At 59.4% G+C, this 55,184-nt stretch carries 57 protein-coding genes and 2 pseudogenes (1 of these 59 only partly in view); 36 read left to right on the top strand and 23 right to left on the bottom strand.

Annotated elements, in window-relative coordinates; translation table 11 throughout:
• Window positions 1-37, top strand: partial view of a heavy metal-binding domain-containing protein gene (locus ACZ1GS_RS16605; protein ID WP_472696277.1) — the 3' end only. 284 nt of this gene lie to the left of the window's left edge; only the last 37 of its 321 coding nucleotides appear in the window; its start codon lies beyond the left edge, outside the window; the stop codon is at window positions 35-37.
• On the opposite strand, the gene ACZ1GS_RS16600 is transcribed toward ACZ1GS_RS16605, so the two are convergent.
• Entirely contained in the window at window positions 34-801 is a 768-nt protein-coding gene (locus ACZ1GS_RS16600) for a CPBP family glutamic-type intramembrane protease (protein ID WP_472696276.1), read from the bottom strand. The two genes, ACZ1GS_RS16605 and ACZ1GS_RS16600, sit on opposite strands and share 4 nt — an antisense overlap.
• A gap of 46 nt (window positions 802-847) precedes the next feature.
• On the opposite strand from ACZ1GS_RS16600, the gene ACZ1GS_RS16595 reads away from it, so the two are divergent.
• The 4 genes from ACZ1GS_RS16595 (at window position 848) to ACZ1GS_RS16580 (ending at window position 3,360) form a co-directional block, all read left to right on the top strand.
• The gene (locus ACZ1GS_RS16595) at window positions 848-1,591 is read left to right on the top strand and encodes a YebC/PmpR family DNA-binding transcriptional regulator (protein ID WP_472696275.1); all 744 of its coding nucleotides are present in this window, start codon (window positions 848-850) and stop codon (window positions 1,589-1,591) included.
• A gap of 100 nt (window positions 1,592-1,691) precedes the next feature.
• Window positions 1,692-2,162, top strand: a complete 471-nt coding sequence (ruvC, locus tag ACZ1GS_RS16590; RefSeq protein WP_472696274.1) for a crossover junction endodeoxyribonuclease RuvC — start codon at window positions 1,692-1,694, stop codon at window positions 2,160-2,162.
• A gap of 143 nt (window positions 2,163-2,305) precedes the next feature.
• On the top strand, window positions 2,306-2,911 hold the full coding sequence (ruvA, locus tag ACZ1GS_RS16585; RefSeq protein WP_472696273.1) for a Holliday junction branch migration protein RuvA: 606 nt from the start codon (window positions 2,306-2,308) through the stop codon (window positions 2,909-2,911).
• Between the two features lie 56 nt (window positions 2,912-2,967).
• Window positions 2,968-3,360: a hypothetical protein gene (locus ACZ1GS_RS16580; RefSeq protein ID WP_472696272.1), complete on the top strand. Its 393-nt coding sequence runs from the start codon at window positions 2,968-2,970 to the stop codon at window positions 3,358-3,360.
• A 154-nt stretch (window positions 3,361-3,514) separates the two neighbouring features.
• Here ACZ1GS_RS16580 and ACZ1GS_RS16575 read toward each other — a convergent pair whose 3' ends face one another.
• The gene (locus ACZ1GS_RS16575; RefSeq protein ID WP_472696271.1) at window positions 3,515-3,829 is read right to left on the bottom strand and encodes a GIY-YIG nuclease family protein; all 315 of its coding nucleotides are present in this window, start codon (window positions 3,827-3,829) and stop codon (window positions 3,515-3,517) included.
• Window positions 3,830-3,872: 43 nt separating this feature from the next.
• Here ACZ1GS_RS16575 and ruvB point away from each other — a divergent pair, with 43 nt between their 5' ends.
• Both ruvB and ACZ1GS_RS16565 read left to right on the top strand, forming a co-directional pair.
• Entirely contained in the window at window positions 3,873-4,922 is a 1,050-nt protein-coding gene (gene ruvB, locus ACZ1GS_RS16570; protein ID WP_472696270.1) for a Holliday junction branch migration DNA helicase RuvB, read from the top strand.
• A 101-nt stretch (window positions 4,923-5,023) separates the two neighbouring features.
• On the top strand, window positions 5,024-5,329 hold the full coding sequence (locus ACZ1GS_RS16565; RefSeq protein WP_472696269.1) for a hypothetical protein: 306 nt from the start codon (window positions 5,024-5,026) through the stop codon (window positions 5,327-5,329).
• A 90-nt stretch (window positions 5,330-5,419) separates the two neighbouring features.
• Here ACZ1GS_RS16565 and ACZ1GS_RS16560 read toward each other — a convergent pair.
• From ACZ1GS_RS16560 to ACZ1GS_RS16545, 4 genes and pseudogenes are all read right to left on the bottom strand, one after another.
• Window positions 5,420-6,468, bottom strand: a pseudogene (locus ACZ1GS_RS16560) (carotenoid oxygenase family protein).
• A 121-nt stretch (window positions 6,469-6,589) separates the two neighbouring features.
• A pseudogene (locus ACZ1GS_RS16555) lies at window positions 6,590-6,772 on the bottom strand (carotenoid oxygenase family protein); the annotation flags it as partial.
• Between the two features lie 104 nt (window positions 6,773-6,876).
• On the bottom strand, window positions 6,877-7,713 hold the full coding sequence (dapD, locus tag ACZ1GS_RS16550; protein WP_472696268.1) for a 2,3,4,5-tetrahydropyridine-2,6-dicarboxylate N-succinyltransferase: 837 nt from the start codon (window positions 7,711-7,713) through the stop codon (window positions 6,877-6,879).
• A complete protein-coding gene (locus ACZ1GS_RS16545) occupies window positions 7,710-8,393 on the bottom strand; it encodes a pyrimidine 5'-nucleotidase (protein ID WP_472696267.1) in 684 nt (227 codons plus the stop codon). The genes dapD and ACZ1GS_RS16545 overlap by 4 nt, the downstream gene beginning before the upstream one ends.
• Before the next feature lie 108 nt (window positions 8,394-8,501).
• Between ACZ1GS_RS16545 and ACZ1GS_RS16540 the strand changes: the two genes are divergently transcribed.
• On the top strand, window positions 8,502-10,853 hold the full coding sequence (locus ACZ1GS_RS16540; RefSeq protein WP_472696266.1) for a S8 family peptidase: 2,352 nt from the start codon (window positions 8,502-8,504) through the stop codon (window positions 10,851-10,853).
• A gap of 417 nt (window positions 10,854-11,270) precedes the next feature.
• Here the strand turns inward: ACZ1GS_RS16540 and dxs are convergent, their stop codons facing one another.
• The 3 genes from dxs to ACZ1GS_RS16525 form a co-directional block, all read right to left on the bottom strand.
• Window positions 11,271-13,199: a 1-deoxy-D-xylulose-5-phosphate synthase gene (dxs, locus tag ACZ1GS_RS16535; protein WP_472696265.1), complete on the bottom strand. Its 1,929-nt coding sequence runs from the start codon at window positions 13,197-13,199 to the stop codon at window positions 11,271-11,273.
• A 111-nt stretch (window positions 13,200-13,310) separates the two neighbouring features.
• Window positions 13,311-13,769, bottom strand: coding sequence for a Fur family transcriptional regulator (locus tag ACZ1GS_RS16530; protein WP_472696264.1), 459 nt, complete (start codon window positions 13,767-13,769; stop codon window positions 13,311-13,313).
• Window positions 13,770-14,081: 312 nt separating this feature from the next.
• Entirely contained in the window at window positions 14,082-14,510 is a 429-nt protein-coding gene (locus tag ACZ1GS_RS16525; protein WP_472696263.1) for a MerC domain-containing protein, read from the bottom strand.
• Between the two features lie 133 nt (window positions 14,511-14,643).
• Here ACZ1GS_RS16525 and ACZ1GS_RS16520 point away from each other — a divergent pair, with 133 nt between their 5' ends.
• From ACZ1GS_RS16520 to rpsI, 4 genes are all read left to right on the top strand, one after another.
• On the top strand, window positions 14,644-15,714 hold the full coding sequence (locus tag ACZ1GS_RS16520; protein ID WP_472696262.1) for a COX15/CtaA family protein: 1,071 nt from the start codon (window positions 14,644-14,646) through the stop codon (window positions 15,712-15,714).
• Window positions 15,711-16,037: a divalent-cation tolerance protein CutA gene (gene cutA, locus ACZ1GS_RS16515; RefSeq protein ID WP_472696261.1), complete on the top strand. Its 327-nt coding sequence runs from the start codon at window positions 15,711-15,713 to the stop codon at window positions 16,035-16,037. Before ACZ1GS_RS16520 ends, cutA begins: the two co-directional genes overlap by 4 nt.
• A gap of 143 nt (window positions 16,038-16,180) precedes the next feature.
• The gene (rplM, locus tag ACZ1GS_RS16510; RefSeq protein WP_472696260.1) at window positions 16,181-16,660 is read left to right on the top strand and encodes a 50S ribosomal protein L13; all 480 of its coding nucleotides are present in this window, start codon (window positions 16,181-16,183) and stop codon (window positions 16,658-16,660) included.
• Window positions 16,660-17,214, top strand: coding sequence for a 30S ribosomal protein S9 (gene rpsI, locus ACZ1GS_RS16505; protein ID WP_472696259.1), 555 nt, complete (start codon window positions 16,660-16,662; stop codon window positions 17,212-17,214). Before rplM ends, rpsI begins: the two co-directional genes overlap by 1 nt.
• A gap of 72 nt (window positions 17,215-17,286) precedes the next feature.
• Here the strand turns inward: rpsI and ACZ1GS_RS16500 are convergent, their stop codons facing one another.
• Both ACZ1GS_RS16500 and ACZ1GS_RS16495 read right to left on the bottom strand, forming a co-directional pair.
• Complete coding sequence (locus ACZ1GS_RS16500; RefSeq protein WP_472696258.1) at window positions 17,287-18,069, bottom strand: DUF2189 domain-containing protein; 783 nt, start codon at window positions 18,067-18,069, stop codon at window positions 17,287-17,289.
• Between the two features lie 215 nt (window positions 18,070-18,284).
• Window positions 18,285-18,686: a BLUF domain-containing protein gene (locus ACZ1GS_RS16495; protein WP_472696257.1), complete on the bottom strand. Its 402-nt coding sequence runs from the start codon at window positions 18,684-18,686 to the stop codon at window positions 18,285-18,287.
• Between the two features lie 156 nt (window positions 18,687-18,842).
• Between ACZ1GS_RS16495 and ACZ1GS_RS16490 the strand changes: the two genes are divergently transcribed.
• Both ACZ1GS_RS16490 and ACZ1GS_RS16485 read left to right on the top strand, forming a co-directional pair.
• Window positions 18,843-19,727 (top strand): alpha/beta hydrolase, encoded by an 885-nt coding sequence (locus ACZ1GS_RS16490; protein WP_472696256.1) that lies wholly within the window; start codon window positions 18,843-18,845, stop codon window positions 19,725-19,727.
• Window positions 19,724-20,554, top strand: coding sequence for an NTP transferase domain-containing protein (locus ACZ1GS_RS16485; RefSeq protein ID WP_472696255.1), 831 nt, complete (start codon window positions 19,724-19,726; stop codon window positions 20,552-20,554). Before ACZ1GS_RS16490 ends, ACZ1GS_RS16485 begins: the two co-directional genes overlap by 4 nt.
• Here the strand turns inward: ACZ1GS_RS16485 and ACZ1GS_RS16480 are convergent.
• Entirely contained in the window at window positions 20,551-21,846 is a 1,296-nt protein-coding gene (locus ACZ1GS_RS16480; RefSeq protein ID WP_472696254.1) for a lipopolysaccharide biosynthesis protein, read from the bottom strand. The two genes, ACZ1GS_RS16485 and ACZ1GS_RS16480, sit on opposite strands and share 4 nt — an antisense overlap.
• A 132-nt stretch (window positions 21,847-21,978) precedes the next feature.
• Between ACZ1GS_RS16480 and ACZ1GS_RS16475 the strand changes: the two genes are divergently transcribed.
• A complete protein-coding gene (locus tag ACZ1GS_RS16475; RefSeq protein ID WP_472696253.1) occupies window positions 21,979-22,728 on the top strand; it encodes a phosphocholine cytidylyltransferase family protein in 750 nt (249 codons plus the stop codon).
• Window positions 22,729-22,741: 13 nt separating this feature from the next.
• Here ACZ1GS_RS16475 and ACZ1GS_RS16470 read toward each other — a convergent pair whose 3' ends face one another.
• Window positions 22,742-23,170: an HIT family protein gene (locus ACZ1GS_RS16470; protein WP_472696252.1), complete on the bottom strand. Its 429-nt coding sequence runs from the start codon at window positions 23,168-23,170 to the stop codon at window positions 22,742-22,744.
• The gene (locus tag ACZ1GS_RS16465; RefSeq protein ID WP_472696251.1) at window positions 23,167-24,300 is read right to left on the bottom strand and encodes a CDP-alcohol phosphatidyltransferase family protein; all 1,134 of its coding nucleotides are present in this window, start codon (window positions 24,298-24,300) and stop codon (window positions 23,167-23,169) included. The genes ACZ1GS_RS16470 and ACZ1GS_RS16465 overlap by 4 nt, the downstream gene beginning before the upstream one ends.
• A 185-nt stretch (window positions 24,301-24,485) precedes the next feature.
• Here ACZ1GS_RS16465 and ACZ1GS_RS16460 point away from each other — a divergent pair, with 185 nt between their 5' ends.
• From ACZ1GS_RS16460 to zapE, 3 genes are read left to right on the top strand one after another with little or no spacing between them, the layout of a single operon-like run.
• Window positions 24,486-25,268: a succinate dehydrogenase iron-sulfur subunit gene (locus ACZ1GS_RS16460; RefSeq protein ID WP_472696250.1), complete on the top strand. Its 783-nt coding sequence runs from the start codon at window positions 24,486-24,488 to the stop codon at window positions 25,266-25,268.
• A gap of 18 nt (window positions 25,269-25,286) precedes the next feature.
• Window positions 25,287-25,778 carry a PaaI family thioesterase gene (locus ACZ1GS_RS16455; RefSeq protein ID WP_472696249.1) on the top strand — a complete coding sequence of 164 codons (492 nt, stop codon included), beginning with the start codon at window positions 25,287-25,289 and terminating at the stop codon, window positions 25,776-25,778.
• A complete protein-coding gene (gene zapE, locus ACZ1GS_RS16450) occupies window positions 25,775-26,902 on the top strand; it encodes a cell division protein ZapE (protein WP_472696248.1) in 1,128 nt (375 codons plus the stop codon). The genes ACZ1GS_RS16455 and zapE overlap by 4 nt, the downstream gene beginning before the upstream one ends.
• 389 nt (window positions 26,903-27,291) lie before the next feature.
• On the opposite strand, the gene ACZ1GS_RS16445 is transcribed toward zapE, so the two are convergent.
• Window positions 27,292-28,344 carry a phosphotransferase gene (locus ACZ1GS_RS16445; protein ID WP_472696247.1) on the bottom strand — a complete coding sequence of 351 codons (1,053 nt, stop codon included), beginning with the start codon at window positions 28,342-28,344 and terminating at the stop codon, window positions 27,292-27,294.
• A complete protein-coding gene (locus ACZ1GS_RS16440) occupies window positions 28,341-29,441 on the bottom strand; it encodes an Rv3169 family protein (protein WP_472696246.1) in 1,101 nt (366 codons plus the stop codon). Before ACZ1GS_RS16440 ends, ACZ1GS_RS16445 begins: the two co-directional genes overlap by 4 nt.
• A 528-nt stretch (window positions 29,442-29,969) precedes the next feature.
• Between ACZ1GS_RS16440 and mdh the strand changes: the two genes are divergently transcribed.
• The 12 genes from mdh (at window position 29,970) to ACZ1GS_RS16380 (ending at window position 42,189) form a co-directional block, all read left to right on the top strand.
• A complete protein-coding gene (mdh, locus tag ACZ1GS_RS16435; protein WP_472696245.1) occupies window positions 29,970-30,932 on the top strand; it encodes a malate dehydrogenase in 963 nt (320 codons plus the stop codon).
• The gene (locus tag ACZ1GS_RS16430; RefSeq protein ID WP_472696244.1) at window positions 30,929-31,522 is read left to right on the top strand and encodes a hypothetical protein; all 594 of its coding nucleotides are present in this window, start codon (window positions 30,929-30,931) and stop codon (window positions 31,520-31,522) included. The genes mdh and ACZ1GS_RS16430 overlap by 4 nt, the downstream gene beginning before the upstream one ends.
• On the top strand, window positions 31,519-32,409 hold the full coding sequence (gene sucD / locus ACZ1GS_RS16425) for a succinate--CoA ligase subunit alpha (protein ID WP_207986729.1): 891 nt from the start codon (window positions 31,519-31,521) through the stop codon (window positions 32,407-32,409). The genes ACZ1GS_RS16430 and sucD overlap by 4 nt, the downstream gene beginning before the upstream one ends.
• 94 nt (window positions 32,410-32,503) lie before the next feature.
• On the top strand, window positions 32,504-32,803 hold the full coding sequence (locus tag ACZ1GS_RS16420; protein ID WP_472696243.1) for a GIY-YIG nuclease family protein: 300 nt from the start codon (window positions 32,504-32,506) through the stop codon (window positions 32,801-32,803).
• Window positions 32,804-32,896: 93 nt separating this feature from the next.
• Window positions 32,897-35,683: a 2-oxoglutarate dehydrogenase E1 component gene (locus ACZ1GS_RS16415; RefSeq protein WP_472696242.1), complete on the top strand. Its 2,787-nt coding sequence runs from the start codon at window positions 32,897-32,899 to the stop codon at window positions 35,681-35,683.
• A gap of 45 nt (window positions 35,684-35,728) precedes the next feature.
• Window positions 35,729-36,967 (top strand): 2-oxoglutarate dehydrogenase complex dihydrolipoyllysine-residue succinyltransferase, encoded by a 1,239-nt coding sequence (gene odhB, locus ACZ1GS_RS16410; RefSeq protein ID WP_472696241.1) that lies wholly within the window; start codon window positions 35,729-35,731, stop codon window positions 36,965-36,967.
• Between the two features lie 93 nt (window positions 36,968-37,060).
• Window positions 37,061-37,354 (top strand): GIY-YIG nuclease family protein, encoded by a 294-nt coding sequence (locus ACZ1GS_RS16405; RefSeq protein ID WP_472696240.1) that lies wholly within the window; start codon window positions 37,061-37,063, stop codon window positions 37,352-37,354.
• A gap of 61 nt (window positions 37,355-37,415) precedes the next feature.
• Window positions 37,416-38,822, top strand: coding sequence for a dihydrolipoyl dehydrogenase (gene lpdA / locus ACZ1GS_RS16400; protein WP_472696239.1), 1,407 nt, complete (start codon window positions 37,416-37,418; stop codon window positions 38,820-38,822).
• On the top strand, window positions 38,822-39,484 hold the full coding sequence (locus tag ACZ1GS_RS16395) for a trimeric intracellular cation channel family protein (protein WP_472696238.1): 663 nt from the start codon (window positions 38,822-38,824) through the stop codon (window positions 39,482-39,484). Before lpdA ends, ACZ1GS_RS16395 begins: the two co-directional genes overlap by 1 nt.
• Window positions 39,485-39,510: 26 nt before the next feature.
• The gene (locus ACZ1GS_RS16390) at window positions 39,511-40,857 is read left to right on the top strand and encodes an amidase family protein (RefSeq protein WP_472696237.1); all 1,347 of its coding nucleotides are present in this window, start codon (window positions 39,511-39,513) and stop codon (window positions 40,855-40,857) included.
• Between the two features lie 13 nt (window positions 40,858-40,870).
• Window positions 40,871-41,560 (top strand): PepSY domain-containing protein, encoded by a 690-nt coding sequence (locus tag ACZ1GS_RS16385; RefSeq protein ID WP_472696236.1) that lies wholly within the window; start codon window positions 40,871-40,873, stop codon window positions 41,558-41,560.
• Window positions 41,557-42,189 carry a trimeric intracellular cation channel family protein gene (locus ACZ1GS_RS16380; RefSeq protein ID WP_472696235.1) on the top strand — a complete coding sequence of 211 codons (633 nt, stop codon included), beginning with the start codon at window positions 41,557-41,559 and terminating at the stop codon, window positions 42,187-42,189. Before ACZ1GS_RS16385 ends, ACZ1GS_RS16380 begins: the two co-directional genes overlap by 4 nt.
• Here the strand turns inward: ACZ1GS_RS16380 and sppA are convergent.
• The 7 genes from sppA to ACZ1GS_RS16345 form a co-directional block, all read right to left on the bottom strand.
• Window positions 42,162-44,048 carry a signal peptide peptidase SppA gene (gene sppA, locus ACZ1GS_RS16375; protein ID WP_472696234.1) on the bottom strand — a complete coding sequence of 629 codons (1,887 nt, stop codon included), beginning with the start codon at window positions 44,046-44,048 and terminating at the stop codon, window positions 42,162-42,164. The two genes, ACZ1GS_RS16380 and sppA, sit on opposite strands and share 28 nt — an antisense overlap.
• A gap of 74 nt (window positions 44,049-44,122) precedes the next feature.
• Window positions 44,123-44,764, bottom strand: a complete 642-nt coding sequence (locus tag ACZ1GS_RS16370) for an NrsF family protein (protein ID WP_472696233.1) — start codon at window positions 44,762-44,764, stop codon at window positions 44,123-44,125.
• 1 nt (window position 44,765) lies between these two features.
• Window positions 44,766-45,290: a sigma-70 family RNA polymerase sigma factor gene (locus ACZ1GS_RS16365; protein WP_472696232.1), complete on the bottom strand. Its 525-nt coding sequence runs from the start codon at window positions 45,288-45,290 to the stop codon at window positions 44,766-44,768.
• A 27-nt stretch (window positions 45,291-45,317) separates the two neighbouring features.
• Window positions 45,318-45,758: a DoxX family protein gene (locus tag ACZ1GS_RS16360; protein ID WP_472696231.1), complete on the bottom strand. Its 441-nt coding sequence runs from the start codon at window positions 45,756-45,758 to the stop codon at window positions 45,318-45,320.
• A gap of 4 nt (window positions 45,759-45,762) precedes the next feature.
• Window positions 45,763-46,497: an HvfC/BufC family peptide modification chaperone gene (locus ACZ1GS_RS16355; protein WP_472696230.1), complete on the bottom strand. Its 735-nt coding sequence runs from the start codon at window positions 46,495-46,497 to the stop codon at window positions 45,763-45,765.
• Window positions 46,481-47,371 (bottom strand): MNIO family bufferin maturase, encoded by an 891-nt coding sequence (gene bufB, locus ACZ1GS_RS16350; RefSeq protein WP_472696229.1) that lies wholly within the window; start codon window positions 47,369-47,371, stop codon window positions 46,481-46,483. The genes ACZ1GS_RS16355 and bufB overlap by 17 nt, the downstream gene beginning before the upstream one ends.
• 99 nt (window positions 47,372-47,470) lie before the next feature.
• On the bottom strand, window positions 47,471-47,767 hold the full coding sequence (locus ACZ1GS_RS16345; protein WP_472696228.1) for a BufA1 family periplasmic bufferin-type metallophore: 297 nt from the start codon (window positions 47,765-47,767) through the stop codon (window positions 47,471-47,473).
• Between the two features lie 328 nt (window positions 47,768-48,095).
• Here ACZ1GS_RS16345 and groES point away from each other — a divergent pair, with 328 nt between their 5' ends.
• The 6 genes from groES (at window position 48,096) to ACZ1GS_RS16315 (ending at window position 55,127) form a co-directional block, all read left to right on the top strand.
• Window positions 48,096-48,386, top strand: coding sequence for a co-chaperone GroES (groES, locus tag ACZ1GS_RS16340; RefSeq protein WP_472696227.1), 291 nt, complete (start codon window positions 48,096-48,098; stop codon window positions 48,384-48,386).
• Between the two features lie 119 nt (window positions 48,387-48,505).
• A complete protein-coding gene (gene groL, locus ACZ1GS_RS16335) occupies window positions 48,506-50,161 on the top strand; it encodes a chaperonin GroEL (protein WP_472696226.1) in 1,656 nt (551 codons plus the stop codon).
• Window positions 50,162-50,350: 189 nt separating this feature from the next.
• Entirely contained in the window at window positions 50,351-50,890 is a 540-nt protein-coding gene (locus ACZ1GS_RS16330; protein ID WP_472696225.1) for a hypothetical protein, read from the top strand.
• A 91-nt stretch (window positions 50,891-50,981) separates the two neighbouring features.
• Window positions 50,982-51,776, top strand: a complete 795-nt coding sequence (locus ACZ1GS_RS16325) for a lysostaphin resistance A-like protein (protein WP_472696224.1) — start codon at window positions 50,982-50,984, stop codon at window positions 51,774-51,776.
• An 87-nt stretch (window positions 51,777-51,863) separates the two neighbouring features.
• Entirely contained in the window at window positions 51,864-53,720 is a 1,857-nt protein-coding gene (locus ACZ1GS_RS16320) for a DUF885 domain-containing protein (protein ID WP_472696223.1), read from the top strand.
• 30 nt (window positions 53,721-53,750) lie between these two features.
• Window positions 53,751-55,127, top strand: a complete 1,377-nt coding sequence (locus ACZ1GS_RS16315) for an L-serine ammonia-lyase (protein ID WP_472696222.1) — start codon at window positions 53,751-53,753, stop codon at window positions 55,125-55,127.
• Window positions 55,128-55,184 lie beyond the last annotated feature (57 nt).

Here is a 55,184-nt window from a genome sequence, read left to right as displayed (position 1 = left end):
GGTCTCCGCCTCGGGCACCGCCGTGGTGATCGATTAGAGCAGATCCGGCTGGGTCAGCAGGACATAGACCAGGCCGCTGGTCGCGATCAGGTTATAGGCCATGTGCAGGGCAATATTGGCCCACCAGCCATGGCGGATCCGGGCATAGCCCCAGATCAGCCCGCCGACCGTCTGCGGCAGCACAAAGGGCAGCAAGGCCAACGGATTGTCACCGGCATAGTTGAACAGATGCACCGAACCAAAGAGCAGCGCCTGGGCCCAGAAGACCAGCGGGAAAATCCGCACATACCAGTCCGGCACCGGCCGTTTCCACAAGACGATCACCGCGATCAGAACCGCGCCGGCAATTACCGCCAGCAGCTGCGCCGTGCCCATCGCCGCGGGCCCCGCCCAGCCCCATTGCTCATAGCTGTAGGTCAGCCCCATCCACAGCAGGACACCGGACAAGGGGATCAGCAGCCGCGGCGAACCGCTGAGCCACGAGCGGAACATCAGCTCTTCGATGATCGGTCCGGCGATCACGACGATCAGCAGCAGCTGCCAGACCGGGCGCTCGAACAGATTGGCCATGCTGTTTGACATGGCGACATCAAAGGCCAGCATGATCGGAAACAGCACCATCGCCATGGCCGCCACGATCAGGCAGTTGACCACGAACAGCCAGAGGAGATCACTGGGCTTCCCGGTCTTTTGTGCGCCTTTTTCCGGCAGTTTCGGCGCGCGCAGAAAGGCGAAGAGATCGCCGATGGTTGCGTTCAGGCGGCCAGCGGCCCATCCAATGGTTGAGTTGGGTTCGAACATGCGGCAAAGAGCCTCAATAATAACAATTCAGGTACGGACGAATCATATGGCAGGCCATAGTAAATTTGCAAATATCAAACACCGCAAGGGCGCGCAGGACAAGAAACGCGCGGCGGCCTTTTCGAAACTGTCCCGCGAGATCACGGTCGCGGCGAAATCGGGCATGCCCGACCCCGACATGAACCCGCGCCTGCGCCTGGCGGTGAACAACGCCAAGGCGGTCTCCATGCCGAAGGACAATATCCAGCGGGCGATCGACAAGGCGTCGGCCAATGAAGGCGATGACTATAACGAAGTCCGCTATGAAGGCTTTGGCCCCGGCGGCGTGTCGCTGATCATCGAAACGCTGACCGACAATACCAATCGCACGTTCACCAATGTCCGCACGATCATGTCGCGCAATGGCGGCAATCTCGGCGAATCCGGATCGGTGAGCCATGGCTTTGACCGGGTTGGCTATATTCAATATCCCGCCGCCGCCGGCAGCGAGGACAAGGTTCTCGAGGCGGCGATGGAAGCCGGTGCGGAAGATATCGCTTCGGATGATGACGGCCACGAAATCTGGACCGCGATGGAAGACCTGCATGAAGTCTCCGGCGCGCTGGAAAAAGCGCTCGGCGAGGCGGAAAATGTCAAGCTGGCCTGGCGCCCCTCGGTGCAGGTCGAAGTGAATCAGGAACAGGCCGAAACCCTGCTCAATCTGATCGACCTGCTCGAAGAGGATGACGACGTCCAGACGGTCTGGGGCAATTATGATGTGTCCGACGAGATCATGGAGAAACTGGGGTGAGCACATTCCCCTCCCGCTCGCGGGAGGGGTTAGGGGTGGGCCAGTCCGAACGCACCCTTAATTCCCACCCCCTTCCCCTTCCGCAAGCAGGAGCGGGGAATTGATCATCCTTGGTCTCGATCCCGGTCTCGGCACCACTGGCTGGGGCGTGATCCGGTCGCAAGGCAACCGGCTGTCGCATATCGCCAATGGCCAGATCCGGACCGACCCCAAAATGCCGCTCGCCAGCCGCCTGCTGACGCTGGACCTCGCGCTTTCCGATCTGATGGCCAATCACCAACCCGAGGCTTGCGCGGTCGAGGAGGTTTTTGTGAACAGCAATCCGCAAAGCACGCTGAAACTCGGCCAGGCCCGTGGCGTCGTGCTGCTCGGCGCGTCCCGCACCGGTCTCGAGGTTGGCGAATATGCCGCCCGGGCGGTGAAAAAAGCGGTAGTCGGTGTTGGTCAGGCCGACAAGGACCAGGTCCAGGCGATGATCAAGATCCTGCTCCCCGGCGTCAAGCTGGCCGGTGCCGATGCCGCCGATGCGCTGGCGGTGGCGATCACCCACGCGCATCACCGCGGGCGCTGATGTTCCATTCTCGGCCGGTGTTTTTCCACATTCCGTCATCCTGAACGTGATTCAGGATCCAGGCAATCACACGAAACGCTTGCATATTGACGCCCTGGATGCTGAATCACGTTTAGCATGACGAAAAGGCCAGATAGAACCCAATGATTGCAAAACTCACCGGTACGATCGACGAAATCGGCACGGACAATATCGTGCTCGACGTCAATGGCGTCGGCTATCTGGTCTTTGCCTCGTCGCGCACGATCACCGCGATTGGCGGGGTGGGCGATGGTGCGACCATCTATACCGAAATGCAGGTCAGCGAGACCGACATGCGCCTGATGGGTTTTGCCAGCGGGTCGGAGCGCGACTGGTTCCGGCTGCTGATCTCGGTCCAGGGCGTCGGCGGCAAGGTCGCGCTGGCGATTCTCTCGGCGCTCGAAACCGCCGAAATTTCCCGCGCCGTCGCCACCGGCGACAAGGCGATGGTCGCGCGCGCCAACGGCGTCGGCCCGAAACTGGCGCTGCGCATTGTCAACGAGCTGAAGGACAAGGTTGGCGGCATTGCCACCGACCCGATTGCCGGCAGCGGCGGGGCGATCCACGCGCCATCGAGCAACAGCGCCGACGCGGTCAGCGCGCTGCAGAATCTCGGCTTCAAACCGGCGGAGGCCAGTGCGGCAGTGGCCGCGGCCGATGCCGAGGCCGGCGAGGGCGTGACCCTGGATGCGCTCGTGCGGCTGGCGCTGAAAAAGGCGGCGAAGTGAAGTCTGCGTTGCTATTCTTGGTTGTTTGCTTGGTTTCATCACCAGCGTTGGCCTGCATGGCGGAACCTGTTCCTCAGGCAATGATCTACAAAACAAAACCTTCAGAGACGTCATCGGATTCAACGGTCATAAAGGCAAGAGTGATGGAACGCCCAGCTCAGTCTTGGGACGTGCGGATTCGTGTTTTGGAAGGACCACCAGAATTGGAACAGACCGCCATTTGGGTAAGCCCTGCTGATTTTTCATCTTGCACCTCAATTGGTCGGAATGTGGGGTATCTCGCAATCAAGGCAGATTTAGGTTCGCAAGCATCCAACAGGTTCGTGGGTGACGTTTTTGAGAGGAGTTGGCTGGATTGGATTGTTGATTTGTTTGGAGGTGATCCTTACTATTTTTCAAGCGATAGGGTCACACCCTTGATACTGAGTTTTCTGAATGACCGATCCTGACCGCCACGCGTCCCTCATATCACACCATCGTCATCCTGAACTTGTTTCAGGATCCATGTCCCGGATTGCGCAGGGCGTGCGTGTCTCGCGATGGATGCTGAAACAAGTTCAGCATGACGGATCAAATTATCGTTCAAAGCATGGAACAAAAGCTTCAGTTTCTCATCGGCGGCAAACCCAGATTCACCGCCAAATCGACCCATTGCGGATTGTCCGTTTCGATCAGATTGATCTTCCACTGACGGCGCCAGTTTTTCAGTTGTTTCTCGCGAGCGATCGCGCATGTCATGGTATCGAACCGCTCAAATCGAACGAGATTGTAAACGGCATATTTGGATGTGTAACCGGGCGCAAGATTGTTGCGGTGCTGATGAAGACGTTTGATCAGATCGGACGTCACGCCAATATACAATGTGCCGTAAGGCTTGCTTGCCAATGTATAGACGCAAGGTTGCCTGGCTTCCTGCATGATCCGATAGTAGGATCACCATGGATCCTGAAACAAGTTCAGGATGACGAAAACGGGGCGCTTGGCCGTGAATGATAAGTCTAATCTCAGCCCGAAACGGCAACCGGAAGACATCGACGCCGCCTTGCGGCCCAAATCGCTTGACGAATTTATCGGGCAGGAAGCGGCGCGGGCGAATTTGCGGGTGTTTATCGAAGCCGCGAAAAGCCGCAGCGAGGCGCTCGACCATACGCTGTTTTTTGGCCCGCCGGGGCTGGGCAAGACCACGCTCGCGCAGATTATTGCCCGCGAACTCGGTGTCGGTTTTCGCGCGACATCCGGGCCGGTTATCGCCAAATCCGGCGACCTCGCGGCGCTGCTGACGAATCTCGAGGAAGGCGATGTGCTGTTCATCGACGAGATTCACCGGCTCAATCCGGTGGTCGAGGAAGTGCTCTATCCGGCGATGGAAGACCGCGCGCTCGACCTGATTATCGGCGAAGGCCCGTCGGCGCGCAGCGTGCGGATCGATTTGCCGCAATTCACCCTGATCGGCGCGACGACGCGGCAGGGCTTGCTGACCACGCCGCTGCGCGACCGGTTCGGGATTCCGGTGCGGCTCAATTTCTACAGCGTCGAGGAGCTCGAAAAAGTCGTCCACCGCGCGGCCAAATTGCTCGATCTCGGGATCGCGCCCGATGGCGCCACCGAAGTCGCCCGCCGCGCGCGCGGCACCCCGCGCATCGCCGGCCGGCTGCTGCGCCGGGTGCGCGATTTTGCCAATGTGTCCGGCACCGCCACGGTCGACCGGGAAACCGCCGACGCCTCGCTGACCCGGCTGGAGGTCGACAGCATCGGCCTCGACGCGATGGACCGTCGCTATCTGCACATGATTGCGGATATCTACAAAGGCGGGCCGGTCGGCGTCGAAACGCTGGCCGCCGGGCTCAGCGAACCGCGCGACACGATCGAGGAAGTGATCGAGCCTTATCTGATTCAGCTCGGCCTGGTCGCCCGCACCGCCCGCGGCCGCGCGCTCAATGATCGGGGGTGGAGCCATCTCGGCTTGAAGCCGCCTGCCGGTAAAGAAGTGGATGGCGATCTTTTTGAATGATCCGTGGTTTTGTCGTTGTGGCGATAAGCATATGGCTGACGTCCTGCAGCGGACCAGAATCTCCGACGCGCGTATCGCAAATCAAATGGCACCCGGCGGAGATGATGAAACCACCGCATCACAATATCGAGCATGTCGTGGACTCCAGTCAAAGCGGCGACCTGATGTTGAATGGCGCGATTCTGGCGCCCGACCAGGCGAGGACTGCCCTTTTGCATATCGCCCGGCACCAACGCTTCGCCTATATCGACTTCAAGCCCGCCTGTTCCGATCAAAGGCCGACCGTGCAAAAATCCCGCACGATCATTGAACAAAGTGGTGCCTGTGCAGAGAATTTCTGTATTTGCGGCGGGATAACGGACGAAGACCCGCCGGTGAATCCGGCGATATCAATGCCCGACCCGTAGGATGCCATCGGCTTGGCAGCCGACCAAAGATCGCGAGAACCCGTGGATGGTTGGCCAATCTCAGCGCCCCGTCTGCGCCTCGCGCAACGCCTAGCCAATCTGCGCCGCGTCTGCCCAGGTGGCGTGGGTGCCGCTGCAGATGCGGTGGGGCAGGATGATCGTGCAGACCGGGCCGGCAGTGATATTCTGCGCATCGACGATGATGCACTCGCTGCGGTCCTGCTTCATGTCGGTGATGAAGCTGATCAGATAGCCGTCATCTTCGGACTGCGGGTTTTGGCGCGGGATGAACGGGGCTTCGGATCCAAAGCGCTGGTCGCCGAAATCATAGCGCTCCGCCGTACCGGTTTCGAGATCATGTTTGACCAGGCCGTTGAACAGGAACCAGCCGGGCTCGCCGGTCACGCTATAGACATAGCGATAGGGCTGGCCGGCGACTTGCGGATTGAACATGCCAAACTCGACCGGATAGGCGTCGAACAGGGTTTCCTCGCGGGTCTCGCCGGTTTTGAGATTGAAGCGCCAGCGGTGCAGTTCGGGCTGAAAGCTGTGCAGGTCGATGCTCGCACCCATGCTTTCATAGCCGGCGGGGAAATCGGTCAGCGGCGGCGGCACCGGCTGGTTCTGGAAATAGCCGTCGAGCACCAGTTCATCGCCCTCTTCAAAGGCATTGGCCCAGTGCAGGACATAAGTCGGCTTCGCATTGAACCACTGGATATCCTCGGACTGGCCGCGCCGCGGAGGATCCCGAACCGGGTCGGCATATCGGGATGATAGGCCGGAATGCGCAGGCCATGATCGAGCAGATCCTCTTTCCAGAACATCGGACAGTCGTTGAAAATCGCGTAATGTTCGGAAAAAGCCATGTCATGCGGCAGGCGCGGGCCGGGCAGCGGCACCGGGATGAAATGGGCGAGCTGGTCGTCCGGGCCGACGACGCCGTAATGGAGGAAGGGCGGCTTGATGCTATAGTTGAAAAACAGCAATTCGCCGGTTTTCTCGTCCAGCTTGGGATGCGCGGAAATGCCGTCTTCGGGCACCCAGTCGGCGGTGCCGAGCGTGTCCAGCGTGTCCGGGTCGAGCTGATAGCCTTCGCCGCACTGGTAAAAGGTCGAGAGGATCTTGCCGGCATGGACCACGACATCGGTCGAGCTGCTGTCCTTGACCGCGCCATGCGCGCCCCAGCCGGGCCGTTTCGATCTCGCCCGGCTTGCCCATGATTCCGGCCCAGAGCGGTCCGCCTTCTTCCTGTTCGGCGGCAAAACCGGCGGTGCGCACGAAGCGGTTGCGATAGACCGCTTTGCCGTCCTGGATCCGCAGCGTGTGGATCATGCCGTCGCCGTCAAACGGATGATAGCGGCCGAGACTGTCATGGAGCGGATTTTCGGTGTTGCGGACGTAAAGCCCATCAATATCATCGGGTATCGTCCCGATGACGGTCATCGAATCCGCGGTGACTTCTTCGAAATTCGGTGTCCAGGCGCCGGTGCGATAGGGGTGGTCATTGGCCCCCAGCGTGACCTTATAATCCTTCGCCCGGCTCGCCATCAGTCGCGCAGCAATTCGTTGATGCCGGTTTTCGAGCGAGTCTGTGCGTCGACCGTCTTCACGATGACCGCGCAATAGAGCGAGGGTCCCGGCACGCCGTCAATATTGGCCTTGGGTGGGGTCGAGCCGGGCACCACGACGGCATAAGGCGGCACTTCGCCGATAAAGACCTTGCCGGTGACGCGGTCGATAATCTTGGTTGAGGCGCCGAGATAGACGCCCATTGAAAGCACCGCGCCTTCGCCGATGCGGACCCCTTCCGCGACTTCGCTGCGGGCGCCGATAAATGCGCCATCCTCGATGATTACCGGTCCGGCCTGCAGCGGCTCGAGCACACCGCCAATGCCGGCACCGCCCGAGATATGGACATTCTTGCCGATCTGCGCGCAGCTGCCGACCGTCGCCCAGGTGTCGACCATTGTGCCTTCATCGACATAGGCGCCGATATTGACAAAGCTGGGCATCAGGACAGTGTTACGACCGATATGCGCGCCATGGCGAACCACCGCACCGGGCACGGCGCGAAAGCCGGCTTCGCGGAAGCGATTCTCGCCCCAGCCGGCAAATTTGGTCGGGACCTTGTCCCAGTGATTGGCACCGCCAGGCCCTTCGATCACCTGATTGTCATTGAGCCGGAAGGACAGCAGCACCGCTTTCTTAAGCCATTGATTGACCACCCACGCATCGCCCTGTTTCTCGGCGACCCGCAAGCTGCCATTGTCGAGTCCGGCCAGCGCGGCTTCGACCGCTTCTCGTTCCGGTCCCTGGCTGGTAATGCTGAGCGATTCCCGTTTTTCCCAGGCGGCGTCGATGGCGGATATCAAAGTGGCGGTCATGATGGTGCGGTGTCCTTATTCCCTGTTAGTGCCGTGATCCAGCTTTCCAGATCGCGGATCTCGTGATCGATAAAGTCCGGATGGTGATCGCGCGCGCCCCATTCCGATCCGGTATTGACCCAGATCGTGGTCATGCCCAATTCTTTCGCCGGAAGCAAATTGCGCGCCATGTCTTCGACGAAAAGCGCGCGCTCGGGGTTGATGCCGGTTGCGGAAACCAGGCTGTCATAAGCGGCTTTTTCCGGTTTCGGGATCAGTCCGGTCGCCAGCACATCATGGATCTGTCCGAACGTCTCGCCGAGCCCGCGATGGCCCAATACGCGCTCGGCATAGGCGCGGTCGCCATTGGTAAACACCAGTTTCTCGCCCGGCAGATCGCGGATCGCGGCCTGCAGGTCCGGCGCCGGTGCGAGGCGACTCATGTCGATATCGTGGACATAGTCGAGAAACGCCTGCGGCTCGGTGCCGTGATGGTGCATCAGCCCGGCCAGCGTGGTGCCATGGTCATGGAAATAGCGTTTCTGGACGGTGCGCGCTTCGACCGCATCGCAGTCCAGCGCCTGCTGGATAAATTCGCCCATTTTCACATCAATCAGCGAAAACAGGTCGCATTCGGCCGGATAGAGCACATTGTCGAGGTCGAATATCCAGTGGTCGATATGGGAAAATTCTGGCGGCATGGCTGTTCGCCTAGTCACTTGGCCGGGTTCCGGCAAGCATTGATCGCTGTTAAGCTGAAGGTAACCGGCTATACCGTAAGGCTGGCAGGGTTACGGGGAAGCAGATCTATGAAGCACGGTCGCGGGCTTGGCAGAATATCACTATGGACGGGGTCCTTGGCGGCCCTGGCCCTGTTGTCTGCTTGCGGCGGCGGTGGGGGCAGAACCGCCTCGACGCCCACGCCGACACCTACGCCTACGCCTACGCCGACCCCCACCCCGACACCAACCCCGACACCGACGCCGGGAACCACCCCCGGTCCTTATAACACAGCAGAATTTGCCGGGTCCGACGGGCCGCAGCAACATGGTGCGCTGACGGCTTATGATTCCGGCGCGACCGGGGCAGGCATCATCCTCGGCGTGATCGATAGCGGGATCAATGCGGCCAGTTCGGAATTTACCGGCCGGATTCATCCCGACAGCGATGATTTTGCAGGCAATCGCGGCCTGTCTGACGAGGGCGGCCATGGCTCGGCGGTCACCTCGGTGGCGGCGGGCAGCAAAAATGACAATGCGACTCACGGCATTGCGTTTGACACGGATATTCTGGTGCTGCGAACCGACACACCGGGGTCTTGCGGTCTCGACGACCCTGACGACCCGGATGATGACGGGTGTAGCCATGGCAGCTCGGCAATTTCCGCCGCGATCAACCAGGCGCGGACCTCGGGTGCGCGGGTGATCAATATCTCGCTCGGCGGTCCCGATCTCAGCAGCCAGACGCGCAACGCGATTGCCAATGCCACCGCAGCCGGCGTGATCGTCGTCGTCTCGGCGGGCAATGATGGCGCGGCCTCTCCCGACGGCTTTGCATCGGGCATTGCCGGCAATGGCAACGGCCTGGTCATTCTGGCCGGTTCGGTTGGCGCGGCTGGCACGATTTCCTCGTTCAGCAACCGCGCCGGAACCCAGTCTGCCTCCTTCTTGACCGCGCTCGGCGAACGCGTCCGCGCCGATGACCAGACTGGCACGCCGTTTCTGTGGTCGGGCACCTCCTTTTCCGCACCGCAAATCTCGGGCGCGGCTGCGCTGCTGGCGCAGGCTTTTCCCAATTTGACCGGCGCCGAGATCGTCCAGCTGTTATTTTCCAGCGCAGAAGATGCCGGCGCGGCGGGCGTCGATAGCGTTTACGGCCATGGCATTCTCGATATTGCCGCGGCCTTCCAGCCCCAGGGCCAGAGCCGGGTTGCCGGGACCAGCATTGCGATCGATCCGCTCGGATCAACCGGCCAGACATCGGTGGCGATGGGCGATTCCGCCCTGCGCGGTCAGAATGTCGGTGCGGTGATCCTCGATGGCTTTGATCGCGCCTTTGCGTTGAATCTGGCGCATGATCTGCAGGTCGCGGCCCCGCGCTATCAGCTCACCGGGGCGTTGAGCGGCAACCAGCGGAATATGCGCGCGTCGCGCGCAGGATTGCAAATATCCGTCAATATAGCCGAAGACACGCGTCGCAACCGGCTTGGCGGGCTGCGCAACGACAATCTTGCACTGTCCGAACCGAATGCGCGTCAGGCGCGCCTGCTGGCCGCGACGGTGGTGTCGCGGGTTGCGCCCGACATGCAGGTGGCCTTCGGCTTTCAGCGCAGCGCCAGCGGACTGGTGGCCCAGGTGCAGGGCGCTTCGACGCCCGCCTTTCTGGTCGCCCCCAGTCCCGCAAAAGAACGCGGCTTTGACAGCCGCACCGACGGCGCCCTCGCCTTGCGGCGGAGCATCGTTGGCTTTGGCCTGACTGCCTATGCCGAAAGCGGTGTTGCCGATGCCGCCGCCGATCCGTCCAATCTGCTCGACAATATTCTGCGCGACGATAGCGATCGCAACCGGTTCAGCACGGTGGGTCTGGCGCTGGATCGCCAGATCGGCCCGGCCGCGCTGCAGGTTGCGGCGAGCTGGCTGCAGGAAGACGAGAGCCTGCTGGGGTCGCGCTTTGCCGGATTTATCGGTGCAAGCGGCGCGCGCAGCCTGTTTGTCGACGGGCGGGCCGCGGTCGACATGGGCGGTGGTTGGCGGATTGGCGCAAGCTGGCGCCAGGGCTGGACGCAAGCCGACCGGACCGGTCTGGTGGCCGGCGGCACCTTGCAGAGCACCGCCTTCGCGGCGGATCTGGTCAAGGCGGGCCTGTTCCACAGCACCGACCAGATCGCGTTTCGCTTTGCTCAGCCGCTGCGCGTATCTTCGGGCGGCCTGACGCTCGATCTGCCGGTGGGCTATGACTATCAGACGTTGCAGACCAGCTTCGGCCAGCGCCGACTGAACCTCGCCCCGCGTGGCCGGGAACTGGTCAGCGAAATGGCCTATGCCACGCCCTTATGGGGCGGATATCTCAACACCAACCTGTTCTGGCGCCAGGAACCGGGACATTTCGAAACGCTCCCGGATGATTTCGGCGCGGCGGTGCGGTTTCAACTGCAATTTTAGGGGGGTTTGAGAGGAATTTTGGACGTCAGGCGCCGGGAGGAGAGTTTTTTGGACCTCAGGCGCCGGGCGGCGACATTCATCGCCTTGGCTACGCGCCAATAAGGCGCGGCGGCCAGTCGGCCTTGTCTCCGCTAAGCGTCGGTTTGGTGGCCAACGGCCAGTTGGTCTACCGAGCGAAGCGAGGCAAGCGCGACCGCGCGCCCGAGCTTATGCGAGGATAGCCAAGCGGGCGGATGCCCGCGCCCGGCGCCTGAGGTTAAAAAAGAATCCATCCCCCGCCAGCCACTCACGCCAACGAAAACACCAAACCGACGCATCGCGTCGGCAAGCGCGACCGCGCGTCCGACCCCGGACTTGATCCGGGGGAGGAAAGCCAAGGCGACGGATGTCGCCGCCCGGCGCCTGAGGTAAAAAAACCTACGCCCGCGCTCCGGTTTCTTCCACGCTCGCGCTGTTGTGGCGCAGCGCCTTCAGCACCGTATCGACAATACCGTCGGCATCGAGACCGGCGGCGGCATATTGCAATTCGGGCTTGTCCTGATCCTGAAATTCGTCCGGCAGCCGCATGGTGCGGATTTTCAAGCCCGCGTCGGTCAGGCCGGTGTCCGATGCCAAGGTCAGCACATGCGCGCCGAGACCGCCGACGGACGCTTCCTCGACCGTGACCGCGACTTCATGGGTGGTCAGCAGCTTGCGGATCAGATCTTCATCGAGCGGCTTGGCAAAACGCAGGTCGGCAACCGTCGTGCTCAGGCCCTTGGCATCGAGCCGATCGGCCGCCTTCATCGCTTCGCCAAGACGTGCGCCAAGCGAGAGGATGGCCACCTTGCTGCCTTCGCGGACGATCCGGCCCTTGCCGATTTCGAGCGCTTCGAGCTGTTCGGGAATCGGAACACCGGTGCCGTTGCCGCGCGGATAGCGGAAGGCGATCGGGCCCTTGTCATATTGCGCAGCGGTATAGGTCATATGCGCCAGTTCGGCTTCGTCGGATGCGGCCATGACCACCATGTTGGGCAGCGTGGCCAGATAGGTTATGTCAAAGCTGCCGGCATGGGTGCTGCCGTCGGCGCCGACCAGACCGGCGCGATCAATCGCAAAGCGGACCGGCAGATTCTGGATCGCAACATCATGGACGACCTGATCATAGGCGCGCTGCAAAAAGGTCGAATAAATTGCGCAAAACGGGCGCATGCCCTGGGCAGCGAGACCGGCGGCAAAGGTCACCCCATGCTGCTCCGCAATCCCGACATCAAAGGCCTTGTCGGGATGGGCCTTGGCAAATTTGTCGACGCCGGTGCCCGACGGCATCGCCGCGGTAATGGCGCAGATCCGGGAGTCGGTTTCGGCCAGCTTGGCCAGCGTTTCGCCGAAAACATTCTGATAGGCCGGCGGTCCGCCGCCGGGGCCCTTGTCCTGCTTGCCGGAGACGACATCGAACTTCGCGACGCCGTGATATTTGTCCGCCGCTTCTTCGGCCGGCTTGTAGCCCTTGCCCTTTTCGGTGACGACATGGATCAGGCAGGGCCCTTCGGCCGCATCCCGGACATTTTCCAGAATCGGTATCAAATGCTCCATATTATGGCCGTCAATCGGGCCGACATAATAGAAGCCAAGCTCTTCGAACAGCGTGCCGCCCATCGTCATGCCGCGGGCATATTCATCCGTTTTGCGGGCCGCATCGTGGAGCGATTTGGGCAGTTTCCGTGCAATTCGGCGGGCCAGCTGCCGGATGCCGAGAAATTCGCGGGAGGACACGATCCGCGCGAGATAAGCGGACAGACCGCCAACTGGCGGCGCAATCGACATGTCATTGTCGTTGAGAATGACGACCAGCCGGTTGCCGGCGGTCTCGGCATTGTTCATCGCTTCATAGGCCATGCCGGCGCTCATCGCACCGTCGCCGATCACCGCAATGCCGCGGCCGGGCTTGTCGTTCAGTTTGTTGGCGACCGCAAAGCCGAGCGCCGCGCTGATCGACGTCGAACTATGCGCCGCACCGAACGGATCATATTCGCTTTCGCTGCGCTTGGTGAAGCCGGACAGGCCGCCGCCTTGCCGCAGGGTGCGGATACGATCGCGCCGTCCGGTGAGAATCTTGTGCGGATAGCATTGGTGGCCAACATCCCAGACCAGCCGATCTTCGGGCGTGTTGAAGACATAGTGGATGGCAGCGGTCAGTTCGACCACGCCCAGCCCGGCGCCGAGATGGCCACCGGTTACCGACACGGTATCGATCACTTCAGCGCGCAGTTCATCGGCAAATTGCCGCAATTGTTCCGGCTTTAATTTTCGCAGGTCCGCTGGTTCAGATACGGTATCCAGAAGCGGTGTATTCGGGCCGGACATAGTTACTCCCTGTTTGACACCAGCATTAGCCCCATTTCCCGGGGATGTCGAATGCCGATCGTCTGTTCAAACCAGTTTTTGTCTGAATGCAGGCTGACGATGCAGGCCGTTTCAGCTGCATTTCTGACAGATGCCGCGGACCTCGATTACCGGACGAATGGAGTTAAAGCCCTGTTCGGTTGCGACCGAGCGGACCTTGGCCGACATTTCGTCATCGTCAATATGGGTGGCCTCGCCGCAGGTATCGCAGACGAGGAACATGCAATCATGCTCGCAGCCGGGATGGCTGTTGGCGAGATAGGCATTGGCGCTTTCGACGCGCATCGCGAGATTCTTGTCCACGAACAGATCGAGAATGCGGTAGACACTGTTCGGCGCCACCCGTTTTCCGCGCGCGGTGGAGACCAGTTCGGCGATATCATAGGCCGAAGCCGGCCGCGAAAATCCCGAAAGGGCCTCAAATATCGCTGCCCGTGTGTCGGTCCATTTCTCGCCCGCCGCTTCGAGATTCTGTCGCGCGGCGTCTGCCAGAGACTCGCCGTGATGCTCGTGATGATCATGTTTTCCCATAGATGTAATTTAGGGATGTTGGGCCGAGAGGGCAAGAGAAGGGATTTTGTGGTGTGGTGGAAGAGCAGGAGGAGGAAAGGGAAGAGGGAGTTTTTATTTAACCTCAGGCGCCGGGTGCGGGCATCCGCCCGCTTGGCTTTCCTCGCATAAGCTCGGTCGCGCGGTCGCGCTTGCCGACGCGATGCGTCGGATTGGTATCCAGCTTGAGGTTATACATCCGAGCGCAGCGGAGGCAAGGCTGACCGGCCGCCGCGCCTTATTGGCGCGATAGCCAAGCGGGCGGATGCCCGCGCCCGGCGTTTGAGGTATGATTTAATGCGTTGCGCGGTAGTTGAGGTCGTGGCCGAGGGCCAGGACGCCCACGCCGAGCATTGTGTACAGGATTTCCGCGCCACCATGACTGCCATCATGGCCGAGCGTCAGCGCGCCCAGCATCATGCCCAGGCCAAGGCCGCCAATCGCTGCCGGCATGATATAGCCATGATCCATGACCCCGCGGCCGAGCGTGAACAGGCCCAGCGCAATCGCGATGCCGATGCCCACTTCATGGACGATCGGATCAAGCAACGCCCCGGCGGCGGACGACAGCAAGGCGACAAACACCATGGTCGAGATACAATGCACCAGACACAGGCCAGAGATCAGAACCGCGACCCGGTCCCAAAATCCGTCTTTGCCCATAAGGCCGTCTTTGTTCCACAAATTGGCTGTCGTAAACACGACTCGGTTACTTTCGATCATTGCATTGAGCCGGAAATATAGGGGCGTCCGTGTTAAGATACAACATATCATTTTATATTAATGATCGGCGAACGATGGCCGGCGGCGCGGGCAAGTCTTGCCTCGCCGGACATTTGCCACCACATAGGCGGCCATGACCTCGCTTGCCGACTCTTCTGTGCCGCACAACGGAGCGGCTGACACGCGCCCGATCGCCATAGCCAACTGGCTGTTTTCGGTCGCTTTTCTGGTGTTCATCATGGTGATTGTCGGCGGCATTACGCGGCTGACCGAATCGGGTCTGTCGATTACCGAATGGAAGCCGATCATGGGCGCGATACCGCCGCTGAACGAATCGGACTGGGTCTCGGAATTTGAAAAATACAAGCAGATTCCCGAATATATCGAGATTAGCGGTCCGGCCGGCATGACCCTGGCCGACTTCAAATTCATCTATTTCTGGGAATGGGTCCATCGGTTGCTGGGTCGTCTAATTGGTCTGGCTTTCGCTTTGCCGTTCGCCTGGTTCGCGTTGAAGCGGGCCATTCCCGCCGGCTATGCCTGGCGCTTGACCGGTCTGCTCGCGCTGGGCGGGTTGCAGGGAGCGATCGGCTGGTGGATGGTCAGCTCCGGCCTGACCGAATTGACCGATGTCAGCCACTTTCGCCTGGCGACCCATTTGCTGCTGGCTTTGTTCATTCTCGCTGCGCTGATCTGGACCGCGCTGGACTTGCGGCAATCGGCCAAAGGACAGACCAGCAATGCCCGGGTGACCGGGCTTGGCGGCGCGGTGATCGCGGTGCTGTTCGTGCAACTGCTGTTCGGAGCCTATACTGCGGGTCTCAATGCCGGTTATGTCGCCAATACATGGCCGCTGATGAACGACTATTTTGTCCCTGGTGGCATCGACATGAGCTTTGGTTTGTGGGCGGCGCTCAACAATGATCCCTATCTGATCCACTTCATCCACCGCTGGTGGGCCTGGGTTGCGGTGGGCTTTCTGATTGTGCTGGCCCGCAAGATCCGGCGCCAGTCGCGCGCGGCTTCGATTGCGATCCACAGCGCTTTCGGCATCCAGATATTGCTCGGCATCGCCACGGTGATGACCAATATCGATATCACGCTTGCGGTCTTGCATCAGGCCGTCGGCGCACTGGTCGTCGCCGCCACCGCTTGGGGCGTGCATCTGCTCGGTCGCGAGCAGCGGCCTGGTTCCGCGCAATGACCGACCGCACCGCGTTGATCTACACGCTGTTCGGATCGCGGGATGAGGCCCGGGCCGTTGGCGAGACGCTGATCATGGAAGGCGCGGTGGCCTGTGCCAATCATCTGGCGCCGGCGCTCTCGCAATATCGCTGGGACGGCGCCTTGCAGACGGAAGAGGAATTTCCGGTCCTGTTCAAGACCACCGAGACCCGCGCTCCCTCCGCCATGGCGCGCCTTAAAACGCTGCACAGTTATGACACGCCTGCGATCCTCTGCTGGCATGCCGACCGGACCGATCCGGACTATGCAAGCTGGCTCGACGAACAGACCCAATATAGCTGACGGTATCATTATACCCGCCAGCAATCCCGCGCTTTTGCTTGACTTGAGGGCCAATTCCGGTCATTAGCGCCGCGATCGGCCGGGCTTTTGCGCTCGGCTTTTATCATTTTGATTCGTTTTATCTCCAAAGGGAGTTCAAGCCCATGAAGGCTATCACCAAACAGACGCAGTCGGTCAAACCCGCAGACGTCGAGAAAAAATGGCATATTATTGATGCCGAAGATCTGGTTGTCGGCCGTGTCGCCACGATCATTGCCAACATATTGCGCGGCAAGCACAAGCCAAGCTACACCCCGCATGTCGATTGCGGCGATCATGTCATCGTGATCAATGCCGGCAAGGTGAAGTTCACCGGCAACAAGACCAAGCAGAAAGTCTATTACAAGCACACCGGCTATCCCGGCGGCTTGAAAGAGCGCACAGCGGAAAAGGTTCTCGAAGGCCAGTTTCCCGAGCGTGTTCTGGAAAAAGCGGTTGAACGCATGATTCCAAAAGGCCCGCTCGGCTTTGCCCAGATGCGTGCCTTGCACCTCTTCAATGGCACCGAGCATCCTTATGCCGGCCAAAACCCACAGCCGCTCGACGTGGCTTCCATGAACCGCAAGAACAAGGTGAGCGCATAATGGCTACCGACAACAAAGACGACGTCAAAACCGATCTCGCTGATCTGAAAGACATTGCCGGCGCTGCTGTCGTCGACGCTCCGGCTGCAGCCGGTGACGAGGCTGCTGCAGAGACCGTAGAACCACCCGTATCGACCATGCCGCTGCGCGAGCAGGAGCTCGACCAATATGGCCGCGCCTATGCGACCGGCCGCCGGAAAGACGCGGTTGCCCGGGTCTGGCTGAAGCCTGGCAAAGGCAAGATCACGGTCAACGGCCGCGATCAGGAAACCTATTTTGCGCGCCCGACCCTGCGTCTGGTGCTCAATCAGGTTTTCGCCATTACCGAGCGGGAAGGCCAATATGATGTCGACGTCACCGTCAAGGGCGGCGGCCTGTCCGGCCAGGCGGGTGCGGTCAAGCATGGTATTTCGCAGGCTCTGACCAAATATGAGCCCGCGCTGCGGTCGACGGTCAAGGCGGCTGGCTTCCTCACCCGCGACAGCCGTAAGGTCGAACGTAAAAAATATGGTAAGGCGAAAGCGCGTAAGAGCTTCCAGTTCTCGAAACGTTGATCTGCTTTCCCTATCGAATTTGCGAAAGAGGCGGCCTGCGGGTCGCCTTTTTTATGGGATGCTGCCGACCGGTTAGCCGCCGGCGGGACCGACCGCGCGGCGATACAGGTGCCAGGTCGCGTGTCCGAGGACGGGCAGAACGATCAGCAGGCCGAGAAACAGCGGCAGCATCGCAACAAACAGGGCGACCGCAATCACCATGGCCCAGCATAGCAGGATAGGCTTGTTTGATCGGACCGTCGCCAGGCTGACAATGATCGCGGTGATAAAATCCACTTCGCGGTCGACCAGCATCGGCAGGCTGACCACGGTGATCGCATAGAAAGCCAGCGCCATCAGCGCGCCGACCAGCCCGCCAACCAGCAGCATCGCGATCCCGGAGCCGGTCTGAAACAGCGCCAGCGACTCCGATCCAATGCCGGATTCAGCCAGGAAAATCGCGAAAATGCCGTGTGCAACCATCAGCCAGAAGCCGAAGGCCACGAACAGGATGACGCCCATGCTCAAAATTTGTTCATCGCCATGCCCGCGCAACGCGCCGAGCACGCCGCGCCACTGGATCGGTAGGCCAGCCTCGCGCCGCCGGCTCACTTCATACAGGCCCACCGCAATAAACGGCGCGAGCAGCGGGAAACCGGCGGCAGCGGGAACCAGCCATACAATCTCGCCGCGTTCAAACAGGGCAAAATAGAGAAACAGGCCGGCGATCACATAGATCGCCCCGAAAAACAGGCCAAAGAGCGGATAGGCCCTGAAATCCTTCCAGCCGGCTATCAGCGCAGCGCGCAGATCCGCGAGTGTAAGATCACTGGCAACCACTGCCGGTGCGATGGGTGCCTGTTGGGAGGTGGCCATGACATTTCCTTTTCCAATATCCTCTCCAGTGCCTTCCCAATGGAACCAAGACGGCAAATATGCCGGAAATCGTATCCAACATCAAGATTGGGTCATCAGAGCGGACGACTGGATGTGGTGAATATAGGCGTCCGGGAGCGCGGCATTTCTTCTGCCATGTTGCTTTCCACCGGCTGTTTGCCGCTCGCCCGGAGTGCCGATCAGGCTATGCGGGATCAGCTTTGTTCTGTTACCGCGCTGCGTTCAAAGACCGCGATCAGTTCGTCCGGGCTTGCCCGGCCGATCGCACCGTCCTTGATCGCATCGCTGTCCCAGAGCCAGGATTGCGCCGGATCACTGCGCATGGCCCATTCCGGAAAGAGCCTGTGGTCAACCGAGCGGTCTAGCAGTTTCACGACTTCGACATGGCGGTCGTCTTCGGCAATCCGGCGATAGAGCGGACCAATCACTGGCTCCGGCCCTTCGAGCAATTGCAGGAACAGGTCCTGGCGGCAGATCAGGGAGCCGGTGATATCATGGTCGGCATTGAACCGCCGGGCGCCAGCCAATATGCCATTGAGCATGGCTTCATCAAAGCCGAAGGGATGGGATGCGTAGACAAGCTGATGGATCGTCATATGCCGTTTCCTTTGATTGTTCCGGCCATCCTAGGCCGAATGGTGGTCCCAGTCGAGCGAAGCACCAGCAGAGAAAACCACATGCCATTGCCAGCGCCGGATCGGCTGGCTAAGGCGCTGTAAACAAAGCATGGGCGGAATGAAGGACGATAGCGCATGAAATGGCTTATCACATTGGGCATTGTGGCCATCGCGGTCGCTGGCCTGGCCAGTTGGTTTTTTGCCCAGCCGGGTCCGCGCCAGCTGGACATGGTCAACAATATCATCCCGGGCGATGGCAATGCGAAATTGCTGATCCGCAACCAGATGTACGACTCTGAACGCCAGCTTGGTCTGAACATCTGGGCGCCGACGGCAACCAGGGGTGAAAAAAGTCCGGTGGTGATCTTCATCTATGGCGGCGGCTGGCGGGCCGGCGCGAAGGATCATTATGCCTTTGCTGGCCGCGCGCTGGCGCATCGCGGATATCTGACGGTTTTGCCGGATTATCGCCTGTTTCCGGATGCCGCCTTTCCGGGCTTTCTCGAAGACAGCGCCAAAGCGGTCGCCTGGGTGCATGACAATATTGCCCAATTTGGCGGTGACCCGGAGCGGATTTTCCTGTCGGGTCAATCGGCTGGCGCCTATAATGTGATGATGCTGGCGCTCGACCGGCAATGGCTAGGCCGCGAAGGCAAAAGTCCTGACCTGATCAAGGGGGTCGGCGCGCTGGCCGGGCCCTATGATTTCTATCCGTTCGATTCCGAAACCACGAAGAACAGTTTCGGGTCCTATCACAAACCCGAAATGACGCAGCCGGTCAATTTCGTCCGGCCCGATGCACCGCCCCTGTGGTTGTCGTCGGGGACAGAAGACACCCAGGTTGAACCGCGCAACAGCAAGGCTCTGCGGGATCGCATGCTCGCCGCTGGCGGCGACGCGGAATATGTCGAATATCCGGATATGGATCATATCGAAATCATGATGGCAATCGCCAAGCCGTTTCGCAGCAAGGGCCCGGTGCTCGACGACATGATCGCCTTTTTCGATAGTCGCCAATGAGTCAGGATGGGGATCCGCAAAAGCCGCCGCCGGCCCGTGCCGATGCGATCCTGTTGGCCGGCAGTCGGCCGGTGGCCGACCCGTTGGCGGTGGCCGCCAATGTCCCGGTCAAGGCGCTGGTTCCGATCGCCGGGCGCGCGATGCTCGCCCATGTGATGACGACATTGCTTGGCCATGCCCGGATCGGCAAGCTGTCGTTGCTCGCGCAGGATTATGGGCCGCTCAACAGCCATCCCGACACCGCCGCCCTGCTGGCGGACGCGCAAGTGGCTCAGGTCACCAGCCAGGCGACAATCGCCACGTCGCTAGAGGGGTTGCTTGATCAGCCGGATACAGCCTATCCGCTGGCCATCACAACAGCGGATAATGTGCTGTTGAACCCCGCGATGATCGACGAATTTCTGACCGCTGCGACGGGCGTCGATATCGCGATCGCGGTGGTCGAAAAACCGGTTTTGCTGGCGCGCTATCCGGATTCCAAACGGACCTGGCTGTCGCTGCGCGGCGGACAGTTTAGCGGCGCCAATCTGTTCTATTTCGGCAGCCCCGCCGCGCGCGAAATCCTGCGCTACTGGGCCGAAGTGGAGCAGGATCGCAAAAAGGGTTGGAAAATCCTGACCATTTTCGGACCCTGGCTGCTGCTGCTGGCGCTGTTGCGGGTGCTGACCATCGACCAGCTGGTAGACCGGGTGGGCGCCAAGCTCGGATTGCGCATCAAGCTGGTCCGGATGACCCAGGCGGAGGCCTGTATTGATGTTGACAAGCCGGCGGACCTCGCGCTGGTTGAAGCGATATTGGCGGCGCAGGACAACAGCCCGCAAGACTAGCCACGGGCGAGATTGCGCCGCGCGGCCTGGCCAAAGAGAAGCAGCCTTATCAGCGCGGTGACCACCATCGCACCGGCGGCGCCGATCGCTCCGAAAAAATGCAGGCCGGTCAGGATGGCACCGATGAACAGCATCGCGACAATGGCCTGGAGCATCAGCGCGGTGCGGGCACCGCTGCCGGAGAGCAGCGTCGGTTCGTAAATCGCGCCGGCGAGATCGATCGACGCGGCGGTCGCGAGCAGGATCAGCAGCGGATAGGCGGGTAGAAATTCAGGGCCCGACATCAACAGCAAGGCGGGTTTGCCGAGCAGCGCCACCACCGCGATCACGGTACCGCCGGTGATGAACAGCAGCTTTGTGGTCTTGCGAAACAGCTGCCGCATCGCCTCGGTATCCTGTTCCGCGCGGACCAGGTTGACCTCGGCAAATATCGCGCGGGACAGCAGGATAGAGATTTTGGTCATCGCGACACTGAGCTGGCTGGCGAGGCGATAGAGGCCCGCGGCGGTCGGGCCGACAAAATAGCCGACGATCAGCAGGCCGAGATTCTGGCTGATGCCGGCGAGAGACGAGCCGAGATTGGAGACCCAGATAAATTCGCCAATGCGGTCATTCTCGGCGAACGACCGGCGGGCCTGGGGCAGAAAGCGCGGCGACAGGATATCACGACTTTGCCACAAAGCGAGGGCCCAGTAACCGATCGCATGGATCAGCTCGGACAGCGCCCAGACGATCAGAAAATGCATCAGGCTGGGATCGGTAAACCAGACAATCAATGTGCCGATCAGCCGCACCAGCGGGATGATCGCTTCGGCAAAAGCGGCGAGATCGAAGCGGTTCTCGACGCGCAAGATGCCGGTCGGGGTCGACTTGATCGAGAGCAGAATGACCAAGGCGAAATAGAGCGCCTGATCGGTCAGCGCCGGACTCCAGCCGAAATAGGGCGCAAGCCAGCCAACCGCAAAATAGGCCAGCGCGCAGCCAGCGAGGGCGCCGGCAATATCCAGCAACGTGCATAGGCCGACCAGCCGTCCGAGCTTCTGCCGGTTCTGCTCGCCCTTGAGATAATGCGCGCCAAAGCGGATCACCACTTGCCAGGTCTGAAACGTCACCAGCAGGGCAATCGCCTGAGCGGTTCCGGTGATCAGCGCAAACTGGCCGAAGCCTTCGACCCCGAGCGTCCGGGTCAATATGGCGAGATAGAACAGGCTGAGGACACCGCCAAAGCCTTTCCCCCCGAGCAGCCAGCCGGTGTTGACGAGGATACGGCCAATGCCGGTACGCTCGGTCAACGGTTCCCTCCGGGCATATCGCCGCGCGCGGCAGAGCGCCGCCGGGACGCGTCGCTATGGCATTGAGCTTTTGTGGACTTGGTTCTAAGCATCGGTAAAACCGCCCTATCTCGATAAAGGCCCATTGCCAATATGATCGACAAAGTAATCATCCTGAGCGCCGGTCAAGGCTCGCGCCTGTTGCCGCTGACCGCCGAACGTCCCAAATGCCTGATCGATTTTTCTGGCAAGAGCCTGATCCGCTGGCAGATCGAGACCCTGGCGGCACAGGGGGTGCGCGAATTTCATATCGTGACCGGTTTCATGACCGCGATGGTCGAGGCGGAACTCGAGCCGTTGCAGCAGGCGGGTATGAACATTACGGTGCACTTCAACCCGTTCTACAAAGTCGCCGACAATCTTGGCAGCTGCTGGATCGTCCGCGACGTGATGGACGGCGATTTCCTGATCCTCAATGGCGACACGCTGATCTCGGAAGATATTGTCGCCACCGTGCAGCAATCCGAAGGCTGGCCGATTGCGGTGACCATCGACATCAAGGATCGCTATGACAGCGATGACATGAAGGTCTCGCTGGTCGGAGACCGGCTGACCGCGATTGGCAAGACCCTGACTGCCAGTCAGAGTCAGGCGGAATCGATCGGTTTTCTTGCCTTTCGCGGCGAAGGCGGCAGTCTGTTCCGCGAGAAGGTCCGGGACTATATGCGGACACCGGCGGGGGTGGAAAACTGGTATCTGAAGATTATTGATGCCCTTGCGCCGGGCGGCCAGGTCGGGACGACCTCGATTGCGGGCAAGCAGTGGGCTGAAGTCGACTTTCTCAACGATGTCGAAACCGCAACCGCGCTAACCGACAGCTGGCTGGCGCAATTGAAGGCCTGATTCCGGCGGGACGTTATTGCGGAAAGGCCGATCCCAGCCAGGCTGCGCCGGCGGCGATCTGATCATCGGTCAGCTTGACCGCGTCACCCAGCGCGGGCGGCCCCGGCCAGCTGTGATCGAGGAAACTGATATTCTGCCATTCCCGGGTCCCGTCATACCGCGGGATGAGATGGAAATGGACATGGGGATCGACCATCATCAGCATCAGCCAGTTCAGTTTCTGATGGTCCACACAGGCAGCCAGCGCCGCGCTGCAATCGCCGGTGACGGTCTGCAATTCGGCAAAATGGGCTGGCGACAGGTCGCCAAAATCCTCGGCATCGGATTTGGCCGCGACAATCATCGAACCCAGGTTCACCTGCGCCGGGCGCAGCAGAACGACCCAATGGTCATAGTCCCGGATCAGGGTTGCGGGATGGCCAAATTTGCAGAATCGTGTCATTGAGCATGAGGCGGACCTTCCGGTTGATCAAGCCAGGAGATAATCGCGCCGCCGCGCAGCTTCACGATCCCGGCCTGCACCAGTTGAATGGCATGAACGATCAGCGAGATCAACGTCCACCAGGCAACGCCAAGCAGGCCGAGGTCCGGACGGCCGGCGAGCAGCGAAACGACCAGGATCACCATATTGGGATTGCGCCGCGCCGTGATCAGCCGGAACCAGGAATCGATCGGTCGCCAGACATGGATATGCTGGTCAAAGGCCAGAATGAACGCGCCCTCGATCAGCCGCTGCGCGACATAGCCGACCAGGATGACACCCAGCGCAAAGACCAGCTGGTCGGAGGATAGCGGCAGGCCGACGGCGTGCAGCCCGAAGGCCCAGGCCACCCACCAGAAAGGCGGATGCACCAGATCGAGCCCGTGATCGAAAATATTGCCCCAATAGGACGAGGTAATCGTGCAGCGCGCGAGCTTGCCATCGACCGTATCGAGCACCATGAACACAAATCCGGCAGCCACGCCGGACCAGAAATAGCCATAATAGAACAGGACTGTCGCGGCGATACAGCCAATCGCGCCGATGCCGGTGACCATATTGGGCGTCATGCCGATCCGCGCGGCCCAGCGCGTCAGCACCAGCGCCAGTTCCGGCCAGAGATATTTGGTCAGCACATCGGTCACGCCCTTATAGGCGCCGAAATAGCTTTCCCGTTCAATCGCCCGCACCGAATCGGGCGTCAGCGCCCGGACAAACGGGGTTTCGAGCTTGCGCAGGCCGTGATTGTGGATTTGCGGTTTGTCGCGAAACTCGATCGCCTGCATCCGGTCCGGAACCTGCCCGGCATCCAGTGTCACTCTGTCCGCGGCATCAGTGACATGCGCGAGCACCGGGACGCCGTCCAAGGTCAGAACCGCATCGGGATGATCCTGAATATGGCGCAGCCATTGCGGATCGAAGACATAATCGAGATGCGCCCAGATCGACCCTTGTACCGAGCCTTCCAGCTTCGCCATCAAGCGACGGAGCCGCTCGGCGTTCGACATGCCCCAGATCAGGGTGGGATTGGCGCCATGCAACCGTAGCTGTTCATTCTGCTCTGGTCTTTCGGCGCGGGTTTGGTTGGTCATGGTTTTGCTTTAGCGTTTTTTTTCAGCGATGCCACCGTCCGATGCGCAACCGATAACCCATTGCGAAAACCCGCGTTCGATCTTGGCTTTGTTATTGAGTTTGACCGAAAACTGGCTATGTATGCAGTCCAACCCGACGAAATCATGCGACACTTATTATTTCGCCAGCAGCAAGAGACGAGTTCATGGCAACTTTTACGCTCCCGAAAAACAGCAAGATTCACAAAACCGGTGAAGTGCATGAAGCGCTGACCGGTGGCAAGACGAGAGCGTTTAAAGTCTATCGCTATGATCCTGATAGCGGCAAAAATCCCCGCTATGACACGTTCAAGATCGATACGGACGAGTGCGGACCGATGGTTCTGGACGCGTTGATCAAGATGAAGGGCGAGCAGGACTCGACCCTGACCTTCCGCCGCTCGTGCCGCGAAGGCATTTGTGGATCCTGCGCGATGAATATTGACGGCAAAAATGGCCTGGCCTGCACCACCGCGATTGAAGATTGCAGCAATGAAGTGAAAATCACGCCCTTGCCGCATATGGAAGTGATCAAGGATCTGGTTCCGGACTTCACCCATTTTTATGCTCAATATGCGTCGATTCAGCCCTGGCTGAAAACGGTAACGCCGACGCCATCGGGAAAGGAGCGACTGCAGTCTCCCGAAGATCGCGCCAAGCTCGACGGTCTCTACGAATGCATCCTGTGCGCCTGTTGCCAGACCAGCTGCCCGAGCTACTGGTGGAACAGCGACAAGTTTCTCGGCCCGGCCATTCTTTTGCAAGCCTATCGCTGGCTTGCCGACAGCCGCGATGAAATGACCGGCGAACGTCTCGACGAGCTCGAGGACCCGTTCCGGCTCTATCGCTGCCACACGATCATGAATTGTGCCAATGCCTGTCCCAAGGGCCTGTCACCGGCAAAAGCAATTGCCGAAATCAAGAAAATGACCGCCGCGCGCGAAGTCTGAGCACAGGCAGCGGCTCTTATGTCTGACGCCGAACCCGCCTTTTTCATTAGCGAGCCCGACCCGGATCATCCCGGCTGGCATCGCTGGCAGTTGCGCGACCCCGATTGCTATAACAGCTTTCTCGGCCCGATGATCATGCGTCGTGGCGGTGACGGTGTGGCGGACAGCATTGCGCGCATAAGGATGTTCCCCGAACGCAAGCATCGCAATCTCGGTGATGTCGTTCATGGCGGCACGATGATGGGCTTTATCGATTGCGCGCTGTTTGCCGCGATGCGCGTGCTCGATCTCGGCCCGTCGGGACCGGCGGTCACCATGGAATTGCAGACTCATTTTATCGGCGCCGCGCGCCTCGGCGAGCCACTCGAAGCCCAGGTCGAAGTGGCGCGGGAAACCGGGCGCTTTCTGTTTCTCCGGGGCCTGGTGGTGCAAGGCGACGGGACCGACAATATGGCGTCCTTCACCGCCATTGTGAAAAAAGCACCACCGCAGAAAAAAACCGGCCAATGAGCGCTTTTCTCGACCGCTATCAGGCATTGATTGCGCAAGGAGAGTTGAAACCGGACGCCGATCAGGAGGCCTGCGTCATGCGTATGGCGCGGTTGCAGGAGGAGCTCGAAGCGGTACCGCCGCGTGGCAGTGTCCTGTGGCGGATGTTTGCCAAAAAGCCGGCGGCCGCCAAAGGCATTTACATGTGGGGCGGGGTTGGTCGCGGTAAGTCGATGCTGATGGACCTGTTCTACGATAGCCTTGCCATAAACCAGAAAAAACGCGCGCATTTCCATGAGTTTATGCTGGATGTCCATGCGCGGCTCAATGTCGAGCGCAAAAAGGAAATTGGCGATCCGATCCTGCCGGTGGTGGCCGCCCTGGCCGCGGAAGCGCGGTTTTTCGCGTTTGACGAGATGGTCGTGAACAACAGCGCCGATGCGATGATCATGTCGCGGCTGTTTACCGGTCTGGTCGAGGCTGGCGTGACCCTGATCGCAACGTCGAACCGGCCGCCGGTCGATCTCTACAAGGATGGTCTCAACCGCGAGCATTTCCTGCCCTTTATCGATCTGCTGAACACTCGTCTCGATGTGATCTCGCTCAATGGACCGACCGACTATCGCCGCGAACGTCTCGGCGGTGTCGACCTGTGGCACGTGCCCAACGGACCGGAAGCAACGGCGGCGTTGAGCGAGGCCTTTTTCCGGCTGACCGACTATCCGCCGGAAGATCGTGCCCATGTCCCGTCAGAGGATATTCCGGTGCATGGCGGTCGCCACATGCATGTTCCCAAGGCGCTCAAGGGCGTCGCGGTTTTCTCGTTCAAGCGACTCTGCGCAGACGCCCGGGGCGCGCCCGACTATCTCGCCATTGCACGCAAGTTTCACAGCGTCATCATCGTCGGTATCCCGGTGCTTTCAAAGGAGAACCGCAACGAAGCCGCGCGTTTCGTGACGCTGATCGACGCGCTATACGAATATAAGGTCAAACTGCTGTGCAGCGCCGATGCAGAGCCGGATGCGCTTTATCCCGAGGGCGATGGCAGTTTCGAATTTGAACGCACCGCTTCGCGGCTGATCGAGATGCAATCGGATGATTATCTGGCCTTGGGTCATGGCACCGGGGAAAAAGTGTCGCGGTGATTTAACTCCACTCGGTTGGGCTGCCAGGAGGAGAATGGTTTTTTTGGACCTCAGGCGCGGGGATTTTTTATTTAACCTCAAGCGCCGGGCGGCGACATCCGTCGCCTTGGCTATCGCGCCATAAGGCGCGGCGGCCGGTCGGCCTTGCCTCGCTACGCTCGGTTATTTGAGCTGAAGCCAGGCACCAATCCGACGCACCGCGTCGGCAAGCGCGACCGCGCGCCCGACCCCGGACTTGATCCGGGGGAGGATAGCCAAGGGCGCGGATGCGCCCGCCCGGCGCCTGAGGTCCAACAAAGACTCTTCTCCTCCCTTCGCCAGCCGCTCCGCGTGAGGGCAGTATCTCCACGCCCCAAACCGCAGAGTTTGGAGCCGGATCTTTCAGGCCGTTACAGCAAACTCAAACTGTCGAGATCCAAGGCCATTTGGGCTGGCCGTTCCGCCATGACCGCGAACATCTCGTCCCCCCGTTCGGTTTGTTCGACATGGATCGATGCGTTGATCGCCATGATGAATCCGGCAAAGGCGGATCGGCGATAGGCGATCCAGAAGCGCTCGGGATCTTCTGCAACGCCGTGATCGCGGCGCTGGTCGAGATAGTCGGCAACCAGTTTCGGTTCCGCGGCGGCGCGGTCTTGGGGATCGGCAAAGCTGGTGCCGATCAGATAGGCAATATCGCTGGCGGGATTGCCGAGCGTGACCGTCTGCCAGTCGACCAGTATCGCGCGGGATCCGTCGGCGTTGAACAGGATATTGTCGAGCCGCAAATCGCTGTGGGTGACACAGGGTTGATCGGGTTCGGCCGGGAGATAGCGATCAAACTGATCGATCAACTGCTGTCCCATGGCCAGGATATCAGCGCTGAGTCGCCCGGCAAACCGCTTGCAGAATTGCGGATAAATGGCCGGCAGCGATTGTCGCATATAGTCGGCATTGCCGGCGGCATGGAGCAGCCAGGGATAATCCTCCAGAGCGCCCTGTTCGGGCCGAAAACTGTGGAGCTTGGCCGCTTCTCTTATGGCGGATTCAACCTGAGCCAACGTCGCACCCGCCAGCTGGTCGCCTTGTCCGGCCGGGGCCATATCTTCCAGCATGAGCACGAACTGGGTTTCATCCTCGCCAATTGCGGCGTGATAGCAGCCCGGACAGTCGACACCGGTCTGCGCCGCAATATCCCGGTACCACCCGGTTTCCATGTCATAGAGATGGAAAATCGCCGCCGCGGCCCGGCTGACCGGATCGGCGCTGGGGCATTTGGCGATGAAGGTCGCCGGGCCATCCTCATTCGCCCAGTCACAGGTGAAGCGATAGCTGTCACAGACCTGTCCGGTGCCCACCGGCGCATAGGTCATTGTTCGCAAGGCTCCCGCCGGCGCCGCGAAAACCTGTTCGACAAAATCCGTTTGAAATTCTTCCGGACGCAGCGGGAAAGCGGGGCTCATGACGCGGGATCCATTAGGCCCTGGAGACCGCTGCTCTGGTGCGGGCCGACAAACAGCTGCTCGACCACACCGATACCTTCGTGAGTGGCTTCAGCACCGGTTAGCACCGCGTCGCTCAGCGCCTGGATATGGATATAGAGCATGTCGTTCGCCGGAACCGCGGCCAGATCGATAACATCATAAGCGGTTTCCAGTGGTCCGTGATCCATCCCGTGTCCCCAGACCGGATGCATATAGCCCAGTCCAGACATATAGAAGGTGCGCGTCGCATCACCGGTGCGCGGGGTGATCGACAGGCCGCCGTCCGCGGTTTTCAGAGCGACCTGGCGGATCCTGCGGCCACCGGGATGATAGTGGATATCGAGACCTGGCGGATCGAACTCGAGTGCCGGGGAATCGATTGGATCAATCACCCCACGGCGATTCCAGGGTTGCCCTTCCCCGTCATCATTGCTGTGAAAGAAACAGGCGTGATCGGGGAAATTCAGCGGCGTCCACAGCCACCAGAATTGCGGCATCGCGCCAGCGGGCGGCGGCTGGGATTCGGGTGCACCAATCGGCCGGATTCCCCAGCTGCGATCGCGGGTACCAACATGGGTAGCGGGGTCGAGCGGAATGGCCTTACCGTCAATGGTGATCGAACCGGACCAGCGGCCATTCTGGGTCAGCCGGGTATAGTCCATGAACAGGCGCGGGCCATCGCGGCGGATGAAACGGGGTTCCTCAATCGGCTGATGCCGCGCGGTCAAGGTGATATCGGCGGTGATCGGGCTGTCATTGGCGGTCACGATCAGACGCAAAGTCTGGAGCGGTTCGACAATCTCGACTGTGATCGGCCCGACGGTCAGATCCAGTCGTTCGCTGCCCATGCGCTTGGATGCGCGCAGATTATGCTGCTGGCCGTCGATCGAGACACAAAAGGCGGCATCCATGATGTCGAGCTGCGGATAGACCCCCAGGGCTGCCGCGAAGAACAGGCGGCCATCGGCGCTGTAGCCGTTGAAGAAATAGCGGTCGTAGAAATTCCGATTACCCCCGGATACCGCCATTGGTTCCGGCGTCTGGTGCAACGGATAATCATCGCCTTTGCTGAGCATGGGCTGTTCTCTCCTGACTGTTTTTTGAGCATCATGGCCCGCGCGCCTGCACTTGGCAAAGAGTCTTTTTTGAACCTCAAGCGCCGGGCGCGGGCATCCGCCCGCTTGGCTTTCCTCGCATAAGCTCGGGCGCGCGGTCGCGCTTGCCGACGCGATGCGTCGGATTAGTGGTTCGCTTGAGGTCATATAACCGAGCGTAGCGAGGCAAGGCCGACCGGCCGCCGCGCCTACTGGCGCGTAGCCAAGGCGACGGATGTCGCCGCCCGGCGCTTGAGGTTGATTAAAAACTCCCGCGCCCGGCGCCTGAGGTCAAAAAGGAATCCCGGCGCTTGAGGGTCAAACAAAAACTCCCCCCACCAGCCACGCGCTTGAAGCAAATTTCCTCCCCCGACACCCCATTATTGCTATTGCGAACTATTTACAAAGATAGCCCGCAAATTGGTGCTTTATGCTGTTGAAATTGCCTGTGGATAAGCCTAATCCAACGCTACGTTTTTCTACGACTCTGATTTCAGGAGAATTTTCCCAATGGCCCGTAACAAAATTGCGCTGATCGGCGCTGGCATGATCGGTGGAACGCTTGCTCATCTCGCAGCGTCAAAGGAAATGGGCGATGTCGTCCTGTTTGATATTGCCGAAGGCATGCCTGCGGGCAAGGCGCTGGATCTCAGCCAGGCCGCTCCGGTCGATGGTTTCGACTCGAATCTCAAAGGCTCGAACGACTATGCCGATATTGCCGGTGCCGATGTCATCATCGTAACCGCTGGCGTTGCACGCAAGCCGGGCATGAGCCGGGATGACCTGATCGGGATCAACCTGAAAGTCATGAAAGCGGTCGGCGAAGGCATCAAGGCCAATGCGCCCGACGCGTTTGTCATCTGCATCACCAACCCGCTCGATGCGATGGTCTGGGCGCTGCGTGAATTTTCCGGACTGCCGCATAACAAGGTTGTCGGCATGGCAGGCGTATTGGACAGCGCGCGCTTCCGTCATTTTCTTGCCGATGAATTTGAAGTATCGGTCGAAGATGTCACCGCGTTCGTTCTCGGTGGCCATGGCGATACGATGGTTCCGGTGCCAGCCTATTCGACAGTGGCCGGTATTCCGATCCCCGATCTCATCAAGATGGGTTGGACGACGCAAGATAAAATCGATGCGATCGTCAAGCGGACCCGCGGCGGTGGCGGCGAGATTGTCGGCCTGCTCGGCAATGGCTCGGCTTATTATGCGCCGGCAACCAGCGCGATCATGATGGCGGAAAGCTATCTCAAGGACAAACGCCGTGTGCTCCCGGCCGCGGCCCATCTGACCGGCCAATATGGCGTCGATGACCTCTATGTCGGCGTGCCGGTGATTATCGGCAAGGATGGCGTCGAGAAGATTATCGAGATTGAGCTGAGCGATGAAGCCAAGGCCAATTTCAACGTATCGGTCGATGCGGTGAAGGAATTGCTGGAAGCGTGCAAGGGTCTGGATTCAAGCCTGGCGTGAGTTTGTCGCTGATCTTCGCCGCGCAGGTGGCCGCCACACCGGCTGCTGCGCCTTATCCGTCCGCTGCTGTGCTGGAAGCTTTTGGCGCGGCCTGTGGAAATATCGCCAGTGTCGAGCAGGTTGAAAAAGATCTGCAGGATCAGAACTGGACGGCCGAGATACCGCCAGAAGACAGCCCGCTGGGCCGATTGCTGGCAGTCGGTCGGCAAGCCGGTGGCAAGCTGCTCGACGGTCCGGACGAGCGAATGTCGGACACGCGCGTGTTCACCAAAACCATCGCTGGAGAGCGGCTCGACATCATCATTTCACGGGTGGAATCGGGCGACACGTTCGTCAACGGATGCCGCCTTTATGATGTCGAGGAAACCCGGCAGATTACCGCCGTCGATGGCCAGAAATGGGTCGACCGCGAGCCGACCCGCAGTCTGGACCGGGATGAGATTACGGTGACCAACTGGACTCCGGGCTATGCCGAAGGCCATGACAGTTTTGAGATTTTTTACGTACCGGTGGGAAGCCCGATCATTGCACTGACACAGTTTAATGGGTTGGCGCTGAAAGCAGATTTTGTTGGAGAAATGGAACAATGAGCATCTTAATTGACAAGAATACCAAAGTCATAACCCAGGGCATGACCGGGAATACCGGCACGTTCCATACCGAACAGGCGCTGGCTTATGGCACGCAAATGGTCGCAGGCGTAACTCCCGGCAAGGGCGGGACCACGCATATCGGTTTGCCGAACTATGACACGGTAGCCGAAGCCAAGGACGCCACCGGTGCGACGGCTTCGGTGGTCTATGTGCCGCCGCCATTTGCCGCAGATTCCATCCTCGAAGCGATTGACGCCGAAATCGAACTGATCGTTGCGATTACCGAAGGTGTGCCGGTCCTCGACATGGTCCGGGTCAAGCGGGCGCTGCAAGGCTCGAAGTCGCGGCTCATCGGCCCCAATTGCCCCGGCGTCCTGACTCCCGATGAATGCAAGATCGGCATCATGCCCGGCAGCATTTTCAAAAAGGGCTCGGTCGGCGTGGTTTCGCGGTCCGGTACGCTCACCTATGAAGCGGTCCACCAGACCACAGCCGTCGGCCTTGGCCAGACCACAGCGGTGGGCATTGGTGGTGATCCGGTCAACGGCACCAATTTTATCGACGTGCTCGAGCTGTTTCTGGCGGATGACGACACCAAGTCGATCATCATGATCGGTGAAATTGGCGGTAGCGCGGAAGAAGAGGCGGCGCAATTTATCGCTGATGAAGCCAAGAAAGGCCGCAGCAAGCCGATGGTTGGCTTTATCGCCGGCCTTACGGCGCCTCCGGGCCGCCGCATGGGCCACGCCGGTGCCATTGTTTCCGGCGGCCAGGGCGGCGCGGAAGACAAGATCGCGGCGATGGAAGCGGCTGGCATTCGCGTGTCGCCTTCCCCGAGCGAACTGGGCACAACGCTCGACGCAATGCTGAAGGAAACGGTTTAGGATATTTGAAAACATATGTGTCCCTGCGCAGGCAGGGACCTTCTCGAAATCGGAAGAAAGGTCCCCGCCTGCGCGGGGACACAGGAAGGTTGGGATGGGAGCGTTAAAACCCGAATTTGCGTACATCATGGCGAATCGGAAAAACGGTCCGATTTATATCGGTTCTACAAGCGATCTGATCAAAAGAGTTTATCAGCATCGAAACCGATTGGTCGAAGGGTTTACGAAAACATATCATTGCTGTTTGCTGGTTTGGTTCAAAGCATATGACGATATTCAGGAAGCACGGGATACAGAGCGACGAATGAAAAAGTGGGACAGGTCTTGGAAGACCAAGCGGATTGAAGAGCAAAATCCAGAATGGCGCGACCTCTGGCCTGACATAATAAAGTAGCAGTATTCCCGCGCAGGCGGGAATCTGTTGCGCTGATCGACGGGAGATTCCCGCCTTCGCGGGAATACAAGCAATATAAAGCGGATCAAGACTATGGGCTTTGAAAATCAGGAATTTGGTGTTGGCTCCGAAAAGGAACCGGGCCCCAGCTGGCAGAAGAAACATTGGCCGGTCGACGATGCCGATGAACTGAACAGCGCGCTGGACCCCACGCAAATGGGTGTCGAGATCAAGGCGGCTGCCGCGAAATCGGGTGTGACAATGTCCGATGCCGAAGTGGCGCTGGCGGCCGAGAAATCGATCCGCGCGATGATGCTGATCCGGACCTACCGCGTGCGCGGGCATCTCGGTGCCCATCTTGATCCGCTGGGGCTTTCCAAGCTGGAGGAACCGGCGGATCTGACTCCGGAATTTCACGGTTTCAAGGCCGATGAAATGGACAAGCCTGTCTATCTCGGCGGCGTGCTGGGGTTCGAAACTGCGTCCATCCGCGAGATCGAGACCGTGTTGCGGGCCAATTATTGCGGTTCGGTGGGCCTTGAATATATGCATATCGCCGACACCGAAGAGCGGCGCTTTTTGCAGGACCGGATGGAAGGCAAGGACGCCGCGATCCAGTTTACCCCGGAAGGCAAGAAAGCGATCCTCAACAAGGTGATCGAGGGCGAGGAATATGAAGCGTTTCTCGGCCGCAAATATGTCGGCACGAAACGGTTCGGACTCGATGGCGGCGAATCGATGTTGCCGGCGCTCGAGAATATCATCAAATATGGCGGCCAGTCGGGTGTCCGTGATATTGTCTATGGCATGGCGCATCGCGGGCGGTTGAACATTCTCGCCAATGTCATGGCGAAGCCCTATAAAGTGATCTTCCACGAATTTCATGGCGGTTCGGCCAATCCGGAGGATGTTGGCGGGTCCGGCGATGTCAAATATCATCTCGGCACGTCGAGCGATCGCGAATTTGACGGGATTAGCGTCCATATGTCGCTGGTGCCCAACCCGTCCCATCTCGAAGCGGTGGATCCGGTGGTGCTCGGCAAGGTCCGCGCGCAACAGGTGGCGCGTGATGATCTGGAAAAGCATGATCAGGTTCTGCCAGTGCTGATCCACGGGGATGCGGCCTTTGCCGGGCAGGGTATTGTCTGGGAATGTCTCGGTTTCTCGGGCATCCGCGGCTATAATACTGGCGGCTGTATCCATTTCGTCATCAACAACCAGATCGGGTTCACCACCAGTCCGCAATTTGCGCGTTCCTCGCCTTACCCGTCCGATGTGGCGAAAGGCGTGCAGGCGCCGATTTTCCATGTCAATGGCGACGATCCCGAAGCGGTGACCTTTGCCTGCAAGATTGCGATCGAGTTTCGCCAGCGGTTCAACCGCGACATTGTTATCGACATGTGGTGCTATCGCCGCTTTGGCCATAATGAAGGCGACGAACCCAGCTTTACGCAGCCGATCATGTATGCCGCGATCAAGAAACATCCCAAGGTCAGCACGCTTTATGAGCAACGGCTGATCGAGGAAGGCGTGATCGACGGCGACTGGGCCACCGGCACCCGCAAGGCCTTTGCCGATCATCTCGAAACCGAGTTCAAGGCGGCAGCGGATTACAAGGCAGACAAGGCCGACTGGTTTGGCGGACGCTGGCAGGGTCTGCATGCCCCGGCCGATCCGGAAACCGCGCGGCGCAATGTCGAGACCGCGATTGATGGCAAGCTGTTTGACAGTCTCGGCCGGACGCTGACCACGGTGCCCGACGGCCATGCGATTCACAAGACGCTCGGCCGGGTGCTCGATGCCAAGGCGAAGATGTTCGAAACCGGGGAAAATTTCGACTGGGCGACCGGCGAGGCCCTGGCTTATGGTTCGCTGGTTGCGGAAGGGTATAATGTGCGCCTGTCCGGCCAGGATAGCGGACGCGGGACCTTTTCGCAGCGCCATGCCGTCTGGGTCGATCAGCAAAGCGAAGAAAAATATGTCCCGCTCAGCACCGTTCCGCACGGCCGGTTCGAAGTGCTCGACAGTCCGTTGAGCGAATATGGCGTGCTCGGCTTCGAATATGGCTATGCCGGCGCTGATCCGAAAACACTGGTCCTGTGGGAAGCGCAATTTGGTGATTTTGCCAATGGCGCGCAGATCATGATTGATCAGTTCATTGCCAGCGGTGAAGCGAAATGGCTCCGCGCCAACGGGCTCGTGATGCTGTTGCCGCACGGCTATGAAGGGCAGGGGCCGGAGCATAGTTCGGCGCGGCTCGAACGCTTTTTGCAACTCTGCGCCCAGGACAATATCCAGGTCGCGAATATCACCACCCCGGCCAATTATTTCCACGTTCTGCGCCGCCAGATGCTGCGCAGTTTCCGCAAGCCGCTGGTGATCATGACACCCAAGTCGCTGCTCCGTCACAAGTCGGCCGTATCGAGCGCCGAAGAGTTTCAGGGCGATCATCACTTCATGCGGATCAAGTCGGATCTCAATCCGCCGGCCGACAAGGATGTGAAACGGCTGGTGCTCTGTTCCGGCAAGGTCGCTTATGATCTGATGGAAGCGCGTGACGCAGCAAAGGACAAGAACACCGCGATTGTCCGGATCGAACAGCTCTATCCGTTCCCGTCCGAGCCGCTCGTGGTCCGGCTGAAACGGATGAAAAATCTCGAAACACTGGTCTGGGCCCAGGAAGAGCCGCGCAATAATGGCAGCTGGCATTTCGTGCGGCCCTATCTTGAGGACTGTCTGGAACAGGCGAAAGTCGGTCCGGCTGATCCGGTCTATGCCGGACGGGTGGCCAGCGCCTCGCCGGCTACTGGTCTGGCGTCGCGGCACAAGGACCAGCAGGAGCAGCTGGTTGCGGAAGCGTTGGGGCATCCGGTAAAATAGTGATTATGTGTGGAAAATTCCGCCGATGAAAGTGAGCATAAGACGATGGCAACAGATGTAAAAGTCCCGGTACTGGGCGAATCGATAACCGAAGCAACACTGGGCGAATGGCTCAAGCAGCCAGGCGACAGTGTGGCTGCCGATGAACCGATCGCGAGCCTCGAAACCGACAAGGTCGCCCTGGAAGTGCCTGCGCCGGAAGCCGGCGTGCTCGGCGCGCTGCAGGTCGAAGTCGGCGATACGGTCGAAGTTGGCGCGGTCATCACCACGATCGAAGCCGGAAGCGGCGGCGGTACGGCCAAAGCGGCGCCAAAAGCCGACGCGGCACCAGCGCCCGCAGCTGCCGCCGAACCCGCTGACAGCACGGCGGCGATGACCTTGTCTCCGGCGGTACGCCGCCTGGTGCTCGAACATGGGGTTGACCCCAGCCAGATCAAGGGCACCGGCAAGGACGGCCGCCTGACCAAGGATGATGTCGAGCAATATGTGAAAAGTGGTGCCCCGGCCCCGCTGGTCGAGAAAGGCAGTGCCAAGGGCGCTGAGCCGTCCGTGGTTGCAGCGGCTCCGGCAGCAGGCGGGACCCGCAATGAAGAGCGGGTCCGGATGACCCGGCTCCGGCAGACCGTTGCCAAGCGCCTGAAAGAAGCCCAGGACACGGCCGCGCTGCTGACGACCTTCAACGATGTCGACATGACCGCGGTAATGGAAACGCGCAGCAAGTATAAGGAGCTGTTTGCCAAGAAACATGGCGTCAAACTGGGCTTCATGGGCTTTTTCGCCAAAGCCGCCTGTCTCGCGCTGAAAGATGTTCCGTCGGTCAATGCGCAGATTGATGGCGATGAGATTGTCTATCATGACTATGTTGATATTTCGGTCGCGGTGAGCGCTCCCAATGGTCTGGTTGTGCCGGTGATCCGTAATGCCGAAGCGATGAGCTTTGCCGATGTCGAGAACACGATCGGCGATTTTGGCAAGCGGGCCAAGGATGGCACGCTGACCATGGCCGACATGAAGGGTGGTACGTTCACCATTTCCAACGGCGGCGTGTTCGGGTCGCTGATGTCGACACCGATCATCAACCCGCCACAATCCGCGGTGCTCGGCCTGCACCGGATCGAGCAGCGTCCGGTGGTGATGCCGGATGGCTCGATTGAGGCGCGTCCGATGATGTATCTGGCGCTCAGCTATGACCACCGCCTGATCGACGGCCGCGAAGCGGTGACATTCCTGGTCCGGATCAAGGAAGCGATTGAGGATCCGACCCGGCTTTTGATTGATTTGTAGGATTTGTGATTGGCGATTCTGCGAACGTGAGAGGAGTTCATATTTGTGCTCCGGGCGCAGACCCGGAGCGCCGAAGGTTCAAGACAAGGGCAAATGGGCAACAAACCGGGCTATGTTTATCTGATGGCGAACCGTCAGCGGGGCAAAACTTATCTGGGGGTCACAAGCAATCTGCCAAAACGGACTTTTGAACACCGTAACGGACTGATGGCAGGATATTCCAAGGACACCGGGTGTAAAATTTTGGTTTGGTATGAAGAATTTGACGATATTCAGGATGCCCGGAACAAGGAACGACAAATGAAAAAATGGCATCGAAACTGGAAAATCGAATTGATTGAGCAAAATAATCCCCAGTGGAACGATTTATTTGAAAGCTTGTTTTAGGTAACGATTGCGCTCTGGCGCCAGCGCTCCGGGTCTTCGCCCGGAGCACAAAGAGGAAAATATGACCGACAATTTTGACTATGATGTTCTGGTAATCGGCTCCGGCCCCGGCGGCTATGTCGCGGCTATTCGCGCCGCGCAACTGGGTTTGAAAACCGCTTGTGTGGAGAGTCGCGAGACATTGGGTGGCACCTGTCTGAATGTCGGCTGCATCCCGTCCAAGGCGATGCTGCATGCTTCGGAGCTTTATCATGAGGCGCATAGCGGCGCGCTCGAGAAATTCGGTATCAAGCTGACCGGTGCCAAGCTGGATCTCAAACAGATGCACGCGGAAAAATCCAAGGCAGTCGAAGAACTGACCGGCGGCATTGCGTTTCTGTTCAAGAAGAACAAGGTCGAATGGCTCAAGGGCCGCGGCGCGTTTGAAAGCGCGAACAGCGTGAAGATTGGGGACAAGACGGTCACCGCGAAAAACATCATCATCGCCACCGGCTCGTCGGTCACCCCGCTGCCCGGTGTCGAGATTGACAACAGCAAGCATGTCGTCGTTGACAGCACCGGGGCGCTCGAATTGCCGAAAGTGCCAAACCATATGGTGGTGATTGGCGGCGGCGTGATCGGGCTCGAACTGGGTTCGGTCTGGCTGCGGCTGGGCGCGAAGGTGACGGTGGTCGAATATCTCGACCAGATCCTGCCCGGCATGGATGGCGATATCCGCAAGGACAGCGCGCGCATTTTCAAGAAACAGGGCTTTGACATCAAAACCGGCACCAAGGTGACCGGCGTGTCGGTCAAGGGCAAGAAAGCGACGCTGACCGTGGAACCGGCCAAGGGCGGGGATGCCGAAACCATCGAAGCGGATGCCGTGCTGGTGGCGATCGGCCGCAAGCCCAATACCGATGGCCTGGCGCTCGACAAGGCGGGCCTGGAAACCAACAAGCACGGCCAGATTGAAGTCGGTCATGATTTCCAGACTGCGGTCAAAGGCGTCTATGCGATTGGCGACGTCACGCCCGGACCGATGCTCGCGCACAAGGCCGAGGATGAAGGCATTGCCGCGGCGGAATTTGTCGCGGGGCAGCAGGGCATTGTGAACCATGATCTGATCCCCGGGGTGGTCTATACCTATCCGGAAATCGCTTCGATCGGCAAAACCGAGGAAGAAGTGAAGGACAGCGGTTTGGCTTATAAAGTCGGCAAATTTCCCTTTGCCGGCAATAGCCGGGCGAAAACCAACCGCGACACCGATGGCTATGTGAAGGTGATTGCCGATGCCGAGACCGATCGCGTGCTCGGCGCGCATATCATCTCGTCGCTGGCCGGCACCTTGGTTGCCCAGGTAACACAGGCGATGGAATTCGGCACGACATCGGAAGATATTGCCTATACCTGCCATGCCCATCCGACGCACAGCGAAGCGGTCAAGGAAGCCGCCATGGCGGTTCAGGGCAAGCCGATACATATTTAGTGCTGCCTGAATTGCCGAGCGCCGCGGTGGATATCAACATCTCCCTTGAACCGGTGCTCGGGGCCCTCAATTACATCGCCATCGCTTTTTTTGCCGCAACCGGTGCGCTGGCGGCGGCGCGGAAAAATCAAACCATCGTGACCTTTGTCTTTCTTGGCCTGGTCGTGGGGATGGGCGGCGGCACGGTGCGCGACATCATGATCGATGCGCCGCTTTTCTGGACCCAATCCAATGCGCTTCCGATCGTCGCGATTATCGCTTCCATGATGGTCTGGTTCGTTCCGTCGAGCTGGTGGCGCGAAAATATGCTGGACTGGTTCGATGCTGTCGGGCTCTCTGCCTATGCGGTCTATGGAGCTGCAAAGGCTCTCGAATATGGCGTCAATCCGGCTCCTGCGATCCTGATTGGCTGCATCGCTGCGGTTGCCGGCGGGATATTGCGCGATATTATCGTCGGGGAAACCACTTTGGTCATGGGTGAGAATATCTATATTTCAGCCGGATTTCTAGCATCGGCCTCGTTCATTGTCCTTACGGTTCTGTCAGTGCCGGTATCGGTTGCCGGTGTGATAGGAGCGCTAGCGGGGTTTCTCCTGCGCGGAGCGGCTATTCGTTACAATCTGCGCCTTCCGGCCTATAAATGGAACCTGCCCGACAAATAGAATGATAGTTGAGAGAAGGATGATCGATGACCCGGCTAACCGACGAACCCTCCGCAACCCAAATCGCAGCTGACATAACGTCAGGCAAAATAACATCTGTTGAGGCAACCGAAGCCGCCATTGCGCGCATCGAGCAACTGGATGGCCCCATAAACGCTGTCGTCGTTCGTGATTTTGTTCGCGCGATGGATCAGGCGCGCCAAGCCGATGCGCGGCGAGCGAGTGGCGATACGGCACCGTTGCTTGGCGTGCCGATGACAATCAAGGAAAGCTTTGATGTCACGGGCTTGCCGACCACCTGGGGCCTCGAGCACGCCCGCAACAATATCGCGCAGTCGGATGCCATTGTCGTGCAGCGATTGAAACGGGCTGGTGTTGTCATTCTGGGCAAGACTAATGCGCCGCCCGAATTGGCCGATTGGCAATCGAACAACCCGATCTATGGCCGCACCCATAATCCGCATGATCTCGACCGTTCGCCCGGGGGCTCATCCGGCGGCTCGGCCGCCGCCGTTGCGAGCGGCATGGTGGCCTGCGAATTTGGCAGCGACATTGGTGGGTCCATCCGGGTGCCCGCACATTATTGCGGGGTCTGGGGCCACAAACCGACTTTTGATATCATCACGCTGGAAGGACATGGCTATCCCGGAACGGACTCGGCGCGACCGGCATTGTCGGTATGCGGGCCGCTCGCACGGTCGGCGGAAGATCTCGCGACCTTGCTCTCGGTCACGCTTGACCACCCGCTGCCTCGGCAGGACATGCAAATCAAGGGTGCAAAATATCTGTTGATCGACGAACAGCCGATGGTCGGATGCGCCAGCGCCTATCGCGCGGAACTCGATCGGGTGGCTGGACTGATTGAGGATGCCGGGGGGCAGGTTGACCGCCGCAGTGATCTGGTTCCTGATCTTGAACAGTCCCATCAGAGCTATCTCAAAATGCTCAATATTGCGATGGCGGGCGGCATGCCTGCGCCCGATGGCACGCAGGCTACAGCGCGCGACTGGTTTGATCTGTGCGATATACAGGCGCGCATTTATCGCCAATGGCGATATCTGTTTGGCGAATTTGATTTTGTCCTTGCCCCGGTCAGCGCAACGCCCGCCTTCCCGCATCATGAGGGGCAAGTGTTTCAGGGTAACATAGCTGTCGATGGCGCTGATTTGCCCGCCGCTCCGCAGCTCGCCTGGGCCGGAATCATAACCTTTCCGGGACTGCCCGCAACGGTTTTGCCGATCGGGGAAGTCGACGGTCTGCCGGTCGGGATGCAGGTGATCGGAGACAAATTTCAGGACTATCAAACTATCGATGGCGCGCGCCAGATCGGGGCGCTATTGGGCGGAGCAACAGGCGGCTCCCCCTCTTCATAGCGAGACCCGGACGATGGCGATCAAACATAAATTATTCTTCAAATGGCATATCTGGCTCGGCTGGCTGATCGGCGTGCCGCTGATATTGTGGACCGCCTCGGGCCTGTTCATGGTGGCCCGCCCGATCGAAGAAGTGCGCGGCACCCATTTGCGGGCTGAAGCACAGGATCTGGCGATGACCTATGAAAATATCGTGCTGTTTGCCGATAATGGCAATGCGGTCACCAGCGCGCGGTTGATCCAGCAGGGCCAGATGCCGGTATGGATCGTGACCTATGATGAGGGTCAAACCCAGCGCTATAACGCCAGCTCGGGGAAAGCCTTGGCGCCGATCACCAAGCAGACCGCGCGGCGCGCGGCTGAGCAGCTGTATCTGCCAAATGAACCGGTGCAATCGACGCGGCGATTTGCGGCCGATCAATCGCCTTCCGATCTGCGGCGGGAGATTGCCTCGTGGCAGGTCCGGTTTGCCGACGGCACGCATGTCTATATCAACGCGGATACTGGTGAGACCCTGGCAGTCCGCACGCGGTTCTGGCGGGCGTTCGATTTTATGTGGGGGCTTCACATCATGGATCTGCAAACCCGAGAGGATAGCAGCCATCCGATCCTGATCGGGTCGGCCGCGCTGGCGTTGTTCGGATCGATCCTCGGATTTGTAATGCTGTTTACCCGCCGCCGCCGGAGCAAAATAGCGCCATGAACAGTGCGATACTCTATAGCGCTCTCGGCTGGCTTGACCTGTTCGGCATTGCGGTATTTGCGATTTCCGGGGCGCTGGTCGCGGCGCGCAATGGCCAGACCCTGGTGACCTTTGCCTTTTTCGCGCTGGTCACCGGTGTCGGCGGCGGCACGGTGCGGGATCTGCTCATCGACGCGCCGGTCTTCTGGGTGCAGGACAGCCGGGTGCCGATTCTGTGTCTCGCGATTGCGCTGATCGTCTGGATAACCCCGGTGCGAATCTGGCGCGCCGGCGCGGTTGACTGGTTTGATGCGATCGGACTGGCCGCCTATTCGGTCTTTGGTGCAGCCAAGGCGTTGCAGCTGGGCATTGATCCGGTTCCGGCGGCGATCATGGGGGTTATCACCGCCTGTGTGGGTGGCGTCATTCGCGATCTGATTGCCGGCGAACCGTCGATCATCGTCCGCCCCGAGCTCTATGTCACCGCAGGTGCACTGGCGGCTTTCGCCTTTGTCGGGCTGGCCCAGACCGGCATGCCCGGCATCGTGGCGGCGGGCACCGCAGCGGCGGCGGGCTTTGCCCTGCGCGCGCTGGCCATTGTCAAAGGCTTGTCGCTACCGGCTTATCGCGCCGCGGACGACAAGGCATAGCTGCGCAGCAGATCGAACAGGTTAGGAGTCGTTGGCGTCGGGGCTGCGATCTCGCTGGTGCATTCCAGACAGAGCGCCTGGATATCCTCGCGGGTCATCAGCCCCCGGGCGGTTGAAAGGGCCTGACCGAACATCGCCTTTTGTTGCCGCGCAACCCAACCGACCATGCTTGTCACCGGCGGTTGCTCCGCCGTCACAAAGGGCAGGCCGCTAACTGGCAGCCATTTGAACGTCGGTGTCGCTTCGAGATATTTGGCGTGATAGGCACCTTCCTCGAGATTCGCGCGCTTCGCTGCTTCGGCGAGCGCCTCTGGCATGCCGCCGAAACTGTCCACCAGCCCCAGTTGTCGCGCGGTGCCGCCGTCCCAGACACGGCCCTGACCGACTTCGTCCACTTGTGCGTTGGTCTTGTTTCGCGCCTTGCCGACCAGCGAGAGAAAATCTTCATAGCTATTCTCGACCCCGGCTTGCAAAACCGTGTTGAGATCATCGCTGAACCCGCCGATAAAATCGGGCTGGCCGGATAGCGGTGTCGTCTGGACGCCGTCGGCGGTCACGCCCCATTTGGACAGGGCTTTTTCGAAGCTTGGCAGAACCGCGAAGACGCCGATCGAACCGGTAATCGTATCGGGTTGCGCGACAATATGATCGCCAGCCGCCGCGATCCAGTAACCGCCGCTGGCCGCGACATCACCCATAGATATCACGATCGGCAGGCCGGCTTTCTTGATATCGGCGAGCGCCAGGCGGATTTCTTCGCTGGCAAAGGCGGACCCGCCCGGCGAATCCACGCGGACCACCAGCGCCTTGATCTCTTCTGCTTCGAGCGCTTGATAAATCTGCTCGGCAATCCGGCCACTGGCCGCCGTGCCGGGGCCGGTCTTGCCGCTGATAATTTCGCCAGCGACGGTGATCACACCGATCGCATCGCCGCTGGTTGAGGGCGGATTCGCGGCGAGAAAATCATCATAGGCAATGGCCTTGAAACTGTCGGGTGAGGGCGTGTTGTCCACCCCAACCTTGCTTGCGACATGGCGCCCGAACGCCACCCGGTCGCCAATCTTGTCGACCAGTTTCTGCTGGGTTGCAATCGTGGCATAGTCGCCCCGCGCGGTCTGCACAAAGCGCGCCGGGTCCTTGGCATAGGGTTCGATAATTGCGGCTGGTCGCGCCTTTTTGACTTCCTCGACCCAGTTATGCCAGAGCACGGCGTAGAGCGCCTCGGATGCCTCCTTGGCTTCCGGCGACTGGTCGGCCCGCAAATAGGGTTCGACGGCGCTTTTATAGGTGCCGACGCGATAGATATGAGCGGTTATGCCCAATTGCTCGATCAGGTTTTTGTAATAGAGGCGGCTGCCACCGGGCCCGGCAAAAATGATGCCGCCCATTGGATCCATCCAGATCTCGTCGGCATGCGCGGCGAGCTGATAGCTGTCATCGCTGTAGAAACTGGCATAGGCGTAGATGGGTTTGCCGGCCTTTTTGACATTGGCAAGCGAGGCGCCGATCGCGCTCAGGCTGGTCTGGCCGCCGCCAATAAAGCTGCTGAGGTCGAGCACCACCGCCTTGACCCGGTCGTCGTCAACCGCCGCATCGACGGCGCGGACGACATCGCGCAGGCGATATTCGCGTATACCATTGTCCTGACCGCTGAGAAATGTGCTGATATCGGGCTGGCTTGGTTGTTCCACGACGACCCCTTGCAGATCAAGGTGCAGCGCACCGTCACTGATCGCAGCGACATTGGGCCGCACCGAAAGCAAGGCATAGAGGACAGCAAAAAACAGCAGCATCGCAATCAGGACCAGTCCGTCCTTGATCGCGACGAGAAATTTCCAGGCAGCGCGGGCAAATTGCATTCTAGTTCAACTCCACAGAAAAGCGGCAGACCGTTGCCGACCTGCCGCTGTAATATGGGTATGATTGGCTGAAATTACCAGCGGATAAGGCGGGGAACCACAATCCGTCCAACAATGGCACTGACCAGAACCGGAAGGGTAAACCACAATCCGATATAATAGATGTCGTTAAACGGGCAGAAAATATTGTAAGCGGCGGCACCGAGGGCACCCGCTGCAATGCCGACCAGCCAGCCGGCGCGTTCCGGAGAGGTGGGTGCGCCCTGCCGCAGCCATGTCGTCAGGCCGCCCCCAATAGCAAGCGCTGACATCAAGCTGACGGTCAGGCAGCGCAGACCCTCATTGGGCCGCAAGGCTTCGATGGGCGGCGTGTTGATCGCGCTCATGATTGCTGCCGTCAGCGGGAACAGGCCAGCGGTGACCAGCGCCCAGATCCAGCCGCGGTTGAGATTGCCGACGCCGGGGCGGGCCATATTGGCCGCGGCAAAAGCGGTGGCGACACCAAGCATCAACAGGACGCCGCTACGCAGGAAGAACATCTCGTCCGCCATGCCCATGGCCAGATCGCCGCGGACACCCAGGAAATAGGCGACGCTGGCGCAGGCGCCCAACGTCAACAATCCGGCAACCGCTAGGCCACCCGATGGTTTCAGCGTGCGTACCGGGGCGAGATCCTCGACCAGGTCATCAATCAGGCTGTTTGCTACTTCACTCATTTCATTCACTCTCGATAAGGGCGCTCATCTTCTTGAGCCCCCGATGGATATTAACTTTCACCAGTGATTCCGACTGGCCGGTTTTGGCGGCGGCTTCCGCGATGCTGAGGCCTTCAATCTTGACCATCGCAATCACATCCGCCTGTTTTTCCGGGATCATCCCGAGCAGCCGTTCGAGGCTGACCTTGGCGCTCACCGTTTCTTCCTGCGGATCAGCGACCAGCTCTTCGTTGAGTTCGCCATGTTCGTGGCGATAAATCTTGCGCAGTCCGTCGATCCAGCGATAGCGGCCGATTGCGGCGAGCCAGGGCAGAAACGCTTTGCTTGGATCATAACTGGCCCGCTTGCGGTGCAGCGAGATCAGGGTCTCTTGCACCAGATCATCGACTTCTGCCGGGTTGATCTTCCGCGCATAATAGCGACGCAGCCATTTTTCGCATTCGGTCAGCAGGCTGGTATAGCAAAGCTTGTCGCCGCCCTGGGCCTTGATCATCAAGTGCCGCAATGTTTCTTCATTGGCGATCATCTATGCTCTCCCAGCCTGTCTGCTCGCTTAGCCCAGTTTTCCACCGATCAGCTTGTCGACGGACAGGAGTCCACCGCCGCGCGTGATCAGCACCAGAGCCAGGGCAACCCAGACAATGTGCACCGACCACCAGGCTTCGGGATAGACGAAAAACTGGATGACCAGCGTCATAACCAGCAGTCCGGCCGCGCCAAAGCGGGTCGCGAGACCCAGAACCAGCAGGATCGGAAAAAAATGTTCGGCATAAGTCGCGATAAGCCCGGTAATCTCGGGAAATGGCATGCCATATTCGTCGCGGAACAGGTCCACGGTCAGGTCCTTCATCGTCAGAAAACTGCCGTCTTCAACCTTGGTGCGGGCGGACCGCCAGAATATGCCGGCCAGAGCAACGCGTGCAAATAGCAGCGCAATCGCTTCCGGAACGGCACCGCTGACCATATCGGTCGCTTTCTTAATCAAATTCGTCATCAGGTTACCTCTTCATCAATATGCCGGCCTGGATCAGCGTAATTATCTGCGCCATGGCCTGACTTTCATCATCTTGTTCACTACCCTGTTCGATGGTCAGCGCCAGAAGGTTACCCATAGTTGAAATATTTGCAATTTTTTCCACGATTTGATGCGTCGTGCGCGCGATCGGGTGAAACAGGACTTCCGCTTCGGGACGGGCGACCATCAACGCATCGGGCGCTTCTTCGCCCAGTTCCGCCAGTTCCGGTGACAGGGGGCCGGACAGCGCAATCAGCCGCATCGCGGGGTGCACGGCAATCGGAAAGGCCAGCAGACTTGCTTCGTCGAGCGTTGCAATATCGTTCAGCGTCATCGCCGCGGCTTCGGTGCTGTGGTAGCTTTCGATCCACGCCCATTCGATACGGGCGAGATCGATTTCGGTTGCCGGCCGGTCGCGCTGCTGCAGGAAATCGGCAAACTCGGCGGCGATACTGTTCATATCGCAGGTCATAATATGGTCCTGGTCGATATAGTCGCGCGACAAGGCGTGAAACGGTTCGTGCCCGAGATGGGCATAAAGCTTCGGATAAGCATGTTCCAACGCCACTAGCCGGGCATGGGATATCGTGTTGGCATGGGCTTTCAGGCCCAGCATTGCGCGATCCGCATCTTCGGAAAATAATTCTGCCGGAAAATGTGCAGGCCCCTTTTGCAGGCATGCGATGAAGCGGGCCTGGCTATCAGCGAGCGAGGACATGGGCAGGCTCGGTCTCGGCGCCGGTCTGGCGAAACAGGATTGTCTCGATTTTGCTAGCTTCCGCCATCAGGACGTCATAGTCGGGAATATCCGTGTCCCATTCAATCAGCGTGGGTTTCGGTCCGGCGCGGTCGATAAAGCGCTGGTAAAGCGCCCAGGTCACATCACTGACCGTCGAGCCATGATCATCGATCAGCAACGGGCCGCTGGCATGCTCTTCCCGCGCGTGGCCCGCAAGATGCATTTCGCCGACCACGGCGGGATCAATCGCATCAATATAGGCGTCCATGTCGAGCCCGACATTGGTGGCCGTGACTTCGACATTGTTAATGTCAAACAGCAGCCCGCAGCCGGCCTGCTTGCACAGCGCCATGATAAAGTCGGTTTCCGTCATTTCGTCATCGCGATAGCTGAGATAGCGGGACGGGTTCTCGATCAGAATTGACCGTTTCAGCCGGTCCTGCACGCGGCCGATCTGCACCGCGAAATGATCAAGCGATTCCTGCGTGTAGGGAATGGGCAGCAGATCGGGATAGCGATCATGGGCATTGCCGCTCCAGCTGAGATGGTCGGACACCATCGCCGGATGGTAGCGATCACACAGGGCTGCAATCTGGTCCAGCTCGTCTTCATTCAGGCCATCGGCTGATCCTAGCGAGAGGCCGACGCTGTGAAAACTGAGCGGATAGACCTCGGCGATGGCGGTCAGCCAACGATGGAGCGGGCCACCATCGCCGAAGTAATTCTGTGGATGAACCTCAACCCATCCGGGTTTGCTCGCGCCGTCTTCCTCACTCAGAACATCATTATAATGCACTGACTTCAGACCTATGCCACAGGATGGAGGGAGGGAGTATGGCACAGACGTTTTCATAGCGGACGGTTCAAGCTTTTGAGGTTTGAATTGCGGTTGCATCCACAAAACCTAAACGATTTTCTTGCCGAAAGAAACGGTTCCGGCAAATATCGGGGTTCAGCCTTTCCGCGGAACCGGCTTGCTATTGCCTTTTTTCGCGGTCAGCGAACCACCGGCTTTTACGCACGCGCCCTTGGCGACATATTTCCAGGCATTGCCCTGATAATTGGCGGTCGAGGTACCGGCACAGCTGGTGCCTGGTCCGGCGGCACAATCATTCTTGCCTTTCAGCGCGATGCCGAAACATTTTTCCTTGGCACCGGCAGCAACGGCGGTGGTGGGCGATACAGCGATGGTTGCAGCAGCGGCAAGGGCAGCAGCAGCGGCAGTGGCTTTGATCAGATTATGGGACATGGAATACTCCTTCAGGGGGTTGAATTGCAAAGCGCCTTTTTTGGGTGGCGCACTCCTGTCTTCGCAGATGCCGGTCCATTGGTTACACAGCAGACGGTTCCGGCCAGCCCGATTCCGCATAACGCCCGAAAAACCAGCAAAAATTATTTTCAAAAAAATTCTCATTTAATTGTGGGCCATGTCTTGACGGAACGGTTCCAGCGCCCATATGAGCCCTGTTAGCACTCGACTCCGAAGAGTGCTAATCCTCCATTGATAGTTTTCCCGATGGCTCGGGCTAAAGGAGCAGGGCCGCGGAAATGACAATTTGGACAAGAAAGGCAAACATATGAAATTTCGTCCACTACATGATCGTGTACTGGTTCGCCGCATCGAGGCCGATGCGAAAACCGCTGGCGGCATTATCATTCCGGATAGCGCACAGGAAAAACCATCCGAGGGCAAGGTTGTTGCTGTTGGCAGCGGTCTGAAAGACGACAATGGCAAAACCACAGCGCTCGACGTCAAAAAAGGCGACAGCATTCTGTTCGGCAAATGGTCCGGCACGGAAGTCACCGTCGAAGGCGAAGACCTGATCATCATGAAAGAAAGCGATATTCTCGGAATCATCGAGAAGTAAACGCGGTTTGAATCTCGTCATTCCAGCGCAAGCTGGAATCTCCCTCGGCAGTGTTTGGCCGAGAGGCACGAGATCCCGGTTTTCGCTGGGATGACGACTGTTAAAAAGGAAAGTAGAAAATGGCTGCTAAAGACGTAAAATTTGGTCGCGACGCACGCGAACGCATTTTGACCGGCGTGAACACGCTGGCCGACGCGGTAAAAGTAACCCTCGGTCCCAAAGGCCGTAACGTGGTTCTCGACAAATCCTTCGGCGCACCGCGCATCACCAAGGACGGTGTATCGGTTGCCAAGGAAATCGAACTGAAAGACAAGTTCGAAAATATGGGCGCCCAGATGCTCCGCGAAGTGGCATCGAAAACCAATGATGTTGCTGGCGACGGCACCACCACGGCGACCGTTCTGGCGCAGGCGATTGTCAAGGAGGGCATGAAGTCCGTATCCGCCGGCATGAACCCGATGGATCTCAAGCGCGGCATCGACCAGGCGGTTGATAAGGTTGTGGCTGACCTGCAAAAGCGTTCCAAGAACGTCAAGGGCAGCTCGGAAATCTCCCAGGTTGGCGTTATCTCTGCCAATGGTGACGAAGAAGTCGGTCAGAAAATTGCTGAAGCGATGGAAAAAGTCGGCAAAGAAGGCGTGATCACGGTGGAAGAAGCCAAGGGTCTCGACTTTGAACTCGACGTTGTCGAAGGCATGCAGTTTGACCGCGGTTACCTGTCGCCTTACTTCATCACCAACCCGGACAAGATGATTGCGGACCTCGAAAATCCCTACATCCTGATCCACGAGAAAAAGCTGACCAACCTGCAGCCTATGCTCCCAATCCTGGAAGCGGTTGTGCAGGCCGGACGTCCGCTGCTGATCATTGCTGAAGATATTGAAGGCGAAGCGCTGGCGACCCTGGTGGTCAACAAGCTGCGTGGCGGTCTGAAAATCGCAGCAGTGAAAGCGCCTGGTTTCGGTGATCGCCGCAAAGCGATGCTCGAAGATATCGCGATTCTCACCAAGGGTGAAATGATCTCCGAAGATCTCGGCATCAAGCTGGAAAGCGTAACGCTGAACATGCTCGGTGAAGCGAAAAATGTCACGATCGACAAAGACAACACCACCATTGTTGACGGTGCTGGCAAGTCGAAAGACATCAAGGCGCGTGTCGAAGCAATCCGTGCACAGATCGAAAACACCACGTCCGACTATGACAAGGAAAAGCTGCAAGAGCGTCTGGCGAAACTCGCTGGCGGTGTTGCCGTGATCAAAGTCGGCGGTGCGACCGAAGTTGAAGTGAAAGAGAAAAAGGATCGTGTTGACGATGCCTTGCACGCCACCCGCGCTGCGGTTGAAGAAGGTATCGTCCCTGGCGGCGGAACCGCACTGCTCTATGCAACGGCTGCTCTGAAAGGTCTCGAAGGCCATAATGACGACCAGACCCGCGGCATCGACATCGTGCGTAAAGCGCTGCAGGCGCCGGTTCGTCAGATTGCTGAAAATGCCGGTTTTGACGGCGCAGTGGTCGCTGGCAAATTGCTGGATCAGAAAGACAAGAACTACGGCTTCAACGCGTTTAGCGACAAGTACGAAGATCTCGTCAAATCCGGCGTGATCGACCCAACCAAGGTTGTGCGTGCTGCGTTGCAGGATGCCAGCTCGGTTGCCGGTCTGCTGATCACCACCGAAGCGGCTGTGTCCGAATTGCCGGACGACAAAGCCGGCGGCGCTCCTGCCATGCCTGACATGGGCGGCATGGGCGGCGGCATGGGCGGCATGGGCTTCTAAACCCGACCACCCGGTGCAAGCCGAACCTATCGAGAGGGGCTGGAAGGAAACTTCCGGCCCCTTTTTTTGTTTTCAGCGCCGGACCCAATCAGAATTTCCTAACCCTTTGCCGCTATCATCGGACCTGTCATTTTCTTGCCGGGAGGCCGGCGCGCTGAAACAGGAGGAGGGGCTGGGGTGAAGCTTTCAATGATCGGTTGGTTGTGCTTCGCTGCTGGCGCGATTGCCGCAGTTGCCGAACTTATACTCGCGCTCCTGGTTTCAGGAAGCACGATCGCCGAGGGCGTTGTCTATCAGCAGGGGCTGGCTGCACCCGAGATACTCGCGGTCGTGCGTCCGGAGGACAAGCCGGTTCGCATCATCCTGAAGGCAACCGGCGTGCGGCGCGGCACGGGAGTGTCGGACAGCGCAAACAGCGTCGCGATGACACTGCATTTCGGAGATACCCGGGAACCGGTCGAGCATGTCTTTCGGCCCCGCAGCAAAGCCAATTCGAGCCAGCCCAATTATTTCAACAGCTATATCCCGCTGGCTATGGACGACCGCCCGGCAGGAAACTGGCGTCTGTCGCTCGCCGTCAAGCCGGGGGCCAATGTCGCGCTTGAAAAAGTCACCCTGCAAGTCCGTGCCAATAGCCGGTCGCCCAACCGGACTTGGCTCCTGATCGCGTGCGGCCTGGCCGTGCTTGGCTTCGCGACCGGATTGATCGGGCGGCGATCAGGATCCTGACCGGTCTCCGCAGAGAAACGGTCAAAACTTTGCGGCGAGGACCGAGCATGCCATAGGTCGATCGGACCGGATAGCGAGCAGGGACCGATCAGTGCAGCATCATGACCAGAATAACGCCCGGATTGTCCGCCCATGGCCGTTGACCGGCGCGACTCTACTGGGCCTCCTGTTGTTCAGCCTGGCTCAGTTTGGTCCCAGTCTCTCTGCCGCTGCCGGGATATTCGGAATCGGTCTGTTCGGTCTGACTCTGTGGTCCTTGCGGTCCGATCCGCCCCGCCCGGTGCTGGCCCCAGCCCTGGTCGGCGCGCTGCTCACCTATGCCGGTTTCGGACTGGTGATCTGGCCGCTGGCTTTTCTGGTTCCCCTGATTGCGGTCGCGCTGCTGGGCCTGTCCACCCGCATCGGCGGCGAATGGTCAGACGCGCTGCGGTTCGGGAAATTCGGATCGGTCGAAGCGCTGCTGGTGGTCGCGATCAGTTTACTGTCCGGCGGTGCGCTTTATCTCTGGGCAGTGACGCTGGAGCCTGATCTGTCGGGTCTGCAAGCGATGCTGCCGAGTCTGTCTCTTGCGGGCCTGGTGGCGACCGGGTTTGGATTTGCCGTGCTCAATGCCTTGATGGAAGAGTTTATCTGGCGCGGGGTGCTGCAACAATGGCTGAAGACCCTGATGCCGACCGTGCTCGCGATTATCGTTCAGGCGCTTTCCTTCGGTGTGATCCATTGGGTGAGTGGTTTCCCGAGCGGATTGATTGGCGCATCGCTGGCGACCGTCTATGGATTGATGCTCGGCGCGCTGGCGCAGCGGTCGCAGGGTCTCGGGGCGCCGATTGTTGCCCATATTTTCGCTGACGCGATGATCTTCGGGATTCTCGTCACCTTCTCGTGATGCGGCCGGCGGCGAACGCATATTCCCAAAGCCGTTCGACTATGCCATGCGGTTGCCAGACCATTTTTCGCACAAGGATCTGATGACATGACCAAATTCCTCCCCATGATACTGGCCTCCACCGCAATGGCCGGACTGGCGGTTGCTTCGCCGAGTGCTGCGGCACAAGCCTCCGAAGCCCGCGTGGTCGATGCCATGGTCTCCGAGAGCGAGCGCCTGAATATCTGGTTCGACGAGAAATTTGAGGAACAGCTCGCCTTCAGTCCAATCACCCAGACTTTTCTCGGCCGCAAAACCGCTTATGACCAGATTGACGACTTCTCGATCGCCGCCGCCGATCGGCAGTTGCAGTGGATGCGCGATGCCACTGCGGAAATGAAGCGCAGCTTTGATTATGACAAATTGTCATCCGACGCGAAAATTTCGTGGGATATGTGGCTTTACCGACTGGAGACCGCAGAAGCCGGCGTACCGTTTCGGCAAAATACCTATGTGTTGCATCAATTTAACGGCCAGCAATCCTTTTTCCCCACGTTTCTGATCAATCAGCATCGCGTCGCAAGCGATGCCGACATGGTGGCGTTTATCGCCCGCCTGAACGGCAGTGCGCGCGCGCTGGACCAGCTGCTTGCCCGCGCCCAGAGCAATGCCGAATCCGACACGCGTCCGCCGCGATTTGCCTATGAAGGGGTGATCGAACAGTCCGAAAAAATCACGACCGGCGCGCCATTTGACGATGGTGCGGCCTCGGCCTTGTGGGAAGCGACCGAGAACAAGCTGGCGGCGCTGGTCAAAGCCGGAACGATTACGCAGAGCCGGTCCGATGCCCTGAAAGCCGAGGCCCGCACGGCGCTCGTCGAAACCGTGAAGCCCGCCTATGAGCGGATCATTACCTGGTTCAAGGCAGATCTCGCCAACACGCCGGAAGCCTCTTTTGGCGTGTCCGCGCTGCCCAATGGCGAGGCCTTTTACAATTACCGCCTGGCCAATCAAACCACCACCAGCCTGACGGCTGACCAGATACATGCTATCGGTTTGTCCGAAGTGACGCGCATTCGCAGCGAGATGGAAGCGATCAAGGACAAAGTGTCATTCGAAGGCGATTTGCAGGCTTTCTTCACGTTCCTGCGGGAAGATGATCAGTTCTATTTTTCGAACGATGACAAGGGCGCACAGGATTATATTGATACGGCCGAGAAACATCTCGCGTTTATCAAGACTCGCCTGCCCGACTTTTTCGGCACCCTGCCCAAAGCGGATCTGGTGGTGAAGCGAGTGGAGCCGTTTCGCGAGCAGGACGGCGCCGCCCAGCATTATCGGTCCGGAACACCGGACGGCAGCCGCCCGGGCACTTATTATGCCCATCTGTCCGATATGCGCGCCATGCCGATTCACAGCCTCGAAGTGATCGCTTATCATGAAGGCAATCCGGGCCATCATATGCAAAGCTCGATTGCACAGGAGCTTACCGGGATTCCGAAATTCCGTGCCCAGGGCGGCTATATCCCGGCCTTTGGCGAAGGATGGGCGCTCTATTCCGAGCTTCTGTCCAAGGAAATGGGGGCCTATGAAAATCCCTATTCCGATTTCGGCCGGCTCACCACCGAGATCTGGCGCGCGATCCGGCTTGTGGTCGACACCGGTCTCCACTCGAAAGGCTGGACCGAAGAACAGGCCGTCGCCTATTTCCTCGCTAACTCGCCGATACCGGAAACCGCTGTGCGCAGTGAAGTGCGCCGCTATCTGGTGATGCCGGGACAAGCGACAAGCTATAAAATCGGCATGCTCAAGATTCAGGAATTGCGCGCGCGCGCGGAAAAGGAACTGGGCGACGATTTTGACATTCGCGGCTTTCATGACACGGTTCTGGGCGGCGGATCGGTGCCGTTGAACATCCTCGAAACCATGGTCGATCAATGGATCGCCGGCGTGAAGGGCGCTTAGCCATAATCAGCGGCCGGAGGATGCACAGCCATGGTTGCCAGCACATTTGAACTGTTCAAAATCGGCGTCGGTCCGTCGAGTTCGCACACGATGGGGCCGATGCTGGCGGCGGCTTTGTTTGTCGAGCGGGTTGCCGCGGCAGGCAAGCTCGAGACCGTGACCCGGGTTGAGGCCAAGCTGTTCGGGTCGCTTGCGCTGACCGGCAAGGGGCACGCGACGGATCGCGCGATTCTGCTCGGACTGTCCGGACAGCGTCCGGACAAGAGCGAGCCCGATGATGCGGATAGGTTGGTCAACCAAATCCGCGAAACCGGGCAAATGCTGCTCAATGGGGTGCATGCCATAGCCTTTGATGAAGATGCGGACATGGTCTTCGACCAGAAGAAGCGGCTCGACTTTCACAGCAATGCCATGCGGTTCAACGCGTTTGCGGGTGATGAACTGGTCGATACGCGAGTCTATTATTCGGTCGGTGGCGGCGCGATCCTGGACGAAGACCAAATTGGTGCAAACAATCCGGAATCGGGTCTGTGGGACGTGCCCTATAAATTCTGCTCGGGGGCGGATCTGTTGCGGATCGCGGCGGAAGAAAATCTTTCAATTGCCGATATCATGCGCGCCAATGAACAAACCGGTTCCTCGGATAGTGAGATCAGTGCGCGGATCCAGATGATCGCTGATGCCATGTCGCAATGCGTCGATCGCGGCATTCGCTCCGGTGGTATCTTGCCGGGTGGCCTGAAGGTCAAACGCCGCGCCCCGCTGATTCACGCCCGGTTGATGGAACGCCAGGAACGTGCTTTGTCCGATCCGCTGACGGTGCTCGACTGGGTCAATCTCTGGGCGCTGGCGGTGAACGAGGAAAATGCCGCGGGCGGCAAGGTCGTCACCGCGCCGACCAATGGCGCGGCCGGAATCGTGCCGTCGGTGCTGCGCTTTTACGAGCGGTTTTCTCCCAAGGCGGATCAGGCCGGTATCGAAACCTTCATTCTCACCGCCGCGGCGATCGGATCCCTGTTCAAGGAAAACGCATCCATTTCGGGTGCCGAAGTTGGTTGTCAGGGCGAAGTCGGTGTTGCCTGTTCCATGGCTGCGGCGGGTTTGACGGCCACCTGGGGCGGGACGCCCAGTCAGGTTGAAAACGCGGCCGAAATCGGCATGGAGCATAATCTCGGGCTGACCTGCGATCCGGTGGCAGGCCTGGTGCAGGTGCCCTGTATCGAGCGCAATGCGGTTGGCGCAGTCAAGGCGATCGAGGCCGCGCGGCTCGCAATTCTCGGCGACGGGACCCACCGGGTGAGCCTCGACGAAGTGATCGAAACAATGCGCAAAACCGGACTGGACATGAGCGAGCGGTACAAGGAAACGTCGCAGGGTGGGCTCGCGGTCAATCTGGTTGAATGCTGACCAGACGCGGGGATGATCATAAATGCTGGCCGGGCCGGATGGCTGGGTGTCGCCGAC

This window comes from Parasphingorhabdus sp. W113, from assembly GCF_055693205.1.
This window is presented reverse-complemented; position numbering and strand designations above follow the sequence as displayed.

Bases quoted from the DNA above. Each gene is read 5' to 3' on its own strand.
- ACZ1GS_RS16600 (WP_472696276.1), bottom strand. From the start codon at position 801: ATGTTCGAACCCAACTCAACCATTGGATGGGCCGCTGGCCGCCTGAAC.
- ACZ1GS_RS16595 (WP_472696275.1), top strand. From the start codon at position 848: ATGGCAGGCCATAGTAAATTTGCAAATATCAAACACCGCAAGGGCGCG.
- ruvA (WP_472696273.1), top strand. From the start codon at position 2,306: ATGATTGCAAAACTCACCGGTACGATCGACGAAATCGGCACGGACAAT.
- ACZ1GS_RS16580 (WP_472696272.1), top strand. From the start codon at position 2,968: ATGGCGGAACCTGTTCCTCAGGCAATGATCTACAAAACAAAACCTTCA.
- ACZ1GS_RS16575 (WP_472696271.1), bottom strand. From the start codon at position 3,829: ATGCAGGAAGCCAGGCAACCTTGCGTCTATACATTGGCAAGCAAGCCT.
- ruvB (WP_472696270.1), top strand. From the start codon at position 3,873: ATGACGAAAACGGGGCGCTTGGCCGTGAATGATAAGTCTAATCTCAGC.
- ACZ1GS_RS16565 (WP_472696269.1), top strand. From the start codon at position 5,024: ATGATGAAACCACCGCATCACAATATCGAGCATGTCGTGGACTCCAGT.
- dapD (WP_472696268.1), bottom strand. From the start codon at position 7,713: ATGACCGCCACTTTGATATCCGCCATCGACGCCGCCTGGGAAAAACGG.
- ACZ1GS_RS16545 (WP_472696267.1), bottom strand. From the start codon at position 8,393: ATGCCGCCAGAATTTTCCCATATCGACCACTGGATATTCGACCTCGAC.
- ACZ1GS_RS16540 (WP_472696266.1), top strand. From the start codon at position 8,502: ATGAAGCACGGTCGCGGGCTTGGCAGAATATCACTATGGACGGGGTCC.
- dxs (WP_472696265.1), bottom strand. From the start codon at position 13,199: ATGTCCGGCCCGAATACACCGCTTCTGGATACCGTATCTGAACCAGCG.
- ACZ1GS_RS16530 (WP_472696264.1), bottom strand. From the start codon at position 13,769: ATGGGAAAACATGATCATCACGAGCATCACGGCGAGTCTCTGGCAGAC.
- ACZ1GS_RS16525 (WP_472696263.1), bottom strand. From the start codon at position 14,510: ATGATCGAAAGTAACCGAGTCGTGTTTACGACAGCCAATTTGTGGAAC.
- ACZ1GS_RS16520 (WP_472696262.1), top strand. From the start codon at position 14,644: ATGACCTCGCTTGCCGACTCTTCTGTGCCGCACAACGGAGCGGCTGAC.
- cutA (WP_472696261.1), top strand. From the start codon at position 15,711: ATGACCGACCGCACCGCGTTGATCTACACGCTGTTCGGATCGCGGGAT.
- rplM (WP_472696260.1), top strand. From the start codon at position 16,181: ATGAAGGCTATCACCAAACAGACGCAGTCGGTCAAACCCGCAGACGTC.
- rpsI (WP_472696259.1), top strand. From the start codon at position 16,660: ATGGCTACCGACAACAAAGACGACGTCAAAACCGATCTCGCTGATCTG.
- ACZ1GS_RS16500 (WP_472696258.1), bottom strand. From the start codon at position 18,069: ATGGCCACCTCCCAACAGGCACCCATCGCACCGGCAGTGGTTGCCAGT.
- ACZ1GS_RS16495 (WP_472696257.1), bottom strand. From the start codon at position 18,686: ATGACGATCCATCAGCTTGTCTACGCATCCCATCCCTTCGGCTTTGAT.
- ACZ1GS_RS16490 (WP_472696256.1), top strand. From the start codon at position 18,843: ATGAAATGGCTTATCACATTGGGCATTGTGGCCATCGCGGTCGCTGGC.
- ACZ1GS_RS16485 (WP_472696255.1), top strand. From the start codon at position 19,724: ATGAGTCAGGATGGGGATCCGCAAAAGCCGCCGCCGGCCCGTGCCGAT.
- ACZ1GS_RS16475 (WP_472696253.1), top strand. From the start codon at position 21,979: ATGATCGACAAAGTAATCATCCTGAGCGCCGGTCAAGGCTCGCGCCTG.
- ACZ1GS_RS16470 (WP_472696252.1), bottom strand. From the start codon at position 23,170: ATGACACGATTCTGCAAATTTGGCCATCCCGCAACCCTGATCCGGGAC.
- ACZ1GS_RS16465 (WP_472696251.1), bottom strand. From the start codon at position 24,300: ATGACCAACCAAACCCGCGCCGAAAGACCAGAGCAGAATGAACAGCTA.
- ACZ1GS_RS16460 (WP_472696250.1), top strand. From the start codon at position 24,486: ATGGCAACTTTTACGCTCCCGAAAAACAGCAAGATTCACAAAACCGGT.
- ACZ1GS_RS16455 (WP_472696249.1), top strand. From the start codon at position 25,287: ATGTCTGACGCCGAACCCGCCTTTTTCATTAGCGAGCCCGACCCGGAT.
- zapE (WP_472696248.1), top strand. From the start codon at position 25,775: ATGAGCGCTTTTCTCGACCGCTATCAGGCATTGATTGCGCAAGGAGAG.
- ACZ1GS_RS16445 (WP_472696247.1), bottom strand. From the start codon at position 28,344: ATGAGCCCCGCTTTCCCGCTGCGTCCGGAAGAATTTCAAACGGATTTT.
- ACZ1GS_RS16440 (WP_472696246.1), bottom strand. From the start codon at position 29,441: ATGCTCAGCAAAGGCGATGATTATCCGTTGCACCAGACGCCGGAACCA.
- mdh (WP_472696245.1), top strand. From the start codon at position 29,970: ATGGCCCGTAACAAAATTGCGCTGATCGGCGCTGGCATGATCGGTGGA.
- sucD (WP_207986729.1), top strand. From the start codon at position 31,519: ATGAGCATCTTAATTGACAAGAATACCAAAGTCATAACCCAGGGCATG.
- ACZ1GS_RS16420 (WP_472696243.1), top strand. From the start codon at position 32,504: ATGGGAGCGTTAAAACCCGAATTTGCGTACATCATGGCGAATCGGAAA.
- ACZ1GS_RS16415 (WP_472696242.1), top strand. From the start codon at position 32,897: ATGGGCTTTGAAAATCAGGAATTTGGTGTTGGCTCCGAAAAGGAACCG.
- odhB (WP_472696241.1), top strand. From the start codon at position 35,729: ATGGCAACAGATGTAAAAGTCCCGGTACTGGGCGAATCGATAACCGAA.
- ACZ1GS_RS16405 (WP_472696240.1), top strand. From the start codon at position 37,061: ATGGGCAACAAACCGGGCTATGTTTATCTGATGGCGAACCGTCAGCGG.
- lpdA (WP_472696239.1), top strand. From the start codon at position 37,416: ATGACCGACAATTTTGACTATGATGTTCTGGTAATCGGCTCCGGCCCC.
- ACZ1GS_RS16390 (WP_472696237.1), top strand. From the start codon at position 39,511: ATGACCCGGCTAACCGACGAACCCTCCGCAACCCAAATCGCAGCTGAC.
- ACZ1GS_RS16385 (WP_472696236.1), top strand. From the start codon at position 40,871: ATGGCGATCAAACATAAATTATTCTTCAAATGGCATATCTGGCTCGGC.
- ACZ1GS_RS16380 (WP_472696235.1), top strand. From the start codon at position 41,557: ATGAACAGTGCGATACTCTATAGCGCTCTCGGCTGGCTTGACCTGTTC.
- sppA (WP_472696234.1), bottom strand. From the start codon at position 44,048: ATGCAATTTGCCCGCGCTGCCTGGAAATTTCTCGTCGCGATCAAGGAC.
- ACZ1GS_RS16370 (WP_472696233.1), bottom strand. From the start codon at position 44,764: ATGAGTGAAGTAGCAAACAGCCTGATTGATGACCTGGTCGAGGATCTC.
- ACZ1GS_RS16365 (WP_472696232.1), bottom strand. From the start codon at position 45,290: ATGATCGCCAATGAAGAAACATTGCGGCACTTGATGATCAAGGCCCAG.
- ACZ1GS_RS16360 (WP_472696231.1), bottom strand. From the start codon at position 45,758: ATGACGAATTTGATTAAGAAAGCGACCGATATGGTCAGCGGTGCCGTT.
- ACZ1GS_RS16355 (WP_472696230.1), bottom strand. From the start codon at position 46,497: ATGTCCTCGCTCGCTGATAGCCAGGCCCGCTTCATCGCATGCCTGCAA.
- bufB (WP_472696229.1), bottom strand. From the start codon at position 47,371: ATGAAAACGTCTGTGCCATACTCCCTCCCTCCATCCTGTGGCATAGGT.
- ACZ1GS_RS16345 (WP_472696228.1), bottom strand. From the start codon at position 47,767: ATGTCCCATAATCTGATCAAAGCCACTGCCGCTGCTGCTGCCCTTGCC.
- groES (WP_472696227.1), top strand. From the start codon at position 48,096: ATGAAATTTCGTCCACTACATGATCGTGTACTGGTTCGCCGCATCGAG.
- groL (WP_472696226.1), top strand. From the start codon at position 48,506: ATGGCTGCTAAAGACGTAAAATTTGGTCGCGACGCACGCGAACGCATT.
- ACZ1GS_RS16330 (WP_472696225.1), top strand. From the start codon at position 50,351: ATGATCGGTTGGTTGTGCTTCGCTGCTGGCGCGATTGCCGCAGTTGCC.
- ACZ1GS_RS16320 (WP_472696223.1), top strand. From the start codon at position 51,864: ATGACCAAATTCCTCCCCATGATACTGGCCTCCACCGCAATGGCCGGA.
- ACZ1GS_RS16315 (WP_472696222.1), top strand. From the start codon at position 53,751: ATGGTTGCCAGCACATTTGAACTGTTCAAAATCGGCGTCGGTCCGTCG.